The following is a 57,671-nucleotide window of genomic DNA, read 5'->3' as shown; positions in this document are numbered from 1 at the left end:
CACGGAATTTTTCCGCGACCCGAGCGAAAAAGTCCCGGCTGGCGGCGGCACGCTGACCATGAACCTGCTCGATGCGTGCTTGCACTTCATCAGGCAGATCCAGATCGTCGACTTCTTCCAACAACGCCGCGTGCAGCTTGCCGCCGAGCAATCCACTGTGGGGCAGGGCGCGACGATAAAAAATTGCGTTGCCCTCACGGCGTGTCGCCACCAGGTCGGCTTGCGCCAGCACCTTGAGGTGATGGCTCATGCCCGACTGGCCGATGCCGAAAATCTGCGCCAGCTCCAGCACGCCAAACGAATCGTTGGCCAGCGCGCGCAATACATTCAGCCGCAGCGGATCGCCGCCGGCCTTGCACAGGGCCGCCAGCTCGTCGCAATCGTCATGGCGAATGGAAGGCACGCGTAAGTTCATAGGGCTGGCAGTCTAGAGACGGGGGCAAGGCATCGCAAGGTCAATATCAAAAAGTTTTGATATTGCTCGATAAATGGCACTTCTCGGCGGACGGCAGTCTCTACAAACGAATAGCGGAAAGGTTTCACCAAGCGAAACCTGTGCTATCGATTGGAAAAACGCCTGCCGATGACTATCTGTCATTGCCCCGAGGCGCATGGGTGAGGGAAAATGCCCTCCTTTTTTCCGTTTCAGTCTATTCACACCCAGGAGATCAGCGATGCCTAGCCGTCGTGAGCGTGCCAACGCCATTCGTGCCCTCAGCATGGATGCCGTGCAAAAAGCCAACAGCGGCCATCCCGGTGCCCCTATGGGTATGGCAGATATTGCCGAAGTGCTGTGGCGCGACTACCTCAAGCACAACCCGAGCAACCCGTCGTTCGCCGACCGTGACCGCTTCGTGCTGTCCAACGGCCACGGCTCGATGTTGATCTACTCGCTGCTGCACCTGACCGGCTACGACCTGTCCATCGACGACCTCAAGCAGTTCCGTCAACTGCACAGCCGCACTCCAGGCCACCCGGAATTCGGTTACACCCCGGGCGTCGAAACCACCACCGGCCCGCTGGGTCAGGGTCTGGCCAACGCCGTCGGTTTCGCTCTGGCTGAAAAAGTCATGGGCGCGCAGTTCAACCGTCCCGGCCACAACATCGTTGACCACCACACCTACGTGTTCCTCGGTGATGGCTGCATGATGGAAGGCATTTCCCACGAAGTCGCCTCCCTGGCCGGCACGCTGGGCCTGGGCAAGCTGATTGCCTTCTACGATGACAACGGCATTTCCATCGACGGTGAAGTCGAAGGCTGGTTCACCGATGACACGCCGAAGCGTTTCGAAGCCTACAACTGGCAGGTGATCCGCAACGTCGACGGCCACGATCCGGAAGAGATCAAGACCGCCATCGAAACTGCGCGCAAGAGCGCTCAACCGACGCTGATCTGCTGCAAGACCACCATCGGTTTCGGTTCGCCGAACAAGCAGGGCAAGGAAGATTGCCACGGCGCCCCACTGGGTGACGCGGAAATCGCCCTGACCCGTCAGGCGCTGAACTGGAACCACGGCCCGTTCGAAATCCCGGCCGAGATCTATGCCGAGTGGGACGCCAAAGAAGCTGGCCGCGCGGTCGAAGCCGAGTGGGATCAGCGTTTCGCCGCCTACTCCGCTGCGTTCCCGACTGAAGCCAACGAGCTGATCCGTCGTCTGAGCGGCGAACTGCCGGCCGACTTCTCGGAAAAAGCCTCGGCCTATATCGCCGAAGTCGCGGCCAAGGGCGAAACCATCGCCAGCCGTAAAGCCAGCCAGAACACCCTCAACGCCTTCGGCCCGCTGCTGCCGGAAATGCTCGGCGGTTCGGCTGACCTCGCCGGCTCCAACCTGACCCTGTGGAAAGGCTGCAAAGGCGTCAGCGCTGAAGATGCCAGCGGCAACTACATGTACTACGGCGTGCGCGAGTTCGGCATGACCGCGATCATGAACGGCGTCGCCCTGCACGGCGGTCTGGTGCCTTACGGCGCGACCTTCCTGATGTTCATGGAATACGCGCGCAACGCCGTACGCATGTCGGCTTTGATGAAGAAACGCGTGATCCACGTCTACACCCACGACTCCATCGGTTTGGGCGAAGACGGCCCGACGCACCAGCCGATCGAGCAACTGACCAGCCTGCGCAGCACGCCGAACCTCGATACCTGGCGTCCAGCCGACGCCGTGGAATCGGCGGTGGCCTGGAAAAACGCGCTGGAGCGCAAGGACGGCCCTTCGGCGCTGATCTTCTCCCGGCAGAATCTGCAACATCAGGAACGCGACGCTGGCCAGATTGCCAACATCAGCCGTGGCGGTTATGTGCTCAAGGATTGCGCAGGCGAGCCTGAGCTGATCCTGATCGCCACCGGTTCGGAAGTCGGTCTGGCGGTTCAAGCCTTCGACAAACTGACCGAGCAGGGCCGCAAGGTTCGCGTGGTCTCGATGCCTTGCACCAGCGCGTTTGATGCTCAGGATGCGGAGTACAAGCAATCGGTTCTGCCGTTGCAGGTCAGCGCACGTATCGCCATCGAAGCGGCCCACGCCGATTTCTGGTTCAAGTACGTGGGTCTGGAAGGTCGCGTTATCGGCATGACCACCTACGGTGAGTCGGCGCCGGCTTCGGCATTGTTCGAAGAGTTCGGTTTTACCCTGGAAAACATCTTGGGTCAGGCTGAAGAGCTGCTGGAAGACTAAATCTGACAGTTGTGTTGTCCGGGCTGACGCCTTCGCGAGCAGGCTCGCTCCCACAGGGAAATGCATTCCAATGTGGGAGCGAGCCTGCTCGCGAAAGCGTTGGTTCAGGCAATATCGCACTGCATGATTCACCACGGTAATCGAGAACCCCATGCCTCAACCGCGTCCCTACAAAGTTGCACTCAACGGCTACGGCCGCATTGGTCGTTGCGTCTTGCGGGCGTTGTTCGAGCGCGGCGCGAAGGCCGGGTTTGAAATTGTCGCGATCAACGATCTGGCCGACATGGCCAGCATCGAATACCTGACACGCTTCGACTCCACCCACGGCCGCTTTCCCGGCGAAGTGCGGGTTGAGGGCGATTGTCTGCATATCAATGGCGACTGCGTGAAGGTCCTGCGCAGTGCCACCCCTGAAGGTATCGATTGGGCGTCGCTAGGCGTCGATCTGGTGCTGGAATGCTCCGGCGCTTACCACACCCGTGCCGATGGCCAACGATTTCTCGATGCCGGCGCGCCGCGCGTGCTGTTCTCGCAGCCGATGGCCAGCGAAGCGGATGTCGACGCCACCATCGTCTACGGCGTCAATCAGGACTGCCTGACCGGCGATGAACTGCTGGTGTCCAACGCCTCGTGCACCACCAACTGCGGCGTGCCGCTGCTGCGTCTGCTCGATCAGGCGATCGGTCTGGATTACGTGTCGATCACCACCATTCACTCGGCAATGAACGATCAGCCGGTGATCGACGCCTATCATGACGAAGACCTGCGCCGCACGCGTTCGGCGTTCCAGTCGGTGATCCCGGTGTCCACTGGTCTGGCGCGTGGTATCGAGCGCCTGCTGCCGGAACTTGCCGGACGAATTCAGGCCAAAGCCGTGCGCGTGCCGACAGTCAACGTGTCCTGCCTCGACATCACGATGCAGACCGCCACCGCGACTGACGCCAATGAGGTCAACCGGATCCTGCGCGAAGCCGCCACCAGCGGCCCGCTCAAAGGCCTTTTGGCCTACACCGAGTTGCCGCACGCCAGCTGTGATTTCAACCATGACCCACATTCGGCCATCGTCGATGCCAGTCAGACCCGTGTTTCCGGCCCCAAACTGGTGAACATCCTGGCCTGGTTCGACAACGAATGGGGTTTTGCCAACCGAATGCTGGACGTTGCAGACCACTATCTGCAAACAGCAACTTCAAAAAAACCGTAGGAAGTGCGACCCATGACCGTGTTGAAGATGTCCGACCTCGATCTGCAAGGTAAGCGCGTATTGATCCGCGAAGACCTCAACGTCCCCGTCAAGGACGGTGTTGTCACCAGCGACGCGCGCATCCTGGCTTCGCTGCCGACCATCAAGCTGGCCCTGGAAAAAGGCGCGGCAGTGATGGTCTGCTCGCACCTGGGCCGTCCTACCGAAGGCGAGTTCTCCGCCGAAAACAGCCTGAAACCTGTCGCCGACTACCTGAGCAAAGCGCTCGGGCGCGAAGTGCCGCTGGTGGCTGATTACCTCGGTGGTGTTGAAGTCAAGGCTGGCGACATCGTGCTGTTCGAAAACGTGCGCTTCAACAAGGGCGAGAAAAAGAACGCCGACGATCTGGCCCAGCAATACGCGGCCCTGTGCGACGTGTTCGTGATGGACGCTTTCGGTACTGCTCACCGCGCCGAAGGTTCGACCCATGGCGTCGCCAAGTTCGCCAAAGTCGCCGCTGCCGGCCCGTTGCTGGCCGCTGAACTGGACGCACTGGGCAAAGCCCTGGGCTCACCGGCCAAGCCAATGGCGGCCATTGTTGCCGGCTCCAAGGTCTCGACCAAACTCGACGTACTCAACAGCCTGAGCCAGATCTGCGATCAACTGATCGTCGGTGGCGGCATCGCCAACACCTTCCTCGCTGCCGCCGGTCACCCGGTCGGCAAATCGCTGTACGAACCGGACCTGCTCGACACCGCCCGTGAAATCGCGGCGAAAGTCAGCGTGCCGTTGCCGGTTGACGTCGTGGTCGCCAAGGAATTTGCCGAAAGCGCTGAAGCGACTGTGAAGCTGATCGCTGATGTTGCGGCTGACGACATGATTCTCGACATCGGCCCGCAAACCGCGGCCAATTTCGCCGAGCTGCTGAAGTCGTCGAAAACCATTCTGTGGAACGGCCCGGTCGGCGTGTTCGAGTTCGATCAGTTCGGCAACGGCACCAAAGTGCTGGCCCAGGCCATTGCCGAAAGCTCGGCATTCTCCATTGCCGGCGGTGGCGACACCTTGGCGGCGATCGATAAATATGGCGTGGCTGAGCAGATCTCCTACATTTCCACCGGTGGTGGCGCGTTCCTCGAATTCGTCGAGGGCAAGGTGCTGCCTGCCGTTGAAGTCCTGGAAAGCCGGGCCAAGGCCTGAGGCCGCCCGTTTGGCCAGGCAAAGGAGTGTTCACATGGTCAAGTCGTTAGCGCTGTTGTTGCTGACCGGTACGCTGGCGGCCTGCGGGAGCACCCCGAAGGCTGACGCGACGCCAGCACCGAGCGAACCGCAGAAGGGCTGTTATCAAGCCGACTGGCAGGCCGAAACCAACCCGGTGCTGAACAAGCGCTCGGGTCCGGACGGCCTGGACAAATACGAGACGCAAACCCCGGTCAAGGAACATGGTTGTCCTTGACGGGTCTGACTCTTTAACTCAGGGCTGGCGGCATGCGTCGTCAGTCGAGGAACACGGATGAAAGGCTTGATCGCCATTGCGGCGTTGGCATTGTTGGGTGGTTGCGCGCAGTTGAGCCTGTTTCAGTCGTCGGCCCCGGCAGACGACTGGACGACCTGGACCTGCGACAGTCAGGCCAAGGTGTTGTGGCGTTACGCCGATGCCGGACAGAAGGAAGTCGACGTTCGCCTCGGCGGCGGTGATCAGGTCTATCGCCTGAAAGAAGAGCCGGGCGCCTCTGGCACGCTGTACAGCGATGGCATGCTGGCGTTTCACGTCAAGGGTGACGAGGGCCTGGTGTACTGGGTCGCCACCAATGACCTCATTGGCCGTGGTTGCAAGGCCGAGTAACACGATTGAATTGGTGTACAGAGATCCAAATGTGGGAGCGAGCCTGCTCGCGAAAGCAATCTTGCCGTCGATGATGCAGTGTCTGTCAGACCGCTTTCGCGAGCAGGCTCGCTCCCACAGGGATTCTCTGTTGTTCACACAGTTTTGGTAACACCGAATCACCAGACCGGGCCTCAACCCCCGATCTGCATTAACTTGAATAGCCGCCGCCGCTCCGGCAGGCTGGCACGATCAACGACCCTCAACCGGGAGAGACACACACAATGGCACTTATCAGCATGCGCCAGATGCTGGACCACGCAGCCGAGTTCGGCTACGGCGTTCCAGCCTTCAACGTCAACAACCTTGAGCAGATGCGCGCCATCATGGAAGCCGCTGACAAGACTGACTCCCCGGTGATCGTCCAGGCTTCGGCCGGCGCCCGCAAATACGCCGGCGCGCCATTCCTGCGTCACTTGATCCTGGCGGCGATCGAAGAATTCCCGCACATCCCGGTGTGCATGCACCAGGACCACGGCACCAGCCCTGACGTCTGCCAGCGTTCGATTCAACTGGGCTTCAGCTCGGTGATGATGGACGGCTCGCTGGGCGAAGACGGCAAGACCCCGACGGACTACGACTACAACGTCCGCGTCACCCAACAAACCGTCGCCATGGCCCACGCCTGCGGCGTTTCGGTAGAAGGCGAGCTGGGTTGCCTGGGTTCGCTGGAAACCGGCATGGCCGGTGAAGAAGACGGCATCGGCGCCGAAGGCGTTCTGGATCACAGCCAGATGCTGACCGACCCGGAAGAAGCCGCTGACTTCGTCAAACGCACCCAGGTCGATGCCCTGGCCATCGCCATCGGCACCAGCCACGGCGCCTACAAGTTCACCAAGCCACCGACCGGTGACGTGCTGGCGATCGACCGCATCAAGGAAATCCACAAGCGCATCCCTAACACCCACCTGGTGATGCACGGTTCGTCCTCCGTGCCACAAGAGTGGCTGGCGATCATCAACCAGTACGGCGGCGACATCAAAGAAACCTACGGCGTCCCGGTTGAAGAAATCGTCGAAGGCATCAAGCACGGCGTGCGAAAGGTCAACATCGACACCGACCTGCGCTTGGCATCGACCGGTGCGATGCGTCGCCTGATGGCCACCAACCCAAGCGAGTTCGACCCACGTAAATTCTTCGGCGCCACCGTGACAGCAATGCGCGATGTATGTATCGCTCGTTATGAAGCGTTCGGTACTGCCGGTAATGCCTCGAAGATCAAACCGATCTCGCTGGAAGCGATGTACCAGCGTTATCTGAAGGGTGAGTTGAACGCCAAGGTCAACTGAGCCTGAGTGTTGAGCTGATTAAAAAGAAACCCGCCGAGGCGGGTTTCTTTGTGGGCGTAGTTAAACAAATATTTCCGCTACCTCTTCAAGCGTGGGCATGACTGCTGGACTGACGGTGAGCTCGCAATCCAGAGCGGCAATAACACGTGCATAGGCGTTCATGTCCACAGAAAGGGTGCCTTTCTCTATAGCGATGACTTTGTTTCGCGTCACTCTCGCGAGCTCGGCGAGTTGCGCTTGCGTTAGTCCGCGCTCCCTACGCCTTATGCGTAATTGGGCGGCGAGGCGGCTCATTAATAGAACGTAATCCATGCACTGTCTCTGTAACTTTCAAAGTTAAATGTGGCGTAAACGCTACATTTGCTCACTATAAGTCCGCTCGCACGCGTATGCGTCTACTCAATCTCTCAGACCCTTTTTCCACGCTGCTGGCGCCGCCTTCTCCAGACTGCACTTCACAGGGCACAGCTAGCTGAATGGCACCTGTAAGGGAAGTTTGGAAGATTTTCCGACGAAGAGTCCTTTATCAGTGATTACTCCTTCAGTTCAACGTGATCCAGTGCCTGATTTACTGCCAGTTCACCGAGCATGACGACCTGCGCGATCCCCAGCGCAGTTTTGCGATGCGAGTGGTCGAGCATCGCGGCGAAGTTGTTGAGCATGACGCTGGCTGAGCCCAAGGTTTCGCTGGCGTTGGCCAGCAGGGATTCGGTGTTGTATTTCGGGTTTGCGAAGTACATGGGCTCGGGTTCGTTGGTGCTAGCCATGATAAGGGCGGCGGGATTGAGGTAGTGGTCGAGGGCGCGTTCGGCGGCGTCGTTGAGTTTTTTTGAGTCGAGGGATTCGTATGGCGAGGCCGGGTCGGTGGCCGGCGGATGTGGAGTTGATTTAGTCATTTGCTCGAAACCTGATTGGAGTGCCTCCGCTCTGGCTACTAATCAAAGTGGAGGCAACTGTACGCAGGTTAGTAGACCGGGGTTTCGAGCAAGCCGGCGCACCCGAAGGTGCCCTGCGCACAGCTGCCATCAAGCGCAGGAATCGAAATCCCCGACTGACAGATGCTTGTGCATCACGCTTGAAACCGCGGGCTACTAAACCCGATCACCGGGAATCAGTGACACGAATCAAGTTACCGATGGCCCGCCAGGCGCACAAGCCGGCGAATTCTGGCGTAGTGGTAGGCAACGACGCAAGCTGTTGTAGGCATCCGGAAGTAACCGCTGACAGCTCTAAACAGCGCTGTTTAAAGGTAGGAGCTGCCGAAGGCTGCGATCTTTTGATTCTGTCTTTTTAGAATCAAAAACAAGATCAAAAGATCGCAGCCTCCGGCAGCTCCTACAGTAGGATTTGCGCTACTTGTCGTGATCAATATCCAGTTTGGTAAACGTCACCTGCCCACCTTCGCTGGTATACCCGGTGTTGTCCTGCACATACACCCCAGCCTTGAAATACAGCGGCTTGTCGCGCCAGGTCGCGCTGATCTGTGAGTCCCATTGATACCCCGCCGCACTTACGCCCAGTGCGCCGCCGGGACTTAGGTGGATCAGGTAGTTGAATTCACGATCAAGCTTGACGCCGGTGGCGAGGGTGATGACGCGGCTTTCGGCGTCGTCCGGGCGCATGCGCACTTTGATCACCAGATTGCCGGTCTGGGTTTTTTCCTTGTACTGGTATTCCAGCTTGACCATCGGCCGCTGGCTCTCGTACGCGTGGATCTGGCCGATGACGATCTTGCCCGAGCTCGGCACCTTGTTCACCGCGAGGGTGGCGCGCAGCAGGTTGTCGGCGTCCGGGTAGTACCAGTTGCGCAGGGTGCCGTTGCTATAGGTTTCGCGCAGTTCGGTACGCGGGTAGATGGCGTTTTCGGTTTTCGAGCCAGTCACCGGGGACCAGAAGAACAGGGTGCCGGTGTCGGAATGGAAGTACTGATCCTTGAAGCCATCCACCAGTTTTGAGGTTTCGACGGTGTACGGCGGGCTGCCAACAGGAACGCTGAGGTTCCAGGTTGCGAGGTCGATCATGACGGTTCTTCCAATCAATTCATCCGGAACGCCGGTGCCAGAAGCTCTAGCCCGCGCGTTTTCGGGCGTCTTTATAAGCGTAGCGGCAATTTTTGTTAATGCCCGCCCGGCGATTACTTGACGTCAAAGTCCTGTCGAAATGCCATCCCGCCCGGTTTTCGGGGGCTGTAGCGGTGACCGTTAGTCGGCTGGGTTGAGCATTGTTTAAATGATGGCGGGATGACAGCTTCTGCTTTCACCGATCCGCGTCTAGAGTGAAGGCTCAGTACGTCTATGGTTTTGCCGGCAACCGGTCCCGATAAGAGAAGCAGCATGGAATGCGCGCAACCCCAGCCAGGTGAAGGCAGCTCGGTCCTTTTGATCGTCGATGATTACCCCGAAAATCTGATCAGCATGCGCGCGTTGCTGCAGCGTCAGGATTGGCACGTGATGACCGCCGCCTCGGGTTTCGAGGCGCTGAACCTTTTGCTCGAACACGACATCGACCTGGTCCTGCTCGATGTGCAGATGCCCGGCATGGACGGTTTCGAGGTCGCACGGTTGATGCGCGGCAGTCAGCGTACGCGCCTGACACCGATCATTTTCCTCACCGCCAACGAGCAATCCCAGGACGCCGTGATCAAGGGCTATGCCAGCGGCGCGGTGGATTACCTGTTCAAGCCGTTCGATCCGCAAATCCTCAAGCCCAAGGTCCAGGCGCTGCTCGAGCACCAGCGCAATCGCCGTGCCCTGCAACGCCTCAGTCATGACCTGGAAGTGGCGCGCGCCTTCAATGCCTCGGTGCTGGACAACGCCGCCGAAGGCATTCTGGTGTTGAGCGAGGACGGCGTGATCCGCTTTGCCAACCCGGCGATTTCGCGACTGCTCAATGCGCCGGTGAAGGATCTGGAAGGCAAGGAGTTTCTCGATTTCCTGCAGAAGCCACACATTCCCCTGTGGGCCGATTCCGAGTTCTACGCCGGTTACCAGCGCGGTGAAACCCTGCGCCTGCATGATGCGTTGCTGCGCACGGCGCCCGGGCAGCAAGTGCCGGTGGCATTGTCCTGCGCGCCGCTGCCCTCGGAGCAGCACGCGATGGTGGTGACGGTGCTGGACATGTCGGTGGTGCGTCACTTGCACCAGCAACTGGAATTCCAGGCGGTAACCGATCCGCTGACCGGGCTGCTCAACCGGCGCGGGTTCTACCAGACCGTGGAAAACCTGTTGTTGCGCGGGGAACGCAGCGACAGCAGCTGGGTGCTGCTCTACCTCGATCTCGATGGCTTCAAACGGGTCAATGATTCCCTCGGCCATGACGCCGGCGACCGCGTGTTGCGCTGGGTTTCCGAGCAACTGAAGGCGTGCCTGCGGCCGTTCGATATTCTCGCGCGCATGGGCGGCGATGAATTCACCGCGCTGCTGGATCTGGAGTTTCCCGAGCAAGCAGCGAAGGTTGCTGAAAAACTCATCGAACGGGTGTCGGTGTGTCAGCAGATCGAAGGTCTGGATATCGTTCTCGGCGCCAGTATCGGCATTGCCACTTATCCCGATTGCGGGCGCAATCTCGACGGCTTGCTGCGCGCATCGGACATCGCTATGTACGAGGCCAAGCGCGCCGGGCGCCAGCAATATCGCTTCTACGATCACGAAATGAACGGTCGCGCACGCTCGCGTCTGATGCTTGAAGACAGTGTGCGCGAGGCCATCGAGAATCGTGATTTCAATCTGGTCTATCAGCCGCAAGTGGCGATCGGCAGCGGACAGATCCGTGGGTTCGAAGCGTTGCTGCGCTGGCAGCATCCGAGCGTCGGCGATGTGCCGCCGGGGTTGTTTCTGCCGTTGCTGGAAGAGGCGCGCTTGATCAGTCGCCTCGGCAGCTGGATCTATCACCGTGGCGCCGGCCAGCGCAAAGCCTGGGAAACCTTGTTCGCCGAAGATCTGGTGCTCGGCGTGAGCCTGAGCAACACCCAGTTCGGCCTGCCGAATCTGGTCACTGAATTGCGTCAAGTCATGGAACGCCATGCGTTGCAACCGCGGCAACTGGAAGTCGAGGTCACTGAAGAAGCGTTGATGCAAAACCCGGACGAAACCCGCAAGCAACTGCGGCTGCTGCGTCATCTCGGGGTGCGCGTGGCGCTGGATGATTTTGGTTCGGGGCCGTGCTCGCTGGCGCATCTGCGCGATCTCGAACTGGATACGCTGAAACTCGACCGCCACTTGATCGCGCGCTTGCCGGACTCGCCACGTGATGCGGCGCTGGTGCGCATGGTCATCGATCTGTGCAAGCAATACGGTCTGCTGGTGATTGCCGAAGGAGTGGAAACCCTCGAGCAATATCAGTGGCTGCAAACCCATGGTTGCGAATACGTGCAGGGCTTCCTCGTCGCGCGGCCGTTGATCGCCGAAGACGCGGTCAGCTTCGTTGAACCGTTTGACTGGAGCGCGTTGCCCGGTTGAATTCGCTACACTGGCGGACCTTTTTCGAACCGCGTCGCTCGTCCATGACTGTGTTGAAGTACCTCCAGGCCTACCCCGCACAATTGCAGGATCAGGTGCGCCAACTGATTGCCGAAGGGCGCCTGGGTGAATACCTGAATCAGCGCTATTCAGGGCGACACGACGTGCAGAGCGACAAGGCCTTGTACAGCTACGCGCTGGATCTCAAGCAGCAGTACATGCGCAATGCGCCGGCCATCGACAAAGTGCTGTTCGACAACCGCCTCGACCTGACGCACCGCGCGCTCGGTCTGCACACCACGGTGTCGCGGGTGCAGGGCGGCAAGCTCAAGGCCAACAAGGAAATCCGCATCGCCGCGCTGTTCAAGGACGCCGCGCCGGATTTTCTGAAGATGATCGTGGTGCACGAGCTGGCGCACTTCAAGGAATCGGATCACAACAAGGCGTTCTATAAACTGTGCGAGCACATGCTGCCGGGGTATCACCAGATCGAGTTCGATCTGCGTGTGTACCTGACGTGGCGGGATATGCAGGCTTGACCAATCAGGAAGGTGTGGATGGACGTCAGCAAGACCAAGAGCAGTTTCTATCGCCGTTTGTACGTGGCTTATCTGATCGATAGCGGCCTGGCGCCGAGTGTGCCGACGCTGACCGAAGTCACCGGCATGCCGCGACGCACGGCGCAGGACACGATTGCCGCGCTGGCCGATCTGGACATCATCTGTGAGTTCGAGCAGGAAGAGGGCGCGCGCAATCATGCCGGGCGCTATCGGATTCGTGAGTGGGGAGCGATTGATTGCGGCTGGATCGAGCGCAATTTGCGGCAGATAAAGGCAGTGCTTGAATACCCCTGATTCCTGCGCCGACGGTTCTGACGCCTTCGCGAGCAGGCTCGCTCCCCCAATGGATATGCATTCCCTGTGGGAGCGAGCCTGCTCGCGAAAGGGCCTTCAGGACCGACGCATGCCGATGTGCGGAATGTCATCCTCCAGATATTCCTCGCCGACTGCGACAAACCCGTACCTGCCGTAATACCCCTGCAAGTGTGCCTGCGCCGACAGATAGATCGGCACCTGCGGCCAGTGCTTTTCGGCCTGCTTCAGCGCCTGTTCCATCATCGCGTGGCCCAACCCTTTGCCACGGCCGGCGGACGCGGTCACCACGCGGCCAATCACCACGTCGCCGCCCTGGGATTCCGGGTCGAGCAGGCGCAAATAAGCCATCAGCTGATCATCCTCCCAGCCCATCAGGTGATGGGTATCGCCCTCCAGATCCTGGCCGTCGAGGTCTGGATAAGCACATTTCTGTTCGACCACGAATACGTCAGAGCGCAGCTTCAACAGGGCATACAACTGCTCTTTGCCCAAATCGCGATGATGTTTGCAGATCCACTCGATTGTCATTTTTCGATTCCTTGACCATGTCGCCCGATACTAAGCGCAGCAGCGCCGTATGTCTGTATGGCGCAACAGTCTGTGATAAAGGTCAAAATGCCACTATTCCTTTCTCGCGCTGGCTGCGACTTTGTGTAATCTGCTCAAGAGCACTGTCCACTGGCTCCCATGAGCTAATGTTCAATGCTTGGGTTTTGCCGGTAAGGGGCCTTGGGTTTTGACGTGAAACCACGTCGGGCGGTTGCCCGCTGAGGATGTTCAAGCATGCTGCGATTGCTTCAAGCCGTTGCTTTGATCGGACTGCTGGTGCTCGGCCAGGATGTTGCGGCGCAGAAGCTGCGGCTGGCGTTCGATAATTGGCCGCCATTTACCGACGATGCACTGGTCAACGGTGGCCTGGCCACCGACATTGTCAGCACCGCACTGGCTCGCGCCGGTTATGCCAGCGGTTACGAACAAGTGCCGTGGGCGCGAGCATTGCTGGGGATTGGCGAGGGGCGTTACGACGTGCTGGTCAATGCCTGGTACAACGACGAACGCACGCAGATCGGTCAGTTTTCCGGTGAGTACCTGATCAATCGCATCCGCTTCCTCAAGCGTAAAGACGCACCCATTGAATACAACAGCCTCGAGCAACTGCACACCTATCCGATTGCGGTGGTGCGCGGGTACGCCTATTCCGCCCCGTTCGATGCCGACACGGCGATGCAGAAAGTGCCCGTGCACAACTTCGCCATGGGCGTGCGCATGCTCGCGGCGGATCGGGTCAAGCTGACCCTGGAGGATGAGTACGTGGCGAAGTATTACCTGGCCCGGGAATCGGCCAAGGTGCGCAATTCGGTGGAGTTTTTACCCAAGCCGTTGAGTGAGAACAGCCTGCATATTCTGGTCAGCCTGAAGAATCCGCAGCATGAGCAGATCGTCGCCGGGTTTGACCGGGCGATTGCAGCGATGAAGGCTGACGGGACTTATGAGAAGTTATTGCGGCGGCATGGAATGTGAAGGGTGATCCGGCATTTTCTTTGTGGCTGATGACCTCTTCGCGAGCAGGCTCGCTCCCACAATTTGAAATGCATACCCTGTGGGAGCGAGCCTGCTCGCGAACGCGTCGTCTCAGGCGCCGCTGATTTCGGCAGTGTCCTTGATCAAATGCGCCGCCAATGTCCGAAGCGGCCCCAACTGCCGGCAAATCAGCGCCAACTGCGTTTGCACCAACCGCTGCCCTTCATCGATTTCATCCGGCATCTGTTCCAGCTCATTGGCCAGCGCTTCTTCTTCATCACTCTGAATTGCAATCGGCTGCTTGCTCGCAAGGCCTTGAGCGATTTCGTCGATGCTGGTCGCCAGTTTCACCCCGGCGCCTTCGATCAGATGCTCGCGCACCTCCGCTGGCAACTGTGTTTCACGGTGCGCGCCGAGCCCCGACAAATAGCTGAGAAGGGTGTGCGACAGCACCAGGAAGCGGAAGCCGACATCCGCCTCCTTACGGAAATGCCCCGGTTCCATGAGCATGTTCGCCAGTGTCGTCGACAGCGCCGCGTCGGCGTTATGGGCGTTGCGGCGGGCCAGGCGATAGGCGAGGTCGTCGCTCTTGCCGGCGGCGTATTGCTGCATGATCTGGCGCAGGTAGATGCTGTTGCAGGTCAGGGTGTTGGCCAGCACTTTGTTCAGGCGCCGGCCCTGCCAGTCCGGCAGGAACAGGAACACCGCCAGACCCGCAATCAAACTGCCGAGCAAGGTATCGAACAGCCGTGGCAGGAACAGCCCGTAGCCGTCGCCGACCTGATTGAAGCAGAACAGCACCATGATGGTGATCGCCGCCGTCGCCAGGGTGTAGCGGGTGGTGCGGTTGGTAAAGAACACCACACCGGCAGCGATGGCGAAGCACGATTGCACCACCGGGTTGGGGAACAGATCGAACAGCGCCCACGCCACCGTCAGGCCAATGGCCGTGCCGATGATCCGCTGGCCGAGCTTACGCCGGGTGGCGCCGTAGTTCGGCTGGCAGACGAACAGCGTGGTGAGGATGATCCAGTAGCCTTGCGACGGGTGAATCAGGTGCACCATGCCGTAGCCGATGCTCAGTGCCAGCGGCAAGCGCAGGGCATGGCGGAACAGCAGCGAGGTCGGCGTCAGTTGCGTACGCAGGCGAATCCATACGTCCTTGAGATTGCGCGGTGAGCGGTCGAGCAGGCTGCTGTCGGTGGCGTCCGCCAGGGCATCGGGGTTGCTGGCATCGCTGAGCAGGCGGTCGAGGGTGCCGAGGTTGGCCGCCAGTGCGCGCAGCGAGCGCAGCAGGCCGCGCCATGCCGGGTTGCTCTGGATGCGCAAGTGTTCGAGGGAGGCATGCAGGTCGTTCAGGGCTTCGGCGAAACTGGCGTCATAGATGAACGGCTGGCGCATCTGGATGGATTCGGCCAAGGCCCGGCAGGCCTTGCCCTGCTGGCGCAGCAGGCGCTGGCAGCGGAACAGCACGTCGCTGTGGAAGAACGCCTCGGCCAGCGCGTTATACGGGTAGTGCGAAGAGCTGGCGCGTTCGTGAATATCCTGCGCGAGGAAGTACAGCTTCAGATAACGGCTGACTTTCGAGCCCGGTCGACCGTTGCCGACCCTGTGCAGGATGATTTCCTTGGCCGTGTTCAGGGCGGCGACCACCCGGCCATTCTGCTGCGCCAGTTCGAGCCGCCGGGCTTCGACATCCATCTGTCGGACCGGCTCGAACAGCGAGGATTTCAGCTTCAAGTACAGGCCCAGTTCACGGAACAGCCGCGCCAGACTCTGCTGCACCGGTTGATTGGAAAACAGCGCCTGCCACAGCACCGAGAGCAGGCCATACCACGCCGCGCCGGCGACCAGCAGCATCGGTTCATGCCAGAAATCGGTAACCGCGCCGCCGCGCTGATCGACGCCGATCATCGTGTACACCGAGAGAATCAGCGTCGCCGACGCGATCGCACCGTAACGCTCGCCCAGTGCGCCGAGCATGGTCAGGCCGAAACTGGCCAGCGCTAGGGCCACGGCGAAAATGATCGGGTAGGGGAAGAGCAATTCCACCGACAGCGCGGCGATGCTGAAACACACCAGTGTCACCGCCAGAGCGTTGAGACGACCTTGCCAACTGTCGTCGGTCTCGGCCAGGGCGCTGGCGATGATGCCGAGGAACAACGGGATCAGCAGGCCCATTTCATCCTGATACCAGCACAGCGCCATGCTGCCGGTCAGGGCGATGAATACCCGCACGCTGTAGCTGAATTTATCCAGCGCCCACAGGCGCCGCAAAGACTGACGAAACGAGGTCGAGGACATGAAGTGCGAAGGCCTTCCGAGGCGATGCCGCTAAATTGAGCCAGTAATGACGCCGACGCAATGGCGCCGAGCACATCTGACAGCAAAAAGTGTTCCTTTTACTTACACCACAAACCACTGTGGGAGCGAGCTTGCTCGCGAAAGCGGAGTGTCATTCAACATTGATGTCGACTGGTACACCGCATTCGCGAGCAGGCTCGCTCCCACAGGGTTTTGTATTTGGCCTTGAGTTAAACGTACTGCGCGGCGGCGTAACCAGAGGCCCAAGCCCACTGGAAATTGAAGCCGCCCAGGTGCCCGGTGACGTCGAGCACTTCACCAATGAAGTACAGGCCCGGGCTTTTCAGCGATTCCATTGTCTTGGACGACACCTCGCGGGTGTCGACGCCGCCCAGGGTCACCTCAGCCGTGCGATAGCCTTCAGTTCCCGCCGGCACAACCTTCCAGCTGCCGAGCTTCTCGGCAATCTCCGCCAGTTCAGCGTGGGTGTACTGCTTCATCGGTTTGGAGACAAACCAGTTGTCCGCCAGCAGATTGGCCATCTTCTTGGTGTAGATCTCGCCAAGCAAAGTCTTCAGCTCGCTGTTCGGACGCTCGGCGACTTGCTCTTGCAGCCAGCTCGCCGCGTCGTGATCCGGCAGCAGGTTGATTTCCACCGTGTCGCCAGGTTCCCAGAACGAAGAGATCTGCAGAATCGCCGGGCCGCTGAGGCCACGGTGAGTGAAGAGGATGTTCTCGCGAAAGCTCTGATCATTGCAGCTGACCAGACAATCCACCGACGTCCCGGACAATTCGGTGCAGAGTTCCTTAAGCTGATCGGTGATGGTGAACGGCACCAGACCGGCGCGGGTCGGCAGCAGTTCATGGCCGAACTGTTTGGCGACTTGATAACCGAAACCGGTAGCGCCGAGAGTCGGGATCGACAGGCCTCCGGTAGCGATCACCAGAGACTGGCACTGAACCTGACCGAGTGTGGTGTCGAGCAGATAACCGCTGTCGGTTTTTTCGATGGTCTGGATCGAGGTGTCCAGGTGCAGCTCGACGCCGGCCTGATCGCATTCATCAAGGAGCATGCCGAGGATGTCGCTGGATTTGTTATCGCAGAACAGCTGGCCGAGTTTCTTCTCGTGGTACGGCACGCCATGTTTGCCGACCAGACCGATGAAATCCCACTGGGTGTAACGCGCCAGCGCCGATTTGCAGAAATGCGGATTCTGCGAGAGGAAATTGCTCGGTTCGGTGTACATGTTGGTGAAATTGCAGCGGCCACCGCCGGACATGAGGATTTTCTTGCCGGCCTTGTTCGCGTGGTCGAGCAGCAACACCTGACGCCCGCGCCCGGCGGCGGTCAGGGCACACATCAAGCCGGCGGCGCCAGCGCCAATGATCACGACTTCGGTAGAGCGCAAAACGGTGTCCTCACACAATGATCGTTCCCACGCTCTGCGTGGGAATGCCGCCATGGACGCTCTGCGTCCGTTGTTATGTGACGCGGAGCGTCACGGGATGCATTCCCACGCAGAGCGTGGGAACGATCAGGTCAGAGAATACGCACGCGCAACGAGCGGCCCTTGATCTTGCCGTCGTTCAGGCGCTGCAAGGCCTGCATGGCCACGGTGCGCTCGACAGCGACGTAGGCCTGGAAATCGAAGATGGCGATTTTGCCAACCTGCGCGCCGGGAATGCCCGCTTCGCCGGTCAGTGCGCCAAGAATGTCGCCCGGGCGCACTTTGTCTTTACGGCCAGCGCCGATGCACAGGGTAGTCATCGGCGGTTGCAGCGGTGCCAGGCCCTGGGACTTGAGGTTGTCGATCTGATCCCAGTTCAGCGGCGCTTTCTGCAACTGTTCAATGGCTTGCGCACGATGAGCTTCGGACGGCGCGACCAGGCTGATGGCGATGCCTTTCTCGCCCGCGCGACCGGTGCGGCCTACGCGGTGGATGTGGATTTCCGAATCGCGCGCCAGCTCGACGTTGATCACCATGTCCAGCGCATCGATGTCCAGGCCACGGGCGGCGACGTCGGTGGCGACCAGCACCGAGGTGCTGCGGTTGGCGAACATCGCCAGCACCTGATCGCGGTCACGCTGTTCCAGATCGCCGTGCAGGCCGACGGCGGAAATACCTTTGGCGGTCAGGTGATCGACGGTTTCCTGAACCTGCTGCTTGGTGAAGCAGAACGCTACGCAGGACGCCGGACGGAAGTGGTGCAGGACTTTGGTCACCGCGCTCATGCGCTCTTCCGGGGAAATCTCGTAGAAGCGTTGCTCGATCTGCGTGTCGTCGTGGAAGGCTTCAGCCTTGACGGTCTGCGGATCGCGCATGAATTTCGAGGCCAGTTGCTTGATCCCCACCGGGTAGGTCGCGGAGAACAGCAGAGTCTGCCGGCGCTCCGGGGTCTTGATGATGATGTCTTCGATGGCGTCGTAGAACCCCATGTCGAGCATGCGGTCGGCTTCGTCGAGGATCAGCGTGTTCAGGCCGTCGAGCACCAGCGAACCCTTGCGCAGGTGCTGCTGAATGCGCCCCGGAGTGCCGACGATGATGTGCGCGCCGTGCTCCAGCGAAGCGATCTGCGGGCCGAATGACACGCCACCGCACAGGGTCAGGACCTTGATGTTGTCTTCAGCGCGGGCCAGACGACGGACTTCCTTGGCCACCTGGTCGGCCAGCTCGCGGGTCGGGCAGATCACCAGCGCCTGGCACCCGAAGTAGCGCGGGTTGATCGGGTTGAGCAAGCCGATGCCGAACGCGGCGGTCTTGCCGCTGCCGGTCTTGGCCTGGGCGATCAGGTCCATCCCCTTGAGGATCACCGGCAAGCTCTGCGCCTGGATCGGCGTCATCTGGGCATAACCGAGTGATTCGAGGTTAGCCAGCATGGCGGCGGACAGCGGCAGAGTATTAAAAGCGGTGGCGATGGTGGTCACGGGACTGGCCTGCAAAACAAAATGTCGCGCAGTGTAGCAGCCCCGTGCCGGTTTCCTCGACAGTTCTGGACGAACAGCGATTGAACCCGAGGCAGGGATTACCTGTGGCGAGGGGATTTATCTGTGGCGAGGGGATTTATCCCCGATGGGGTGCGCAGCACCCCCAATACCTGCCACCTCAATTCATCAGGCTGACCGCATCCAACCTTTTTGGGGCTGCTGCGCAACCCAGCGGGGATAAATCCCCTCGCCACGGAAGTCCTTCAGCAGCCACAGATGTCCTCCAGCACAATCAGTGTTCGATGTGCTCCTGTGGCCGTTTCGCCCGGCGCCCGTCTTCCTTGGACAGCTGCGAGAAAATCGTCGCCGCCAGCATCGCCATCACGCCGACCGTGACGAAGGTCAGTTGGAACGCGCCGAGCACGGTTTCCACGCCATCGTTGCCGACCTTCGCAGTGAAGCCACCAAGCAGCGCACCGGCGCAGGCCACGCCGAGGCTCAGCGACAACTGCGCGACCACCGACAGCAAACTGTTGCCGCTGCTGGCGCTGGCATCGTCGAGGTCGATCAGCGTCACCGTATTCATCGCGGTGAATTGCAGCGAGTTGATCGCACCTAGCACGGCTAGCAGGCACAGCAGCAGCCAGTACGGCGTCTGTTCGCTGACCAGACCCATGCTCGCCAGCATGATCCCCAGCGCCAGCGTGTTGCCGGTGAGGACGATGCGATAGCCGAGGCGTTCGATCAGCGGACGCGCGACCCACTTGGCGATCATCGCTGCAGCGGCCAGCGGCAACATGCTCATCCCCGCTTGCGACGGCGAGTAACCCAAGGCCACTTGCAGCAGTAGCGGTACCAGAAACGGCAGGGCGCCGCTGCCCAGTCGCGCGAACAGGTTGCCGAGGATGCCCACGGCGAAGGTGCGAGTCTTGAATAATGACGGCGCGAACAACGGGTTTTCGATGTGCCCGGCGCGCAGCCAGTACGCCGCCAGACAGGCCATGCCGGCGAACAGCAGCAACATTACCCGCAGGTGCGGCAGGTGCAGTTCGCCAAGGCCTTCCATGGCAATGGTGATGAGGATCATCGCTGCGCCGAACAGCAGAAAACCGAGGCTATCGAAGCGCGTGCGCTCCGTGCCGCGCAGGTCGGGAATGAACTTCCAAACCGCATAACAACCGATCACCCCGACCGGCAGATTGATCAGAAAGATCCAGTGCCACGTCACGTATTCCACCATCCAGCCGCCCATGGTCGGGCCGATCAGCGGGCCGAGCAGGCCGGGAATGGTGATGAAACCCATGATCCGCACCAGTTCCGAGCGCGGGTAGGCACGCAGCACCACCAGCCGCCCGACCGGCAGCATCAGTGCACCGCCGAGGCCCTGAATCACCCGCGCACCGATGAGCATGCTCAGGCTGCTGGATAACGCGCACAGCAACGAGCCGAAACTGAACAGCAGAATGGCGCCGAAGAAGATTTTCTTGGTGCCGAAGCGGTCGGCGATCCATCCGGAGGCCGGGATCAGCAGGGCCACGGTGAGCATGTAGGCGATGATCACACCCTGCATGCGCAACGGGTCTTCGGCCAGATCGCTGGCCATGGCCGGCAGCGCGGTGTTGAGGATGGTCCCGTCGAGGGACTGCATGAAGAACGCGATGGCAACGACCCACGGCAACCAGCGGGCGGTGATGGCGTCGAGAGGCGGGCGGTTGGGCATGGAACCTCTTGTGGTCTGTTTGATGATCGTTCCCACGCTCTGCGTGGGAATGCCTCAACGGACGCTCTGCGTCCGCTTTTGGCTGGGACGCGGAGCGTCCCGGGCTGCATTCCCACGCGGAGCGTGGGAACGATCGCTGTCAGAGGGTCAGGGTCAACCGGCTGACCAGCGCCCCCGGCAGCAGCGACGACGAGGTATTGCGTTGGCTGTACGTACTCGCCGACAGCAGCAATTCACGCTCGGTAGTCAACGCTTCCAACTGCGAGCCGAGCAGGTTGTAGGCGCTGTCGTCGAAACGCATGGTGCTGACCGGCGCCTGGATCTCGCCGTTCTCGACCCAGAAGGTCGCGAAGCGGGTCATGCCGGTCATGCGCGCCGCCGGTTGATCCGAGTAGTTCAGGTACCACAGGTTGCTGATGTACAGCCCGGTGCCCAACTGCTTGAGGATCTCTGCTTGCGACAGATCACCGGCGGCCATGTTCAATGCGCTGGGCATCTCGCCGCCACCCGCACCGTTCGCCGCCAGACCATATTCGGCGGCGCTGCGCGAGCCGACCAGTTGATCACCGGCCCGGCCTTCGATGATCAGACGCAGATCGCTGCGCGGATATCCCTCGGCGGAAAACGCCGGGCTCAGGGATTCGCTGACTTTCTCATCCAGCGACACCAGCGGACTGAACGCCTGATCGCCGACGTAGAGTTTCTGCAACGGACTGCTCTTGCTGGCGATCGATTGCGCCGAGAACCCGCCCCAACTGAGCATGCCCATGATTTCTTCCAGTGCCGCCGGTGCCAGATAGGCGCGGTACTGTCCCGGTGCCAAAGTGCGTAACGGTCGGCCGAGAAACTCCAGCTGTTCGCGGGCCTGGGCGAAACGCCGGGCGAAACCCTCGTCGCTCCAGTCGTGCCCGGCGTAGCTGGCCTTCACCGCTTCGCCGTTTTCGTGGAACAGGCTGAAGTCGAAATTGAAGCTGTTGGCTTCATGCCAGCCGAATGCGCCGGCGGAGCTGGCGAAACCGCGGCTGATCGGGCCGGCAGCATAAAAACCGACCAGATCCAGACCTTCAGCGGCAGCGCAGATTTGCCCGACGACATCTTCGGTGTCCGGCAGCGGATGCGCTTGTACGTGCGTGCTCTGCCAGCTGTTGTGATTGAGCAGCAGGTACGGATCCTGCGGCAGCAGCGGCAGGGTTTCGCGCAATTGCTGCAGGCCCTCGGCGAGGCGTTGCAGATCGGCTTCCTGATCCCCGGACAAGGTGATCTGCAGGTCGGCGTGGCGACCGTCGTTGATCAGTTTCAGGCCGACGTTGGCCTGTTGTACTTGCCCGGCCTGGCGCACCTTGGCGTGATTGAAGCGCACGAACGCCGAGGCTTCGGCGGCGTAGCTGAGCGTGAACTGTTCCGGCTCGCGCACGCTGTCGCGCAGCCAGTTGACCATGACCTTGAAGGCGTCGGACTGACGCTTCGAAATGCTCATCAGGCGTCTCCCCCAAACACATCAATGTTGCTGAATACGCAGGCCGGCGAAGCGTGGCCGACGCGAATCACCTGGTTCGGTTCGCCCTTGCCGCAGTTCGGCGTGCCCAGCACCTTGACGGTGTTGGCATCGCCGACGGCGCGCAGGCTCTTCCAGAAGTGCGCGGAAATGGCCCGGTAGTTGGGATTTTTCACCACGCCTTTAAGTTCACCATGCTCGATCAACTGGCCCCATTCGCAGCCGAACTGGAATTTGTTGCGCGCATCGTCGATCGACCACGAGCGGTTGGTGCTCATCAGGATGCCGTGCTCGATACCACCGATCATCTGCTCCAGCGTCTGATCGCCCGGCTCGATGTTGAGGTTGGCCATGCGGTCGATCGGTGGCCGGTTCCAGCCGCAGGCGCGGCTGTTGGCAACGCCATCGAGGCCGGCGCGATATTGCGACAGCGCCCCGCCCAATGGCCGCAGCAACAGGCCGTCGCGGATCAGGAATTGTTTGCTCGCCGCGGTGCCGTCGTCGTCATGGCCGTAGCTCGCCAGCTCTTCGGGAATGCCTGGATCGAAAGTTACGTTGAGCAGGTTCGAGCCGTATTGCAGGCTGCCGAAATCGCTGGTCTTGACGAAACTGGTGCCGGCGTAATTGCGCTCATCGCCGAGGATGCGGTCGAGCTCCAGCGGGTGACCGATGGATTCATGGATCTGCAGCATCATCTGATCAGGCATCAGCAGCAGGTCGCGCGGGCCTTGCGGGGTGTTCGGTGAGAGCAGCAGTTGCAGGGCCTGTTCGGCGACTTGCGGACCGGCACCGACCAGGCCGCAGCGGCTGATGACGTCGGCGCCACCCTGTTGGCCGAAGTTCTCGCGGCCGAGGCTGCGGGTCTGGCTGTCGTTGCCGTCGTAGGCGGTGACGTCGAGGCTCGGATAGACGAAGCGCTGGGCCTGGCGTAATTCAGCGCCAGCGCTGCTCAGGTAGATCTGCTCGACGTTAGTGATGCCGATGCTCACCTGCCAATTGACCAGGCGCTCATCCTTGGGCACCGAGGCGGATTCCGCACCGAGCAGATCGAAGCATTCGCTCAGGGACGGGAAGGGCTGTTCGAGGTTGGGTGAAAAATAATCCGCGCGGTCACTGGACAGCGTCTGCTCGCGCAGATCGAGCAAGGCGTGCGGCTTGAGCCGGCGGGCCTGTTGTTCGGCGCGCTCGAGGGCGGCTTGCAGGCCTTGTTGCGAGAGGTCATTGGTCGCCGCATAGGCTTCGACGCCATTGACACGTACGGTGAGCATCGCCCCTTCATCGCGGCTCAGGCTCGGCGGTTCGGCGACGTTCTTGCGCACCGACAGAAACTGCCCGGACTCGCGCACATACCGCAGGGAAAAAAATTCAGCGCCCGTGCGCAAGGCAGCAAAGCGCTGCTTGAGCTGGGGGTGGAAATCGAACATTCGAGAACCTCCTTGTAATGGAGTAGCGGCATGGCGACAGCGGGGAGGGGTGAAACGGTTGCGCGAGGTCTAGAGTAGGCCTGCGTGGGGGTAGGATCAAGTGAAGAGGGGGTGTAGGGGGATTTACTGTGCAGCGGGGGAATTTGTGCTGAATCTGAGGGCCCCTTCGCGAGCAGGCTCGCTCCCACAGTTGAAATGCATTCCAATGTGGGAGCGAGCCTGCTCGCGAAGGTCGCGCCTCGGTATTACGTCTTACTGAGCCGCAGGGGTAATATCCCGCATCGGCTTGCCTTTGACCGGCGCGCCGTTCGCGACGTAATAAGCAGCGTTGCTGCGCGGCAGCGGCTTGCGGCCACGGATCTTGTCGGCGATTTTCTCGGCCATCATGATCGTCGGTGCGTTGAGGTTGCCGGTGGTGATGATCGGCATGATCGAAGCATCGACCACGCGCAGGCTCTGCATGCCGTGCACACGACCTTCGCCATCGACCACGGCCATCTCGTCGGTGCCCATCTTGCACGAGCAGGACGGGTGGAACGCGGTTTCGGCGTGCTCGCGGATGAACTTGTCGAGCTGCTCATCGGTTTGCACGTCGATGCCCGGGCTGATTTCGCGACCACGGAACGCGTCGAGTGCCGGTTGCTGCATGATTTCGCGGGTCAGGCGGATGCCGTCGCGGAATTCCTGCCAGTCCTGCTCGGTGGCCATGTAGTTGAACAGGATGCTCGGGTGCTGGCGCGGATCCTTGGACTTGACCTGGATGCGACCACGGCTCGGCGAGCGCATGGAGCCCATGTGCGCCTGGAAACCATGTTCTTTCACGCCGTTGCTGCCGTTGTAGTTAATCGCCACCGGCAGGAAGTGGTACTGGATGTTCGGCCATTCGAATTCCGGACGCGAACGAATGAAACCGCCGGCCTCGAACTGGTTGCTGGCGCCGATGCCGGTGCCGTTGAACAGCCACTCGGCACCGATCGCCGGCTGGTTGTACCAGAGCAGCGATGGATACAGCGAAACCGGTTGGGTACAGGCGTATTGCAGGTACAGCTCAAGGTGATCCTGCAGGTTTTCACCGACGCCCGGCAGATCGTGGACCACCGGGATGTCGAGGCTTTCCAGCAGTTTCGCCGGGCCGACACCGGAGCGCTGCAGAATCTGCGGCGAAGCGATGGCGCCGGAGCACAGCAGGACTTCCTTGCGCGCCTTGGCTTCAACACATTCTTCAGCGTCACCGATCAGGTAACGCACGCCGACCGCGCGCTTGCCTTCGAACAGAATCTTGTCGGTCAGCGCGTGGGTAACGATGGTCAGGGTCGAACGCTTCTTGGCGATGTCGAGGTAGCCACGGGCGGTGGAAGCACGGCGGCCGTTCGGCGTCACGGTGCGGTCCATCGGGCCGAAGCCTTCCTGCTGGTAACCGTTGAGGTCTTCGGTGCGCGGGTAACCGGCCTGCACGCCGGCTTCAACCATGGCGTGGAACAGCGGGTTGTTGCCGGCTTTCGGCGTGGTCACGCTGACCGGGCCGTCGCCACCGTGGTAATCGTTCGGGCCGATGTCACGGGTTTCGGCTTTGCGGAAATACGGCAGGCAATCGAGGTACGACCAGTCTTCCAGGCCCGGCAGTTTCGCCCAGCCGTCGTAGTCCATGGCGTTGCCACGGATGTAGCACATGCCGTTGATCAGCGAAGAGCCGCCAAGGCCCTTGCCGCGACCGCATTCCATCCGGCGACCGTCCATGTGTGGCTCTGGATCGGTTTCGTAGGCCCAGTTGTAGCGACGCCCCTGCAGCGGGAAGGCCAGCGCGGCGGGCATCTGGGTACGGAAGTCGAGGCGGTAGTCCGGCCCCCCGGCTTCGAGCAGCAGAACGGTGACGCCTTCGTCTTCAGTCAGACGGGTGGCAAGTGTGTTACCTGCGGAACCGGCGCCTATGATGATGTAGTCGTATTCTTGAGTCATAAATTCTCCTGCGGGAGCTACAAGCCACTAGCTTCTAGCTGCAAGGAAAAGCAGCGAGCGGTGGCTTCGAAATCGGGGAGGGCGGCAAGCCCAAACTGCTTTTACTTGCAGCTTGAAACTTGCCGCTTGCAGCTGATCAGCTAGCTGATCAGAACACCGAGACGTAATCGCCCAGCTCGACCTGTACCGATTTGATGCGGGTGAAGTTGTTCAGCGAGCTGATCCCGTTCTCACGGCCAACACCCGACTGCTTGTAGCCGCCGACCGGCATTTTTGCGTCGGACTCGCCCCAGGCGTTGATCCAGCAGATACCGGCTTCCAGTTGATGAATCACGCGGTGGGCGCGGTTCAGGTCCTTGGTAACGATACCGGCGGCCAGGCCGAAGTCGGTGTCGTTGGCGCGGCGGATCACTTCTTCTTCGGTTTCGTAGGAGAGGATCGCCATCACCGGGCCGAAGATTTCTTCGCGCACGATGGTCATGTCGTCGGTGCAGTCGGTGAATACGGTTGGCGCAACGAACGCGCCTTTGGCGAATTCGCCGTCGGTCAGACGACCGCCGCCGCACAGCACGCGTGCGCCTTCTTCTTTACCCTTGGCGATGTAAGCCAACACGCTTTCCATGTGCGGGAAGCTGACCAGCGGGCCGAAGTTGGTGTTTTCGTCTTCCGGGTTGCCAACGCGGATGCGGGCAACGCGCTCAACGATCTTGGCTTCAAAAGCGGCTTTCAGGTGCGCCGGTACGAACACGCGAGTGCCGTTGGTGCAGACCTGACCGGAGCTGTAGAAGTTGGCCATCATCGCCGTGTCGGCGGCGCGATCCAGATCGGCGTCGTCGCAGATGATCAGCGGCGACTTGCCGCCCAGTTCCATGGTCACGTCTTTGAGCGACGAAGCCGAAGCGCTGGCCATGACTTTCTTGCCGGTGTCGGTGCCGCCAGTGAAGGAGATTTTCTCGATGCGCGGGTGCTCGGTCAGCCAGGTACCGACTTCGCGGCCGCTGCCGGTCAGGACGTTGAACACGCCGTTCGGCACGCCGGCTTCGGTATAGATCTCGGCCAGTTTCAGGGTGGTCAGCGAGGTGACTTCGCTTGGCTTGAAGATCATCGCGTTACCGGCGGCCAGGGCTGGAGCGGACTTCCACAGCGCGATCTGGATCGGGTAGTTCCACGCGCCGATACCGGCGACCACGCCCAGCGGCTCGCGACGGGTGTAAACGAAAGAGGTGTCACGCAGCGGAATCTGCTCGCCTTCGATGGCGGGCACCAGGCCTGCGTAGTATTCCAGCACGTCAGCGCCGGTGACGATGTCGACGTACTTGGTTTCGGAGAAGGATTTGCCGGTGTCCAGGGTTTCCAGCGCAGCCAGCTCATCGTTGCGCTCGCGCAGGATGTCGACGGCGCGACGCAGGATGCGCGAACGCTCCATGGCGGTCATCGCGGCCCAGATTTTCTGGCCCTTTTCGGCGCTGACCACAGCGCGCTCGACGTCGTCTTTGGTCGCACGTTGCACCAGTGCGAGGACTTCACCGTTCGCCGGGTTGATGGCTTCGAAGGTGGCGTCGCTGCCGGCGTCGGTGTACGCGCCATCGATGTAGAGTTTTTGCAGTTCGAAACGGGCCATAGTGTCCTCGCAAGTGCATTGGTGGTTGGCGTTGACCACCGCGATGACGCTGCGGTGGAGTTCAGGGGCCGAGCATTTTCTGTGTGCTCTAGCTCACCTTCTTGGCCAATTGGAAATCCATGTATTCGTAAGCGATCTGTTGCGCCTGCGCCGTGTCGAAAGCGTCTCCCGACAGCGCGCCGCGCAACCACAAGCCGTCAATCAACGCTGCCAGACCCCGGGCGGCGCTGCGCGCATCTTCGAGCGGCAGCACACGGCGGAACTGGCAGCACAGGTTGGAATACAGACGGTGATCGTTGATCCGCTGCAACCTGTGCAAAGACGGCTGGTGCATGCTGGTGGCCCAGAAGGCCAGCCAGGTTTTCATTGCCGGGCCATTGACCTGGCTGGCGTCGAAGTTGCCTTCGATGATCACCTGCAGATGCGCCCGTGGGCTGTCATCTGCCAGCGCCTGACGGCGCGCGGTGACGCTCTCGCTGAGGGCGGTCATCAGGTACCGCATCGTGGCGGCGATCAGGCCGTTCTTGTCCTGAAAGTAATGACTGATGATGCCATTCGAGACACCGGCCAAACGGGCGATCAGCGCAATGCTGGCGTCCCCCATTCCGACCTGATCGACCGCTTGCAAAGTGGCTTCGATCAATTGTTGGCGGCGGATGGGTTGCATACCGACCTTGGGCATCTTGCACATCTCCTTAGGCCTTCCGAGGGGCGAATGACGCCGATCGGATTGAGGGCCAGTCTATTTTGTTTTGATTGAACGTTCAATCAACAAAGAATAAGATCTGCGACAATTCGTCGCTGCCTACAGAAAATTCCTACGCGTAATGACGATAAAAACCGACACCTGAAACGGCTCGAAACCTGCGCGGGGCATGGCGCTGTTCGCGATTCGAAGGACGTGTTGAAAGGGCAAGACGCTCGGGGCCAGGTTTCGGATGAACGTCCGTCGCCTCTGGCCACGAAAGCGAATACGCAACGCCATTTCGGCAGGTTCGGGCTTTTTTCGGAGTGTCTTTATATCACCCGCCGGTCGGCTGCCAACTAACCGATTGGTCGGGTTCCGTGATGCCTTGTGTTCTTCTCTCGCACTGCCTGGAGCATTTGTGCCATGAGTTCTGCCTCGCTAATAAAGACCCCGCCCGAGAAGGTGACGGTCAACGGTTGGGTGTTCTACACCTCGACCGCGCTGATTCTGTTGTTGACCGCCATTCTGATCATCGCCCCGCAAGAGGCCGGCAGAGTGTTGGGCATGGCCCAGGCCTGGTTGTCGCGCAGCTTCGGCTGGTACTACATGGTGGTGATCGCCGCCTACCTGGTGTTCGTGGTCGGTCTGGCGTTTTCCTCGTACGGCAAACTCAAACTGGGCAGCAAGGACGACACCCCGGATTTCAGTTACGGCGCCTGGGCGGGGATGCTGTTCTCGTCGGGCATCGGCATTTCGCTGTTGTACTTCGGCGCGTCCGAGCCGCTGGATCACTACTTCAATCCGCCGGAAGGCACCTCGGCCAGCAATCTGGCCGCGCGTCAGGCAGTGCAACTGACCTTCCTGCACTGGGGCCTGCACGGCTGGGCTATCTACGCTTTGGTCGGTCTGGCGGTGGCGTATTTTGCCTATCGGCATAACCAGCCGCTGGCGCTGCGTTCGGCGCTGTATCCGCTGGTCGGCGAGCGCTGGGTCAAGGGTGCGGCCGGGCACGCGGTGGACGGCTTCGGCATGTTCGTGACCCTGCTGGGTCTGGTGACCAACCTGGGGATTGGCTCGCTGCAAGTGTCGTCCGGGCTGGAAAACCTGTTCGGCATGGAGCACAGCAACACCAACCTGCTGATCGTCATCATCGTCATGAGCACCGTGGCGACCATCGCTGCCGTGTCGGGTGTGGAAAACGGCATCCGCCGTCTGTCCAACCTGAACATCGTGCTGTTCAGTGGCCTGCTGATTTTCGTCCTGCTGTTCGGCCCGACTTTGCACCTGCTCAACGGCTTTGTGCAGAACATCGGTGACTACCTCAACGGCGTGGTGCTGAAGACCTTTGACCTGTACGTCTATGAAGGCGACAGCGCCAAGTCCGACCGCTGGTTGGGCCTGTGGACGCTGTTCTACTGGGCGTGGTGGATTTCCTGGGCGCCATTCGTGGGCATGTTCATCGCACGGATTTCCCGTGGCCGCAGTGTGCGTGAACTGGTTGCTGGCGTGCTGCTGATTCCGCTGGGCTTCACCTTGGCGTGGCTGTCGATCTTCGGCAACTCGGCGCTGGATCTGGTGATGAACCAGGGCGCGGTGGAACTGGGCAAGACGGCGCTGGAACAGCCGTCGATGGCGATCTATCAGTTGCTTGAGCATTACCCGGCGTCGAAAGTCGTCATCGGGGTGTCGATCTTTGTCGGCTTCGTGCTGTTCCTGACCCCGGCCGACTCCGGTGCGGTGATGATGGCGAATCTTTCCTGCAAGGGCGGCAACGTCGATGAAGACGCGCCGCACTGGCTGCGGATCTTCTGGTCGGTGGTGATCACGCTGGTGACCATCGGCCTGCTGTTCGCCGGCAACTTCGAAGCCATGCAGACCATGGTCGTGCTGGCCGGCCTGCCGTTTTCGGTGGTGCTGATCTGCTTCATGTTCGGCCTGCACAAGGCGATGCGCCAGGACGTGCAGATCGAACAGGAGCAAGCGCAACTGGCCGAGCGCGGGCGCCGTGGTTTCAGCGAGCGCCTGACGCAACTGGATCTGCAGCCGAGCCAATCGGTGGTGCAGCGCTTCATGGACAAGCACGTCACCCCGGCGCTGGAAGATGCAGCGGCGCAATTGCGCAATCAGGGCATTGAAGTGCAGACGCTGCTGGGCAAGGCCAAGCGTTGCATGGGCGTGCGGGTCGAGATGGAAGAGGGCAACCCTTTCGTCTACGAAGTGAGCCTGGATGGTTATCTGGCAACCCCGACCGAATCGGCGCAATCAGATGAAGCGCGTCAGCGTTATTACCGCGCTGAGGTGTATCTGCACAATGGCAGCCAGGATTACGACTTGATGGGCTTCACCCCGGAGCAGATCACCCGGGATGTGCTGGATCAGTTTGAAAGCCATCGGCAGCTTCTTGGCCGGGTGTACAGCTAAACAGCTAAAACAAAAGGGGCTCGATTGAGCCCCTTTTGCATGATCGTTCCCACGCTCCGCGTGGGAATGCATCAATGGACGCTCTGCGTCCGCTGTTGTGGGACGCGGAGCGTCCCGGGCTGCATTCCCACGCGGAGCGTGGGAACGATCACGCCGCGATAATCTCGCGGCGTTTTTGTATCTGCGGGGTTTACCCCAGATTCTTGCCCAACAACGCGTGATACAACTCGCTGTCGCCGAGAATCCCCACCACATGATTGTTATCGTGCAGCACCAGCTTGTTGCCGGTCTGATAACGGATCTGCAGCGCGTCACGCATGCCGATGTTCGAGTCCACCAGCGTCGGTTTGCGCTCCAGGCCCTCCACTGCTTGCCCCGGTGCCCAGTTCTGCAGGTTCAGCACTGAACCGTTCTGCCGTGCGCCTTTGATGGTGTTGCCTTCGGCCAGGTCCAGCCACGAGTCGCCGCCAGGATCCAGGCACACCGAGCCGTTGATGCGTTTGCACTTGTCCAGCGTGCGCATCAGGCTGCGGCCGCAGAGCACGTTGAGCGGATTGGTGTGGGCGACGAAGGTGCGCACATAGTCGTCCGCCGGGTTGAGGACGATTTCTTCCGGCACGCTGTACTGGATGATCCGGCCGTCCTTCATGATCGCGATGCGGCTACCCAGTTTGAGTGCTTCATCGAGGTCGTGGCTGACAAACACGATGGTCTTGCTCAGCTTGCGTTGCAGCTCCAGCAGTTCATCCTGCAGACCCTGGCGGATCAGCGGGTCGAGAGCCGAGAACGGTTCGTCCATCAGCAGAATGTCGGCGTCCATCGCCAGCGCGCGGGCGAGGCCGACGCGCTGCTGCATGCCGCCGGATAGCTCATCAGGCTTCTTGTTGCGCCACTGGGTCAGGCCGACCAGTTCGAGTTTCTCGTCGACCAGTTTCTTGCGTTCCTTCTCCGGTCGACCCTGCATTTCCAGACCGAAACTGATGTTCTCGCGCACTGTCAGCCAAGGCATCAGGGCAAACTTCTGGAACACCATGGCAATGCGCTTGGTGCGCATCATTTTCAGCTCGGCGGGCGTGCAGGACGCGATGTCGATCTGACGGTTTTCATGCTCGACGAACAGCTTGCCACGGCTCACGGTGTTGAGGCCGTTGATGCAGCGCAGCAGGCTCGACTTGCCCGAGCCGGAGAGGCCCATCAGAACGCAGATCTCGCCCTTGTTGATGTCCAGCGTGGCTTTCTCCACGCCGACGATCTGACCGGTCTTCTTCAGGATCTCGTTGCGGGTCATGCCCTGATCGAGCAGCTTGAGTGCCTCGCGCGGGTCCTTGGAGAAGATTACGTCGACGTCTTCGAAGCGAATTATGCTCATGCGTCACCCCCTACTTTGGCGTCGGGTTGTTTGCAGATACGGTCGAGCATGATCGCCAGCAGTACGATTGCCAGGCCTGCTTCGAAGCCCAGCGCAATATCAGCAGTGTTCAGTGCGTTGACCACCGGTTTGCCGAGTCCGTCGGCGCCGACCAGTGCCGCGATCACCACCATCGACAGCGACAGCATGATGCACTGGGTGATGCCGGCCGCGATGCTCGGCATGGCGTGCGGCAGTTCGATCCTTGAGAGTAATTGGCGACGCGAGCAGCCGAAGGCCTTGCCGGCGTCCATCAGTTCTTGCGGGACATCACGGATGCCCAGGTAGGTCAGGCGGATCGGCGCCGCGATGGCGAACACCACCGTGGAGATCAGGCCCGGAACCACACCCAGCCCGAAGAGGGTCAGGGTAGGAATGAGGTAAACGAAGGTCGGTACGGTCTGCATCAGATCGAGCACCGGCCGCATCATGGTGTAGAACATCGGTTTGTGCGCGGCGACGATGCCCAGCGGCACGCCGATCAACACGCAGACCAGGGTGGCGAACAGCACCTGGGCGAGGGTTTCCATGGTTTCCTGCCAGTAACCCAGGTTGAGGATCAGCAGGAACGAGGCGACCACGAACGCGGTCAGGCCCCACTTGCGTTGAATCAGATGGGCAATGATGGCAATCAGGCCAATCAGCACCAACGGGTTGAACCAGGTCAGCGCAAACGTCACGCCGTGGATCATCGTTTCCAGTGTCACGGCGATTGCGTCGAAGGTGTTGGCGCCGTGTTGCGTCAACCATTCGACGAAGCCCGCGATGTACTGGCCTAAAGGTATTTTCTGATCAATCAGCATGGTAGTGAACGTCCGCATGCAAGGAAATTAACAGCCCGGGCAGGCACGCCTGCCCGGCATAAGCGGTGCCCCTCAAATCAAGGCGCGAGCTTGGCTTTCACGGCCTCCAGGCCTGGTTTACCGTCAATGGTGGTCACGCCAGCGAGCCAGGTATCGAGCACCTGTGGATTCTTTTTCAGCCAGGCCTTGGCGGCCGCGTCAGGCTTCATCTTGTCGTCGAGGATGTTGCCCATCAGTTCACTTTCCATGTCGACGGTGAACTCCAGGTTTTTCAACAGCTGACCGACATTGCTGCATTCTTCGGCGTAACCCTTGCGGGTGTTGGTCGCTACGGTGGCTGCGCCGAAATCGGGGCCGAAGAAGTCGTCGCCGCCGGTCAGGTATTGAATCTTGAAGCGCTTGTTCATCGGGTGCGGTGCCCAGCCGAGGAAGACCACGGCGGTGTCGCGCTTCTGCGCCCGGTCGACTTGCGAGAGCATGCCGGCCTCGGAAGATTCGACGATCTTGAAGCCAGCGGTTTTCAGGCCGAAGGCGTCCTTATCGATCATGCTCTGGATCAGCCGGTTGCCGTCGTTGCCCGGCTCGATGCCGTAGATCTTGCCGTCGAGCTCTTTCTTGAATTTGGCGATGTCGGCGAAGTCATGCAGGCCTTTGTCGTACAGGGCTTGCGGCACGGCGAGGGTGTATTTGGCACCCTTGAGGTTGGTGCGCACGGTGTCGACGGTGCCGGCATCGCGATACGGCTTGATGTCGTTCTCCATGGTCGGCATCCAGTTACCGAGAAACACGTCCATGTTCTTGCCGTCGGCCAGCGACTTGTAGGTCACGGGCACGGAGATCATGGTGGTTTTGGTCTTGTAGCCGAGGGCGTTGAGAACAACGGAAGTGGTGGCGGTGGTTGCGGTGATGTCGGTCCAGCCGACATCAGAGAAGTTAACGAGGCTGCACTGTGCCGGTTCTGCGGCTTGCGCCAGTAACGGCAGACTCAGCAGGGCGGCCAACAACAACGACGGGGAACCTTTCATGGATGGACTCCTTGGTGTTTTTTTTGGCAGTGTTCCGACTGTGGACCACCGCACTTATGGGTTGCGGTTGGTGGCGTTCTGACGACAGCTCTACCGCAGCGCCTTGCAATCGAGTCATCCCGATCATGTACCAGTGAAAATCTGACGCCTACAGGGAGGGTCGTATCCAGTACAGGGATGGTCGCTTCCAGTGTCGGTGACGTCGCTTACAGCTTTTTTCCGCCCCCGATGACCTGCTCAACGGCATAAAAACGGCGTATTTGCGGGGCGAAAACGTAACGACGCTGCTGGACATGACTGCGTCGGTGTCAGACGCCGAGCGCGCCGACAAAAGCCCGATGATGCCGGCATTCGGCGGATCGCAGCTTGAGCGTAGCAGCTCCGCCAGCGGGCGCTTTTGCCGCCCGGACCGGTATTCTCAGGAGCTTCGCAGCAATGGCTATCAGCGTTTTCGACCTGTTCAAAATCGGCATCGGCCCTTCCAGTTCCCACACCGTCGGGCCGATGCGCGCCGCCGCATTGTTCGTCGAGTCGCTGCGCGGCAAGCACCAGCTGGAACAGGTGCGGCGCATCGAGGTGCAGTTGTTCGGATCGCTTTCCGCCACCGGCATCGGTCACGGCAGCGACAACGCAGTGATCATGGGCCTGATGGGCGAGTGGCCGGACGCAATCGACCCGGCGCAGATCGGCCCGCGCATTCAGGCGCTGCGGGAAACCCATACGTTGTTATTGGATGGTCGCCTGTCGGTGCCGTTTGTGTGGGCGCGGGACATGCGCCTGATCGATGAAAACCTGCCATTCCATCCCAACGCCATGACGCTGGTGGCCGAAGGCGAGTTCGCTGAGCTGCACCGGGACACCTACTATTCGGTCGGCGGCGGCTTCGTCGTTGATGAGGCGCAAGCGTCCAGTGGTGTGGTCGATCTGGATCGCACCGAATTGCCCTACGACTTCTCCAGCGCGGTCGAGCTGCTGCAGTTGTGCAAAACGCACAACCTGCGCGTCGCTGAACTGATGATGGCCAACGAAAAGGTCTGGCGCAGTGAAGAAGAAATCCGCGCCGGGCTGATGAAACTGTGGCGGGCGATGCAGGATTGCGTCGAGCAAGGCCTCAAGCACGAAGGCATTCTGCCCGGCGGCCTGAACGTGCGGCGGCGTGCGGCGAAGTTGCATCGCAGCCTGCAAGAGCTGAACAAGCCCAACGTCATCGGCTCGACCCTGAGCGCGATGGAGTGGGTCAACCTGTTCGCCCTGGCCGTCAATGAAGAGAATGCCGCCGGCGGGCGCATGGTTACCGCGCCGACCAATGGCGCGGCGGGGATCATCCCGGCGGTGCTGCACTACTTCATGAAATTCAGCGAGGCAGTCACCGACGCCAACGTCGTCGACTATTTCCTCGGCGCGGCGGCGGTCGGCATTCTGTGCAAGAAGAACGCTTCGATCTCTGGCGCCGAGGTCGGCTGTCAGGGCGAGGTCGGTTCGGCCTGCGCGATGGCAGCGGCGGGGCTGGCGGAGATTCTTGGCGCCACGCCCGAACAACTTTGCAATGCGGCGGAAATCGGCCTGGAGCACAACCTTGGTCTGACCTGCGACCCGGTCGGCGGGCTGGTGCAAGTGCCGTGCATCGAGCGCAATGCGATCGCCGCCGTGAAAGCCATCAACGCGGCGCAAATGGCCCTGCGCGGCGACGGGCAGCACTTTATCTCGCTGGACCGGGTGATCCGCACCATGCGCGATACCGGCGCCGATATGCATGACAAATATAAAGAGACTTCGCGCGGTGGCTTGGCGGTCAGTGCGGTTGAGTGCTGACCGTGAACCCGTGGCGAGGGGATTTATCCCCGCTGGGCTGCGAAGCAGTCCCAAATCCTGCAATCGAGTTTTGCCTGACACACTTTGGTGAATGGATTTACGACTGCTGCGCAGCCGATAGGGGATAAATCCCCTCGCCACAGGTTGATCTGGCAGAGTGGAGTGCCAGACCAGTCAAAACTGCTCGACAAAAGAACACCCCGATCCAGCCACGCCACCTTTTGGCGCGTCGCAATCAGACAAGCGTCACTGTCAGTCGTGACTTGTCGGTCGTTACTCGACCGTCCGTCGTCCGTGCTTGCGGTGACACTCTGTGCAAATCCGCTGCAGGCCAGTTCCCACAAGTGCTACCGATCTGCTCACAGGCTGCGCGGCAGGGCTCTGGCGGCGCCTGATGGCACTTCGAAATGGCGTGTTCCGAGGTCTCGTATAGACGCGTCGCGAGGTCGTTTTCAGGAGTTATTGAATGGCCGTCCAATTTCAGGCACGGCAATTGCTCTGTCATAACAAAGCCTGCTTTCTCTGTGAGACGCGGGCAATAACAAGAGCCTCCGCCTGAGGCCGCCACCCGCTTTGTGTGAGGAGATACCGCGATGACGTCGTTCAACTCCGGGGCCCAACCCCAGAACCGTGCGCCTCAATCCATCGGCTTTCTGCTGCTGGACAATTTCACGCTGATTTCCCTGGCGTCCGCCGTTGAGCCGCTGCGCATGGCCAACCAGTTGTCCGGTCGCGAGCTGTATCGCTGGAGCACCCTCACCGTCGATGGCGGCCAGGTCTGGGCCAGTGACGGTCTGCAGATCACTCCTGATGCCTCCATGCACAAAGCCCCGCCCCTGGACACGGTGATCGTCTGTGGCGGCATCGGCATTCAACGTACCGTAACCCGTGAACACGTCTCGTGGCTGCAAAGCCAGGCGCGCCAGTCCAAGCGCCTTGGCGCGGTGTGCACCGGCAGTTGGGCACTGGCCTGCGCCGGTCTGCTCGACGGCTTCGATTGCAGCGTGCACTGGGAATGTCTGGCGGCGATGCAGGAAGCCTTCCCGCGCGTGGCCATGAGCACACGTTTGTTCACCCTCGACCGTAACCGCTTCACCAGCTCCGGCGGCACCGCGCCGCTGGACATGATGCTGCACCTGATCAGTCGCGATCACGGTCGTGAACTGTCGGCAGCGATCTCGGAAATGTTCGTCTACGAGCGCATCCGCAACGAACAGGATCACCAGCGCGTGCCGCTCAAGCACATGCTCGGCACCAACCAGCCGAAGTTGCAGGAAATCGTCGCGCTGATGGAAGCCAATCTTGAAGAGCCGATCGATCTGGATGAACTGGCGGTGTATGTCGCGGTGTCGCGTCGACAGCTGGAGCGGTTGTTCCAGAAATACCTGCACTGCTCGCCGTCACGCTATTACCTGAAGCTGCGCCTGATCCGCGCCCGGCAACTGCTCAAGCAGACGCCGATGTCGATCATCGAAGTGGCGTCGGTGTGTGGTTTCGTCTCCACGCCGCACTTCTCCAAGTGCTACCGCGAATACTTCGGCATCCCGCCGCGTGACGAACGCGTGGGCTCCAACACCACCCAGCAGGTAGCGATGCTGCCGCTGCCGCAGGCCATCGTGATGTCGCCGCTCTCGGGGCCGATGTCGGCGCTGAGTCAGGCGCGCAATGAGTCGACGTTTGCCAGCGTAAGGCTGTAGACCGAGTCTGACCGTTCCCACGCAGAGCGTGGGAACGGTCAGGTGGGAGCGAGCCTGCTCGCGAAGGGGTTTCTCAGGCGCTGTGGGACTGCTGGTAATCCGAGAGGGCCGGCAACAATTGCTTGTCGATCGCCTGACGCACCGCCGGCTGAATGCTGGCGCCGCTGGTGTACATGTCCTTGACCATCTTGCGCAGTTCAAATGCGCGAACATTGTCCAGGCCGCGCACCGCACACTCGCAGGCCTGCTCGGCGGTGGTACCGCTCGGCACCTGAATACCCAAGGCCTTGAGCTGGCCCAACAGATCTTCCTGGTCAATCAAATCGGCGTACATCATTACGCAAATCCTTCTGTGGCAACGGAGGTCTTGGCTCGATTCTGGTGGCCCCGACCGGACGCGGCAAGGGCGTTTTGTCGCGGTGGCCGGGACGACTATGAACAGGTCGTTTTCGGCTAACCGACTGGATGGGCGACTAGGCACACTGGCTCCAGCTCGCTTCACGAAGGTTTGGTCACCCTCGCCTGGCAGCTCCTCAACAGTACCCTCCTCAGCTCCGATCCTGTCACGGCTTGATCGGAGTTTTTTTTCTTGTGAATCAGCCAGGGATTTGTTGTTCCCGCTGACGCTTTCGCGAGCAGGCTCGCTCCCACTTTGCAATGCGTACCCTGTGGGAGCGAGCCTGCTCGCGAAGAACGATGACGCGGTTCAACGTTGCAACACCAGAATCCGCGACAACAACTCATCCCGGTCGACATAGCAGCCCTGAAAATGCCGCGCCCCGGTCGCTGGATCAAAGGCATTGCGTGCATGCAGCGTGCGGCGGTTGTCAAAGCACCACAACTCGCCCGGCTTGAGCCGCTGCATCAGCCGAAATCGCGGCTCGCGGGTCATCGCAATAAAGCGCCGATAGGCTCGATACAGCAAAGGCATCTGCGCCACCGACGTATCGAACGCCCCGCGCAGAAAGTTGGCCATGCGAATCTCCGCCACCCGGCCCAGCGCATCCACAGCGATGATCGGCGCCAGGCAGCGATAGTCGCTGTGCCGGTCCTTGTTGCGAAATTCCACGGGGATTTCACACAGGGCCTCAAACAGCTGCGGCTCCTCCTGACGCAAGGCCTCGGCGATCGCAAAACCATCGACGAAAATACTCTCGCCACCCTCGGCATCATTCACCAGACAATGCAGAAATTGCAGCCCCGGTTGCAGCTCGCGAGTCGGCAGATCCGTGTGCAATGGCAGGTTGAAGGCGGTGTAGGCGTTGCTGTCGGCGTCGGCTTTGGATTGCACATTGAACAGCACGCCGAAGTTGCTTTCGCGGATGAAGGAAATCCGCTGCGCGATGAGCTTTAGCGAGCCCGGCTCGGCGGGCACGCCGCGCACTTGGGTCAGGCCGATGTCGCGCACGGCGAGCAACCATTGCAGCAGCGCGGCGTTGTCGTTCATCAGCGCGGTGTAGTCGAACACCGGCAACTGCAGATCGCTGTGCCACAAACGCGGCTGCGGTTTGCCGGCCAGGCGTTCGGCGCGGGATTCATCGTCATAGGCATGTGCGCGCAACCAGCCCGGGTCGAAGCGGCTGAGGTGACCGTCCTGCCAGTCGATGCGCAGGCATCCATCGCTGTCGATGCGCGTGGCCAGCGGTCGCAAATCCTCGGCGGCATCGACGCTCTCGAAAACCTGCTCGCGAGTGACGCTGTAGACACATTGATCACACGGGCAATTGTCGCGCAGCCATAGGTGGTGAAACGGGCTGACACGTCCGTCAGCCCATTCGATGACAACGCGATCCGCCAAACCCTGCACGCCACCGAGCGCGCTGATCAACGGATAAGTACGAAAATCGGCAACAGCAACGGCGGTGTTCATGGCGGCTCCTTGGCAGTGGGGATTTACCGAGCGGGTGGCAGCGCGATCACGCGGCCGATGTAAGCGGGAGCGGGCAGGTCGGTCTGATCCGCGACGATGGCCTGCAAGCGATGCAACGTATCGGGGCTGAACGGAGCCGAGCGCGGGCCGGCGAGGTCGACGTGCAAAAGCATCTGTTCATTGCCGGCCAGCGCTTGCTCATCGCCGATTTTGTGCAGGCTGTGGTAGAGGTGCAGGCGCTTGCTGTCGTGGCCGATGATTTGCGTGCGCACTTCCACCTCAGTGTCGATCTTCACTTCGTGCAGGTAATTGAGGTGCAGTTCGAGGGTGAACAGCGAGTGGCCGCTGGCCTCGCGGTTGCTGCTGTCCATGCCGAGGCAGTCCATCAGCGCATCGGTGGCGTAGCTGAAGATCAGCAAGTAAAAGGCGTCGCGCAGGTGGCCGTTGTAGTCGACCCAGTCGGGGATGATGGTGGTTTGGTAGGTGGTGAGGTGGGGCATGGTTTCGGTTTCCGCAGTTGATGAGTGAAGATCAAGAGCAACCCCCTCACCCCAGCCCTCTCCCCCAAGGGGGCGAGGGGGAAAGGGAGCCGATTTTCGAGCCTTTCAAGTCCAGAGTTCGACGCAGTGGTCAAGTCGGCGTAGCTTGCAAAAACACCTCGGTCAGTCCCCTCTCCCTCCGGGAGAGGGTTAGGGTGAGGGCAGCGGTACCATGTCATACGCATTACTCGCTGAAACTCATTCCATGCTTTTCCTTGGTGGTTTTCACCGCCTCGAGCACCGCCAGCAAACAGTCATCACGATAGCGCTCCAGCGCCGAAATGCTGTGCCGACCGAGCTGATCGGTGGTGCCATCGACCACATCATCGATCAACTTGTCGGTCAGCTCCGGTGCCGGCAGATACGTCCACGGCAACTGCAACGCCGGGCCGAATTGCGACATGAAGTGGCGCATGCCGGCATCGCCGCCGGCCAGGGTGTAAGTCAGGAAAGTGCCCATGAACGACCAGCGCAGACCGGCGCCAAAGCGAATCGCATCGTCGATTTCGCCAGTCGTCGCGACACCGTCGTTGACCAGGTGCAGCGCTTCGCGCCACAGCGCTTCGAGCAATCGGTCGGCGATGAAACCCGGCACTTCCTTGCGCACATGCAGCGGGCGCATGCCGAGGGATTGGTAGACTTGCATCGCCGCTTGCACCGCCTCCGGCGCGGTGTTTCTGCCGCCGACCACTTCCACCAGCGGCAACAGATAAACCGGGTTGAACGGATGCCCGACCACGCAGCGTTCAGGGTGCGTCGAACTCTCATAGAACTCGCTTGGCAAAAGGCCTGAAGTGCTGGAGCCGATCAGCGCATCGGGCTTGGCCGCGGCGCTGATCTTGCTGTGCAGATCGAGTTTCAGTTCCAGCCGCTCCGGGGCGCTTTCCTGGATGAAATCGGCGTCACGCACGCACTCCTCGATGGTTGCGACAAAACGCAGACGGTCCTGCGAAGCGCCGGGCGCCAGGCCGTTCTTCTCCAGCGCGCCCCAGGCATTGGCCACGCGTTGGCGCAATGCCGCCTCGGCGCCGGGCGCCGGGTCCCAGGCCACTACGTCGAGACCGTGGGCGAGGGCGCGGGCGACCCAGCCACTGCCGATGACACCGCTGCCGAGAGCGGCGAAGGTTTTGATTTCGGTGATAAAGCGCATGGTGATTTCCTGAGAGAGTTCGGTGATCCCTGTGGAAACTCTGTTCTCGTGGCGAGGGGATTTATCCCTGATCGGCTGCGAAGCAGTCGTAAAACCAGTGCTCTCGGTCTATCTGATGCCCCGGGTTGTCAGGTTTTGGGGCGGCTTCGCCACCCATCGGGGATAAATCCCCTCACCACAAGATTTATGTTCACAGGGAGAAAGGGTGAGGTTCAGCCGCGCTGGGTCAGGCCCATCTTTTTGCGACCTTCGGCCGGCGTAAGCACGCGGGCACCGAGGCGGCTGAGGATCTCGCTGGCGCGCTCGACCAGTTGGCCGTTGGTCGCCAGCACACCCTTGTTCAGCCACAGATTGTCTTCCAGCCCGACCCGCACGTTGCCGCCGAGCAGCACCGCTTGCGCTGCCATCGGCATTTGCATGCGGCCAATGCCGAAGCCGGCCCAGACCGCGTCGGCGGGCAGGTTGTCGACCATGGCTTTCATCGTGGTGGTGTCGGCCGGCGCGCCCCACGGGATGCCCAGACACAGTTGGAACAACGGGTTTTCGAGCAAGCCTTCCTTGATCATCTGCTTGGCGAACCACAGATGCCCGGTGTCGAAAATCTCCAGCTCGGCCTTCACCCCCAGTTCGGTGATGCGCTTGGCGCCGGCGCGCAGTTGCGCCGGGGTAGAGACGTAAATGGTGTCGCCGTCGCCGAAGTTCAGCGTGCCGCAATCGAGGGTGCAGATTTCCGGCAGCAGTTCTTCAACGTGGGCGAGACGGGTCAGCGGACCGACCAGATCGGTGTTCGGGCCGAACTCCATCGGCTTCTCGCCAGGGCCGATTTCCAGGTCGCCGCCCATCCCGGCGGTGAGGTTGACGATGATGTCGACGTCCGCCTCGCGGATGCGCTCCATCACTTCGCGGTACAGCGCCACGTCACGGCTGAACTTGCCGGTCTGCGGGTCGCGCACATGGCAGTGCACGACGGTGGCGCCGGCCTTGGCCGCTTCCACCGCGGCAGCGGCAATCTGTTTCGGGGTGACCGGCACGTGTGGACTTTTGGCGGTCGTGTCGCCAGCACCGGTGAGTGCGCAGGTGATGATGACGTCGTGGTTCATGGTGCATTTCCTTCAGGCGTGATGGGTCTGTCCGCAGCCCGTGGCGGGGCTGCGAAGCGTGTTTCAGTGGCCTCGCCCATCTGGGAGAGGGGGGTTCAATAAAGGGTTATTTGCTGGTCAGCTGGAGGTTTTCAGCAGCCGGTTTGCCATCGAAAGTCGTCACACCTTCAAGCCAGCGCTGTTTGTCTTCGGGGTGATCCTTGAGCCACTGCTTCGCCGACTCGAAGGCATCCTTGTGATCGAGCAGCGGCTGCATCATCCGGCTCTCGGATTCGGCGGTGAACGTCAGGTTGGTCAGCAGGCGGCCGATGTTCGGGCATTGCTCGGCGTACTTCGGTGACGTGACCGTCCACACCGTGGCCATGCCTTCGTTCGGGCCGAGGGCGTCTTCGCTGCCGGTCAGATAGGTCATCTGAATGTTGACGTTCATCGGGTGCGGCGCCCAGCCGAAGAACACCACGGCTTCCTTGCGGCGTACGGCGCGGTCGACGGCAGCGAGCATGCCGGCCTCGCTCGATTCGACCAGTTGGAATTTACCCAGACCAAACTGGTTTTTGGCGATCATCGCTTTGATCTGCGTGTTGGCACCTGAGCCTGGCTCGATGCCGTAGATCTTGCCGCCCAATTCCTTCTCGAATTTGGCGATGTCAGCGAAGGTTTTCAGGCCCTTGTCAGCCAGATAGGTCGGCACGGCGAGGGTGGCGCGGGCGTCTTTCAGGCTCGGTGCTTCGAGCACTTTCACCTGATTGGCCTCGACGAATGGCGTGATGGTCTGCGTCATCAGCGGGTTCCAGTAGCCGAGGAACAGGTCCAGGCGCTGATCGCGGATCCCGGCAAAGATGATCTGCTGCGAGGCGCTGGTCTGTTTGGTGCTGTAGCCGAGGCCGTCGAGCAGGACCTGGGTCATGGCACTGGTGGCGATCACGTCAGTCCAGTTGACCACGCCCATGCGTACGTTCTTGCAGGAGGCCGGTTCGGCCGCCATCACGCCGGTGCTGAAGAAAGCGGTACCGCTGAGTGCAAGAACGCAGCTGCTGATCAGTCGTTTCATGTCGGGTTCCTCGGCAGTTCGATTATTGTGGTTCCCGGCATCTGCGCGCCGGTGAGGCCAAGTTACGCAGCTATGCACCCGTGAAAGCGCACTGCGGCGACTGGCATTTGCACTGTAGCGACCTGCACGCTTGAACGCCGCCGATAATCGGCGTATCAACGAGCCACGCGACCCGCCAACCGAGTGCGCCCATGTCCCAGGATTTCTACTTTTTGCTGATGCCGGGGTTCTCCGCCATCGGCTTTATTTCCGCGATCGAACCGTTGCGCGTGGCCAACCGCTTTCGCGGCGAGTTGTACCGCTGGCATGTGCTCAGCGCCGATGGCGGCGCGGTACTGGCGAGCAACGGCATGTCGGTCAACGCCGATGCGGCACTGGAGCCGCTGAAGAAAGGCGCGACCTTGCTGGTGGTGGCCGGCTTCGAACCGCTGAAGTTCATCACGCCGACGCTGGAGCACTGGTTGCGCAGGCTGGACAACGAAGGCGTAACCCTCGGCGCCATCGACACCGGCAGCTTCGTCCTTGCCGAAGCAGGCCTGCTCGACGGCCATCGCCTGACCCTGCACTGGGAGGCGATCGATGCCTTCAAGGAGTCTTATCCACAGCTCAGCGTGACCCAGGAACTGTTTGAGATCGACCGCCGGCGGATCACCTCGGCGGGAGGTACGGCCTCGATTGATCTGATGCTCGACCTGATCGCCCAGGCCCACGGCCCGCAACTGGCGATTCAGGTCAGCGAGCAGTTTGTGCTCGGGCGCATCCGCCCGCGCAAGGATCACCAGCGCATGGAAGTCGCCACGCGTTACGGGATCAACAACAAGAAACTGGTGCAGGTGATCGGCGAAATGGAACAGCACAGCGAACCGCCGCTGACCACGTTGCAACTGGCGGAGTCGATCAAGGTGACCCGGCGGCAACTGGAGAGGTTGTTCCGGCTGCACCTGAACGATACGCCGAGCAACTTCTATCTGCGGTTAAGGCTTGAGAAGGCCCGGCAATTGCTGCGCCAGACCGATATGAGCGTGCTCGAAGTCAGCATTGCCTGCGGTTTTGAATCGCCGTCGTATTTCACCCGCAGCTATCGCGCACGTTTCGCCCGCTGCCCGCGCGAAGACCGGCGTACCGCACAGATCTGAAAGTCAAAAGATCGCAGCCTTCGGCAGCTCCTACAGGGAAATGCATTCCAAAGTAGGAGCTGCCGAAGGCTGCGATCTTTTGATCTTGCTCTTGGTTACTTCTTCACCAACGCCGAGCACGCCGCTTTGTACGCCTCATGCTGATACTTGTTCAACGTCCCCGGCAGTTCAAAGTTGTGCTTCTTGGCCTGGGCATTGATCGTCTGCGGCGACAGCAGCGTCACCTCACAGCCATCAAGCAACTGAAACACGCCCTCGATCTTGAACGTCGTCGGCCCACCGGCAAACTCGCCCTTTTTGCTGCGCTTCTTGATCGCGATCCGATCCACCGAGTTTTCCCGCACAAACGACGCCACCTGCGCCGCGAACCGCCGCACGTTCGCCGCCTCGTCATCGTCATCCAGAGCAATCTTTTTCGTGGCGAGAGGGACGTGGCTCAACGTCGAACCGTCGAGCGCCGCCACGGCGATGATCGCTTCGCTGCCTTTGATTTCAATGCCGCAGATGTTCATGGGAATTCCTTTGAATAAAGAGGGCAGCCTACAGCTCAAGCTGACTGGCTGTGATGCCGAACGCGGCGGCAATTTTCTCGCGGGTGGCCTTGCGGGGTTTGGCGACTGTTTCCTGCTGGGCAAACGCCGGTTGCGAGATGCCCATGCGCTTGGCCATTTCTTCCTGAGTCAGGTTGAGATATTCGCGCCAGGCGCGGATCGGTGTTGCGCCATCAACCATATGGCTGACCACTTCATGAGGAATCATTGATTTATCCTTTGTATGTTTATTCCTGCCCGATCGACTCCAAAAACTCCGACCGTTCATCACTCATCCGCGCGACACAATCATTCTGCGCAATGGTAAACGCCTTGCTCCCCGCCGTGGCCGGGAATGCCTCCACCGCGCAATCCGCATCGCGGGTTTTCAGCCACTGCTGCTGGGCGGTTTTCAGTTTGGCGGTGATGTCGGCCAGTTGCGTCGGGTTCTTGCCGTAGGCGGTCTGCATGCGTTCGCTGAGGCTGGCGTAGTTGTCTTTGAGCAGGTCTTCGGCGGTGCTGCGGCTGTAGGCGGAGCATTCCAGGGTCTGGATGTCGTTTTCCACCGCATCGCACGGGTTGTTCTCGGATTCTTCGGCGGCGTGGGCGCCGGTCGCAATCAGTGCCAGGGCGAGGAAGATCGATTTCATTGGGGTCGCTCTAATCCGTTGGTAGGTGCAGGCTGCGGCAGATTCTGGCGCAAGCGTGCGGGCTTGAACAGCCAGCCGAGGAGGGCGGCTGACGACCCTTTGTCGCGGATTGACGCTTTCGGCAATTCCCCTGTCGTTTTTGCACCCGGTCGCCCCGGCACCGAGGCATATGCTGGCCCCAAAGCGCCGGCAGACGATTCGGCGCATGAATTGCCAATAAGGGGACGCCTGATGAGCCCAGCCGAACTACACGCCGACAGCATCGTTATCGACGGTCTGATCATTGCCAAATGGAACCGCGAGCTGTTCGAAGACATGCGCAAGGGCGGTCTGACGGCGGCCAACTGCACTGTGTCGGTGTGGGAAGGCTTTCAGGCGACCGTGAACAACATTGCTGCCAGCCAGAAACTGATCCGTGAGAACAGCGATCTGGTGATGCCGGTGCGCACCACCGCCGACATCCGTCGGGCCAAGGAGCAGGGCAAGACCGGTATCCTCTTCGGCTTCCAGAATGCCCACGCTTTCGAAGACCAGATCGGCTATGTCGAGGTGTTCAAGCAGCTCGGCGTTGGCATCGTGCAGATGTGCTACAACACCCAGAATCTGGTCGGCACCGGTTGCTACGAGCGTGACGGCGGCCTGTCGGGTTTCGGTCGCGAGATCGTCGCCGAGATGAACCGCGTCGGCGTCATGTGCGACCTGTCCCACGTCGGTTCCAAGACCTCCGAAGAAGTCATTCTCGAATCGAAAAAACCGGTCTGCTACTCGCACTGCCTGCCGTCGGGTCTCAAAGAGCACCCGCGCAACAAATCCGATGCAGAGCTGAAGTTCATTGCCGACCACGGCGGTTTTGTCGGCGTGACCATGTTCGCGCCGTTCCTCGCCAAGGGCATCGATTCGACCATCGACGATTACGCCGAAGCGATCGAATACACCATGAACATCGTTGGCGAAGACGCCATCGGTATCGGCACCGATTTCACTCAGGGTCACGGCCAGGACTTCTTCGAATACTTGACTCACGACAAGGGCTACGCCCGCCGCCTGACCAGCTTCGGCAAGATCATCAACCCGCTGGGCATCCGCACCGTCGGCGAATTCCCCAACCTCACCGAAACCCTGCTCAAGCGCGGCCATTGCGAGCGTGTGGTGCGCAAGATCATGGGCGAGAACTGGGTAAGCGTTCTTAAGAACGTCTGGGGCGAATAACGCTTTCTCAAGACCGCCGCCGATCTGCCCCCTCTCCTGCGGGAGAGGGCTGGGGTGAGGGCCGCGGCCAACACTGAACCATCATTTTTCTGGAGTTAAGTTTCCATGGCCAAGATCGCCCCGCAATTGCCTATCGAAGTCGACAGCGAGACCGGTGTCTGGACCTCCGACGCCCTGCCAATGCTGTATGTGCCGCGTCACTTTTTCGTCAACAACCACATGGGCATCGAGGAAGTGCTCGGCGCTGAAGCCTATGCCGAGATCCTCTACAAGGCCGGCTACAAATCCGCCTGGCACTGGTGTGAAAAGGAAGCCGAATGCCACGGTCTGGAAGGCGTCGCGGTGTTCGAGCACTACATGAAGCGCCTGTCGCAGCGCGGCTGGGGTCTGTTCAAGATTCAGGACATCGACCTCGACAAGGGCACCGCCAGCGTCAAGCTCGAGCACTCGGCATTCGTCTATGTCTACGGCAAGGTCGGGCGCAAGGTTGATTACATGTTCACCGGCTGGTTCGCCGGCGCCATGGACCAGATTCTCGAAGCCCGTGGCAGCAAGATCCGTACTGTCGCCGAACAAGTCTACGGAGGCTCCGAAGAGGGCCACGATGACGGCTTGTTCATCGTCAAGCCGTTGTAAGCCGAGGACCGTGCCATGGCTTTCGAAGCAATGTTCCAGCCGATCCAGATCGGCAAACTGACCATCCGCAACCGCGTGCTCAGCACCGCGCACGCCGAGGTCTACGCGACTGACGGTGGCATGACCACTGACCGCTACGTCAAATACTACGAAGAGAAAGCCAAGGGCGGTATCGGCCTGGCCATCTGCGGCGGTTCGTCCGTGGTGGCGATCGACAGCCCGCAGGAATGGTGGAGCTCGGTCAATCTGTCCACCGACCGGATCATTCCGCACTTCCAGAATCTGGCCGACGCCATGCACAAGCATGGCGCCAAGATCATGATCCAGATTACCCACATGGGTCGTCGCTCGCGCTGGGACGGTTTCAACTGGCCGACCTTGATGTCGCCCTCGGGCATCCGTGAACCGGTGCACCGCGCCACTTGCAAAACCATCGAGCCGGAAGAGATCTGGCGAGTGATCGGCAACTACGCCCAGGCTGCGCGCCGGGCCAAGGCTGGTGGCCTCGATGGCGTCGAACTGTCGGCAGTGCACCAGCACATGATCGACCAGTTCTGGAGCCCGCGCGTCAACAAGCGTACCGATGAATGGGGCGGCACCTTCGAAGGCCGAATGAAGTTCGGCCTGGAAGTCCTCAAAGCCGTGCGCGCCGAGGTCGGTGACGACTTCTGCGTGGGCATGCGCCTGTGCGGTGACGAGTTCCACCCGGACGGCTTGTCCCACGAGGACATGAAGCAGATCGCCAAGTATTACGACGACACCGGCATGCTCGATTTCATCGGCGTGGTCGGCTCGGGTTGCGATACCCACAACACCTTGGCCAACGTTATTCCGAACATGAGTTATCCACCGGAGCCGTTCCTGCACCTGGCTGCCGGCATCAAGGAAGTGGTCAAGGTGCCGGTGTTGCACGCGCAGAACATCAAGGACCCGAACCAGGCCACGCGCATCCTTGAAGGCGGTTACGTCGACATGGTCGGCATGACACGCGCGCACATCGCTGACCCGCACCTGATCGCCAAGATCAAGATGGGCCAGATCGACCAGATCAAGCAGTGCGTCGGCGCCAACTATTGCATCGACCGTCAGTATCAGGGCCTGGACGTGCTGTGCATCCAGAACGCCGCGACCTCCCGTGAATACATGGGCGTGCCGCACATCATCGAGAAATCCACCGGGCCGAAACGCAAGGTGGTGATCGTCGGTGCCGGCCCGGCCGGGATGGAAGCCGCGCGCGTGGCTGCCGAGCGTGGCCACGATGTCACGCTGTTCGAGAAAAAAGACTTCATCGGCGGGCAGATCACCACCGCATCGAAAGCACCGCAGCGTGACCAGATCGCCGGCATCACCCGCTGGTTCCAGCTGGAACTGGCGCGGCTGAAAGTCGATCTGCGCCTGGGCACGGCGGCGGATGCCGACACCATCATGGACCTGCGTCCGGACGTGGTGGTGCTGGCGGTCGGCGGTCATCCGTACCTTGAGCAGAACGAACACTGGGGCGCGGCCGAAGGGCTGGTGGTCAGCAGTTGGGACGTGCTCGACGGCAAGGTTGCGCCGGGCAAGAACGTGCTGGTCTACGACACCATTTGCGAGTTCACCGGCATGTCGGTCGCCGACTTCCTCGCCGACAAGGGCAGCCAGGTCGAGATCGTTACCGACGACATCAAACCGGGCGTGGCCATCGGCGGCACATCGTTCCCGACCTACTACCGCAGCATGTACCCGAAAGAAGTGATCATGACCGGCGACATGATGCTGGAGAAGGTCTACCGCGAAGGCGACAAGCTGATCGCGGTGCTGGAGAACGAATACACCGGCGCGAAAGAGGAACGGGTGGTCGATCAGGTGGTCGTCGAAAACGGCGTGCGCCCGGACGAGGAAATCTACTACGCGCTCAAGGACGGCTCGCGCAACAAGGGCCAGATCGACGTCGAAGCGCTGTTCGCGATCCAGCCGCAACCTTCGCTGAGCGAAGCGGGCGACGGCTACTTGCTGTTCCGCATCGGCGACTGTGTGGCGCAGCGTAATACCCATGCCGCCATTTACGACGCACTTCGGCTCTGTAAGGATTTTTGACGGCTCAGCTGCAAGCCACAAGCTGCAAGCTGCAAGTAAAAGCACAGCCGATCCATGCTGCTCTTTCTTGCCGCTTGTAGCTTGCAGCTTGCCGCTCGCCAGAGGTGACTCTGATGTTGAACACCCTTCTTCCAATCCTGTTGTTCGCAGCCCTGGGCCTTGCGGTCCTCGGCGCGTTGCGGCGGATGAACATGTGGCGCCGGGGGCGGGCGGCGAAGGTCGATCTGCTCGGCGGTCTGCTGGCCATGCCCAAGCGCTACATGGTCGACCTGCACCACGTCGTCGCGCGGGACAAATACATTGCCAACACCCACGTCGCCACGGCGGGCGGTGCGGTGGCGTCGATTGTGCTGGCCATTCTGGTGCACGGTTTCGGCCTGCATAACCGCATCCTCGGCTACGCCTTGCTGCTGATGTCGGCGGTGATGTTTGTCGGCGCGATCTTCATGTACCTGCGCCGGATCAATCCGCCTGCACGTCTGTCGAAAGGCCCGTGGATGCGCCTGCCGAAAAGCCTGCTGGCCTTCTCCGCGTCGTTTTTCCTGGTGACCCTGCCGGTGGCGGGAATTCTGCCGGAAAACTTCGGCGGCTGGCTGCTTGCAGTCATCCTCGGTGTTGGCGTGCTGTGGGGCGTGTCGGAACTGTTCTTCGGCATGACCTGGGGCGGGCCGATGAAGCACGCCTTTGCCGGTGCGCTGCACCTGGCCTGGCACCGTCGCCCGGAACGTTTCGGCGGCGGGCGCTCGACCGGTTTGAAGCCACTGGATCTGAACAATCCCGATGCGCCGCTGGGCGTGGAAAAACCCAAGGATTTCACCTGGAACCAGTTGCTCGGTTTCGACGCCTGCGTGCAGTGCGGCAAGTGCGAAGCAGCGTGCCCGGCCTTCGCCGCCGGCCAGCCGCTGAACCCGAAAAAACTGATTCAGGACATGGTCGTCGGCCTCGCCGGCGGCACTGACGCGAAGTTCGCCGGCAGCCCGTATCCAGGCAAACCGATCGGCGAGCATGGTGGCAGTCCGCATCAACCGATCGTCAACGGTCTGGTCGACGCCGAAACCCTGTGGTCGTGCACCACCTGCCGTGCCTGCGTCGAGGAGTGCCCGATGATGATCGAGCACGTCGATGCGATCGTCGACATGCGCCGGCATCTGACCCTGGAAAAAGGTGCGACGCCGAACAAGGGTGCCGAAGTTCTCGAGAACCTTATTGCAACCGACAACCCTGGCGGTTTCGCCCCGGGCGGGCGGATGAACTGGGCGGCGGATCTGAACCTCAATCTGCTCAGTGAGAAGAAATCCACCGACGTGCTGTTCTGGGTCGGCGACGGCGCCTTCGACATGCGCAACCAGCGCACCCTGCGCGCGTTCGTCAAAGTGCTGAAAGCGGCAAACATCGACTTCGCCGTGCTCGGCCTCGAAGAGCGCGACAGTGGTGATGTGGCGCGGCGTCTCGGCGACGAGGCTACGTTCCAGTTGCTGGCCAAGCGCAACATCCAGACGTTGGCCAAATACAGCTTCAACCGCATCGTCACCTGCGATCCGCACAGTTTCCATGTGCTGAAAAACGAGTACGGCGCCTTCGACGGCAACTATCTGGTGCAGCACCACAGCACCTACATGGCCGAGATCATTCAGGCCGGCGCGCTCAACCTCGGTCAACACAAAGGCAACAGCGTGACCTATCACGATCCGTGCTACCTGGGCCGCTACAACGGCGAGTACGAAGCGCCGCGTGAAGTGCTGCGAGCCCTCGGCATTGAAGTCAAAGAGATGCAGCGTTCTGGCTTCCGCTCACGCTGCTGCGGCGGCGGTGGCGGCGCGCCGATCACTGACATTCCGGGCAAGCAGCGCATCCCCGACATGCGCATGGAAGACATCCGCGAAACCGGTGCCGAGCTGGTGGCGGTGGGTTGTCCACAGTGCACGGCGATGCTCGAAGGCGTGGTTGAACCGCGTCCGCTGATCAAGGACATCGCCGAACTGGTCGCCGACGCGTTGCTCGAGGACGCCGCGCCAAGCAAGCCTGCCACCCCGGCCAAACGTGAACCTGCGGAGGTGCACTGATGAGCGACATTATCCGCCGCGACCCGCGCGCCGAATGGATTGCCCGTAATCGCCTGCATCCGCTGCACGCGGCGATGCAACCGGCGCAACACAGCTGGATGGGGCCCAACGGCGTCATCCGCAAGAATCTGCACGGTATGGGTTTTATCGGCCCTAACGGCATCAAACGCATTGACCGCAGCGGCGCGCAGCAGGGTGGGACGGTCAAACGCTCGGCTGCTGTTGAAGTGCAGTTGCCGCTGCATCAGGTACCGGCTCCGGCGTTCTACATCAACGTGGTGCCGGATATGGTCGGCGGTCGCCTGAGCAGCCACGACCGCGATCTGCTCGGCCTCGCTCACCAACTGGCCGGCAGCGACGGTGCGGTGCTTGCTGTGGTGTTCGGCGAACACAAGGAAAGCGCTTTCGAAACTGCTGGCGTCGATCGCCTGCTGGTGCTTGAAGGCGAGGAATTCAGCGGTTATGCACCGGAACAGCGGGTGCTGGGCTTGCGCGCTGTGGATAACCAGTTCAATCCGCGTCACTGGTTGCTGCCGGACAGCCGCAGCGGTGGCGGCGAACTCGGCCGGCGCTTTGCTGCAGCCTTGGGCGAGCGCCCGGCCACGCGGGTCTGGCAGGTCAAGGATCAGGAATGCATCGGCCGCGCCGGGGCCGGATTGCAAGACCTGGCGCGTCCAGTGGCGCGGTTGATTCTCGCCGCTGCCGAATGCGCAGAACCGGTCAGCGAAACTCGTCACGAAGCGTTGCCAGTGGAGTTATCCACAAGCGTCGCGCGCAGCTTGTCGCGAATCGAAGATCTTGGTGCCGTGGCGGTGGATCCGGCAGCGATTCCGATGGCCGAAGCGGAATTCATTTTCTCCGGCGGCAACGGGGTCAAGGATTGGCAGCTGTTTCACGAAACAGCGGCGGCCCTCGGCGCCACCGAAGGCGCTTCGCGGGTTGCGGTGGACGATGGCTTCATGGCCCGAGATCGTCAGGTCGGCGCGTCCGGCACCTGGGTCACCGCGCGGGTCTATGTGGCTGTGGGTATCTCTGGCGCGATCCAGCACCTGCAAGGCATTGGCGCCTGCGACAAGGTGGTGGCGATCAACCTCGATCCGGGTTGCGACATGATCAAGCGTGCCGACCTTTCGGTGATCGGCGAAAGCGCAGAGATTCTGCAAGCGTTGATCGAAGCGGTCGCTGCTTACCGCAACGAAGCCAAGCGCGATGCGGCGTAAGGAAACCCTATGAACACGAACGTTATCAGTCTGGTTTCAATCGGCGCTCACCCGACTTCGGGTCGGCCACGGCGCGCCGATCAGGATGCGCGCGCGGTGGAACTGGGCCTGCAACTGGCTGGGGATAACCTGCAAGTGCTGCACGCCGGTGATGTTGCCGAACCGGCCCTGCGTGCCTATCTGGGCATGGGCCTGGAACAGCTGCATGTGCTGGAACAACCCGCTGGCGCCGACGCCTTGCCAGCGCTGACCGCGTACCTGCGCGATGCCGGGGCGCAAGTAGTGCTGACCGGCAGTCAGGCGGAAACCGGCGAAGGTTCGGGGATGTTGCCGTTCCTGCTGGCCGAAGGTCTGGGCTGGCCGCTGGTGGTGGGCCTGGCGCAGGTCGAATCGATCAATGACGGGTCGGCGCTGGTCCTGCAAGCGTTGCCGCGCGGGCAGCGACGCCGCTTGAAGGTCAAACTGCCGTTTCTGGCCACTGTGGATAACGCCGCGCCAAAGCCTCGGCAGAGCGCGTACGGCCCGGCACGACGGGGCGAATTGGCCGCCGATGACGTTGAAGTGGTGGAGGACCAATTGTTGGCCGTCGCCACGCTGCAACCGGCCAAGCCACGGCCCAAGCGCTTGAAGGTGATCAAGGCCAAGAGCGGCGCCGACCGGATGAAAGCAGCGACGGCCAAGGCCAGTGGCGGCGGGGGGCAGGTGCTTAAGGGCGTTACCGCGCAGGCTGGGGCTGAAGCGATTCTGAAGTTGCTGATTGAAGAAGGCGTTGTCCGCTGAAAAGCCCCTCACCCTAGCCCTCTCCCAGAGGGAGAGGGGACCTACCGCGGCGAATTGGCCAAGTACACCGACCTGCGACATGGCGGTGGCCTTGGTCTGGCCAAGCCTGAGATCAATACAATGTTTCAGGTCGATGTAACCTCACCAGTCGACGCGGTCGGCCCCCTCTCCCTCTGGGAGAGGGTTGGGGTGAGGGGAAGCGGCTTACCCACATTCCCTGTTGGCGAAGCTGTGGATAACGTGTTCGCCCTTCCGCGCACCCCACGCCATTCAAGCCTTCCAGCCATAAGATCAAAAAACGATCAGCGTAACTCACGGATTTGTGAGGCTTTTCCCTCGGTATAAATCGAGAACTTGCCCCCAATCTCTGTTGGCGCTTCTGTGGATAAGATGTTCGCTATCAGCTGTAGGCCATATGGAACAAGGCTTACGGAAGGTTGATCATTTCCTGATCAAATGAGCTATCCAAGCAAAGAAAGCGTCCCGCAAGAGCACTTTTCCCCGTCCGCACGGTTTTTTCCACAGGCCAGCCAAAGTTACCCCCGATCTCTGTTGGCGCTTCTGTGGATAACGTGTTTGCTACCTGCTAGAGGCCTTTAAATACTAGGTCTACAGCGATTCGATCAAAAAACAACCAATCGTTTTCAGAAACCATGCTTATGGATAAGTCACGGTTTTTCTTTGCAAATCAGCAGGATAATTTTCAAGTCATCCACAGTTACCCCCATTTGCTGTGGGCGGGTCTGTGGATAACTTGTTTGCGGAAGGCTGGAGGGCTTGGTGGGTATGGGGGCGGAGGTGATTGGTCGGAAATTGATCAACTGAAAGATGTAGCGTGGGTCAGGACGCCTTCGCGAGCAGGCTCGCTCCCACAGGGGATGCATTCCACCTGTAGGAGCCGTCGCAGGCTGCGATCTTATGCTCCTGATCAGCCCTGAACCGGTACACCTTTGAGGTAAGGCGCAGGCTCTGCCCCGAGGTTGTTCAACATCCGCTCGCTGTACCAATCGACGAAGTTGACCACGCCGAATTCATAGGTCTTCGAATAAGGCCCCGGCTGGTAAGCGGTAGAGTTGATCCCGCGCTGGTTTTCCTCAGCCAGACGGCGGTCTTGATCGTTGGTCGCGTCCCACACCTGGCGCATGCGCTCGACGTCGTAATCGACACCTTCCACCGCATCCTTGTGCACCAGCCACTTGGTGGTGACCATAGTTTCCTGAGCGCTGATCGGCCACACGGTGAAGACGATGATGTGATCGCCCATGCAGTGGTTCCACGAGTGCGGCAGGTGCAGGATGCGCATCGAGCCCAGGTCCGGGTTCTTGATCCGGCCCATCAGTTTCGCGCAGCCTTGCTTGCCGTCGAGGGTCATCGATACGGTGCCCTTGAGCAGCGGCATGCGCACGATACGGTTGCGCAAGCCGAAACTGGCGTGGGCGTAAGGGATCTTTTCCGCTTCCCAGGCAGCGGCGGAGGCGGCGACGTGATCCTTGAACGCCTGATCGGCGCGCGGATCGGTGACGTCGTCCCACTCCAGCAGGGTTTTCAACAGTTCCGGGTGCGATGCGTTGCAGTGGTAGCACTCGCGGTTGTTTTCCAGCACCAGCTTCCAGTTGGCCTTTTCCATCAAGGTGGTGGTGATTGCCACCTTGGTGTTCTCCATGTCGTACGGTTCCATGTAATGGTTGAGCGTCGACAGGAAGTCATCGATGGCCGGCGGGTTCTCCGCCAGGCTGATGAAGATGTAACCGCCAGCGGTTTTCACGTTCACCGGTTTCAGGCCGTATTGCTTCATGTCGAAGTCGGCGCCCATCTCGGTGCCGGCGAACAGCAGGCGCCCGTCCAGTTCGTAGGTCCACTGGTGGTAATGGCAGACCAGTTTGGCGACCTTGCCTTTTTCACTGGTGCACAGGCGCGAGCCACGGTGGCGGCAGACGTTGTGGAACGCGTGCACCACGCCCTCGGCGCCGCGAATGACGATGATCGGGTTCTTGCCGACCTGCAAGGTCAGGTAGTTGCCCTTGGCCGGGATCTCGCAGGTCATGCCGGCGATCAACCATTCCTTCTGGAAGATTTCCTGCATATCGATATCGAACAGGCGCTCGTCGCTGTAGAACGGCTGTGGCAGCGAAAAAGTGCGCTCGCGCTCCTGGAGCATTTGTGCGGTGGCCTTGCGTGCGGGTTCCAGCGGATCGCCCAGGCTGATTTTTGCGGTGACGTCCATCGATGTAATCCTCATGGCCCTCTGCGTGGCCGGCGAAAGTGGCTGATCAGGTGTGCTGCAAAACGGTTGCTACGCAAGGTGTAAAGAAGTCGTCTTGTGTTGGGGCGAGTGTGGGGCCGGCGCTGGGGGGAATCTTATCCATGCGCGACATGGCGCAATCTGTTCCCGACGCGCAAGCCCCGGTGTTCAAGGGCTGGTCGCGATAAGTATGTCAATGTCGCGGATAGGTAAACGCACGGTCTGCGCTATACGCAGAATCGCCGACAAGAGGCCGACAGTCGGCCGTGGAGAACAGCATGTCCAACAGCTTCCTGAATCCGGTCACCACCCAGACCTGGGCCAATGGCCGACACATTGTCCGTTGCGTCAAAGTCATCCAGGAAACCTGGGATGTGCGCACCTTCTGCTTTATGGCCGACCAGCCGATCCTGTTCTTCTTCAAGCCGGGGCAGTTCGTCACCCTGGAGCTGGAAATCGAAGGCCAGCCGATCATGCGCTCGTACACGATTTCCAGCTCGCCGTCGGTGCCGTACAGTTTCTCGGTCACGATCAAGCGCGTGCCGGGTGGCAAGGTCTCCAACTGGTTGCACGACACTTTGCATGAAGGTCAGGAGCTGGCGGTGCACGGCCCGGTCGGGCTGTTCAACGCGATCGACTTCCCGAGCCCGAAGGTTCTGTATTTGAGCGGTGGCGTCGGCATCACCCCGTGCATGTCGATGGCGCGCTGGTTCTACGACACCAACGCCAACGTCGACATGACCTTCGTGCACAGCGCGCGCTCGCCGAAAGACATCATTTACCACCGCGAACTCGAGCACATGGCGTCGCGGATCGACAACTTCAGCCTGCACCTGATCTGCGAAAAGCACGGCCTCGGTGAGCCATGGGCCGGTTATCGCGGTTACCTGAATCACAAGATGCTCGAACTGATGGTTCCGGACTTCCTCGAACGCGAAGTGTTCTGCTGCGGCCCGACGCCGTACATGACCGCGGTCAAACGCTTGCTGGAAGCGGCCGGCTACGACATGTCGCGCTACCACGAAGAATCCTTCGGCGCCACGCCACCCGAGGCCCGCGCCGACGCGGTGGAACAGGCCGAACAAGCGGCCGATGCGCCGGAAATCGACGCCGCGGATCTGCACCAGGTGGAATTCACCGCGTCCGGCAAGAGCATCCGCGTCGGCCCGGGCGAAACCGTCCACGCGGCAGCCGCCAAACTCGGCCTGATGATCCCGAAAGCCTGCGGCATGGGCATTTGCGGGACATGCAAGGTGATGAAACTGGGCGGCGAAGTGGAGATGGAGCACAACGGCGGGATTACCGAGGATGACGAGGCCGAAGGGTTTATCCTGTCGTGCTGCAGTGTGCCGAAGGGGGATGTGCGGATTGAGTTCTGAGGCTTTTATGATCGTTCCCACGCTCCGCGTGGGAATGCCGCCCGGGACGCTCCGCGTCCCCTTTCAATACCAGCGCTGAACCTCGATCATACCCTCGATTCCCGCGTAGTCCCTGGCACTCGAATAACGCCAATGCTCCGGTAAATCCACATATCCGCGTTTCACCGGGTTGTTGTGGATGTATTCAAGTTTCTGGCGCATCACCGATTCGCTGTAGACCATCTCTGCGTGTGCACCTTCTTGCCATAGCTGATAAACCCGATCCTGTTTGTGCGCACGCTTGCTGAAGCGCAGGCGCTGCAAGGCTTTGTCGGCGCCTTTGGTTTGCAAGTCGTTGATGATCTGCCGCGCGGTAAAGGATTTGAACTGGCTGAGGCATTTGCTCAGATCGGATGCTTGGGCGACGAAGTGCAGGTGGTTTTCCAGAATCACGTAGCCGTATAGCTTCAAGTCATGATGAGCCTGTTGATATCGCCAGCAGTTGAGCAGGTGCTCAACGATGTACGGGCGAATGAATAACGGCAACCACTCCATTACGGTGCAGGTCAGGAAATGCGGTTTGTCGCTTTCGGTAATCGTATAGCGGTTGCGGCCCATGGGATTCGATCCTTGAATCTTGCGGTGCGAATGAGATGGAACGCGGAGCGTCCCGGGATGCGTTACCACGCAGAGCGTGGGAACGATCAGGGTGAGGCCGGAGTAGGGAACATGCTAGAAGAGACGTCTGCAACTACAGTGGGAAAAGTCATTCCCGACCTAAGATCGTTCCCACGCTCTGCGTGGGAATGCAGCCACTGACGCTCCGCGTCATAGCGGTTTTCAGCCTGTCGCCAAGGGTGAAGCTGGAACGCGGAGCGTCCC

At 60.8% G+C, this 57,671-nt stretch carries 48 protein-coding genes and 1 pseudogene (1 of these 49 cut by a window edge); 21 read left to right on the top strand and 28 right to left on the bottom strand.

The genetic code is table 11. The features are described from left to right. On the bottom strand, positions 1-415 hold the start of the coding sequence (locus D8U82_RS14985) for a metalloregulator ArsR/SmtB family transcription factor (protein WP_016772782.1). 581 nt of this gene lie to the left of the window's left edge; the window shows 415 of its 996 coding nt (coding positions 1-415); it begins with the start codon at positions 413-415; its stop codon lies beyond the left edge, outside the window. Between the two features lie 259 nt (positions 416-674). Between D8U82_RS14985 and tkt the strand changes: the two genes are divergently transcribed. The 6 genes from tkt to fba all read left to right on the top strand — a co-directional run bounded on the left by tkt (position 675) and on the right by fba (position 7,026). Then, positions 675-2,672 carry a transketolase gene (gene tkt, locus D8U82_RS14980; RefSeq protein WP_024014622.1) on the top strand — a complete coding sequence of 666 codons (1,998 nt, stop codon included), beginning with the start codon at positions 675-677 and terminating at the stop codon, positions 2,670-2,672. A 151-nt stretch (positions 2,673-2,823) separates the two neighbouring features. Beyond that, entirely contained in the window at positions 2,824-3,876 is a 1,053-nt protein-coding gene (gene epd / locus D8U82_RS14970) for an erythrose-4-phosphate dehydrogenase (protein WP_024014621.1), read from the top strand. 12 nt (positions 3,877-3,888) lie between these two features. Continuing rightward, on the top strand, positions 3,889-5,052 hold the full coding sequence (locus D8U82_RS14965; protein ID WP_024014620.1) for a phosphoglycerate kinase: 1,164 nt from the start codon (positions 3,889-3,891) through the stop codon (positions 5,050-5,052). Between the two features lie 34 nt (positions 5,053-5,086). After that, entirely contained in the window at positions 5,087-5,308 is a 222-nt protein-coding gene (locus tag D8U82_RS14960; RefSeq protein ID WP_016772786.1) for a hypothetical protein, read from the top strand. Between the two features lie 57 nt (positions 5,309-5,365). After that, on the top strand, positions 5,366-5,698 hold the full coding sequence (locus tag D8U82_RS14955) for an MliC family protein (RefSeq protein ID WP_123443784.1): 333 nt from the start codon (positions 5,366-5,368) through the stop codon (positions 5,696-5,698). Positions 5,699-5,961: 263 nt separating this feature from the next. Beyond that, positions 5,962-7,026 carry a class II fructose-bisphosphate aldolase gene (fba, locus tag D8U82_RS14950; RefSeq protein ID WP_008081027.1) on the top strand — a complete coding sequence of 355 codons (1,065 nt, stop codon included), beginning with the start codon at positions 5,962-5,964 and terminating at the stop codon, positions 7,024-7,026. Between the two features lie 60 nt (positions 7,027-7,086). Here fba and D8U82_RS14945 read toward each other — a convergent pair whose 3' ends face one another. From D8U82_RS14945 to D8U82_RS14935, 3 genes are all read right to left on the bottom strand, one after another. Beyond that, on the bottom strand, positions 7,087-7,338 hold the full coding sequence (locus D8U82_RS14945) for a helix-turn-helix domain-containing protein (RefSeq protein WP_125916620.1): 252 nt from the start codon (positions 7,336-7,338) through the stop codon (positions 7,087-7,089). A 221-nt stretch (positions 7,339-7,559) separates the two neighbouring features. Further along, complete coding sequence (locus D8U82_RS14940) at positions 7,560-7,922, bottom strand: DUF6124 family protein (RefSeq protein WP_125925464.1); 363 nt, start codon at positions 7,920-7,922, stop codon at positions 7,560-7,562. A 456-nt stretch (positions 7,923-8,378) separates the two neighbouring features. Then, positions 8,379-9,047 (bottom strand): polysaccharide lyase family 7 protein, encoded by a 669-nt coding sequence (locus tag D8U82_RS14935; RefSeq protein WP_016772792.1) that lies wholly within the window; start codon positions 9,045-9,047, stop codon positions 8,379-8,381. A 312-nt stretch (positions 9,048-9,359) separates the two neighbouring features. On the opposite strand from D8U82_RS14935, the gene D8U82_RS14930 reads away from it, so the two are divergent. Genes D8U82_RS14930 through D8U82_RS14920 form a run of 3 tightly spaced genes read left to right on the top strand, consistent with a single transcriptional unit; the run spans position 9,360 to position 12,337 of the window. Continuing rightward, a complete protein-coding gene (locus D8U82_RS14930) occupies positions 9,360-11,483 on the top strand; it encodes an EAL domain-containing protein (protein WP_130902439.1) in 2,124 nt (707 codons plus the stop codon). A gap of 44 nt (positions 11,484-11,527) precedes the next feature. Next, the gene (locus D8U82_RS14925) at positions 11,528-12,022 is read left to right on the top strand and encodes a M48 family metallopeptidase (protein WP_038861199.1); all 495 of its coding nucleotides are present in this window, start codon (positions 11,528-11,530) and stop codon (positions 12,020-12,022) included. Positions 12,023-12,040: 18 nt separating this feature from the next. After that, the gene (locus tag D8U82_RS14920) at positions 12,041-12,337 is read left to right on the top strand and encodes a winged helix-turn-helix domain-containing protein (RefSeq protein WP_130902438.1); all 297 of its coding nucleotides are present in this window, start codon (positions 12,041-12,043) and stop codon (positions 12,335-12,337) included. A gap of 96 nt (positions 12,338-12,433) precedes the next feature. Here D8U82_RS14920 and D8U82_RS14915 read toward each other — a convergent pair whose 3' ends face one another. Next, positions 12,434-12,886, bottom strand: coding sequence for a GNAT family N-acetyltransferase (locus D8U82_RS14915; protein ID WP_125925465.1), 453 nt, complete (start codon positions 12,884-12,886; stop codon positions 12,434-12,436). A gap of 255 nt (positions 12,887-13,141) precedes the next feature. Between D8U82_RS14915 and D8U82_RS14910 the strand changes: the two genes are divergently transcribed. Next, positions 13,142-13,879 (top strand): transporter substrate-binding domain-containing protein, encoded by a 738-nt coding sequence (locus D8U82_RS14910; protein ID WP_024014615.1) that lies wholly within the window; start codon positions 13,142-13,144, stop codon positions 13,877-13,879. Positions 13,880-13,990: 111 nt separating this feature from the next. Here the strand turns inward: D8U82_RS14910 and yccS are convergent, their stop codons facing one another. The 9 genes from yccS to betI all read right to left on the bottom strand — a co-directional run bounded on the left by yccS (position 13,991) and on the right by betI (position 28,007). Further along, a complete protein-coding gene (gene yccS / locus D8U82_RS14905; RefSeq protein ID WP_130888284.1) occupies positions 13,991-16,183 on the bottom strand; it encodes a YccS family putative transporter in 2,193 nt (730 codons plus the stop codon). A gap of 230 nt (positions 16,184-16,413) precedes the next feature. Then, complete coding sequence (locus tag D8U82_RS14900; protein WP_130902437.1) at positions 16,414-17,592, bottom strand: NAD(P)/FAD-dependent oxidoreductase; 1,179 nt, start codon at positions 17,590-17,592, stop codon at positions 16,414-16,416. Between the two features lie 131 nt (positions 17,593-17,723). Then, positions 17,724-19,109, bottom strand: a complete 1,386-nt coding sequence (gene dbpA / locus D8U82_RS14895; protein ID WP_024014613.1) for an ATP-dependent RNA helicase DbpA — start codon at positions 19,107-19,109, stop codon at positions 17,724-17,726. A 292-nt stretch (positions 19,110-19,401) separates the two neighbouring features. Further along, the gene (gene mdtD, locus D8U82_RS14890; protein WP_042606617.1) at positions 19,402-20,829 is read right to left on the bottom strand and encodes a multidrug transporter subunit MdtD; all 1,428 of its coding nucleotides are present in this window, start codon (positions 20,827-20,829) and stop codon (positions 19,402-19,404) included. Positions 20,830-20,968: 139 nt separating this feature from the next. Then, the gene (locus tag D8U82_RS14885) at positions 20,969-22,306 is read right to left on the bottom strand and encodes a TldD/PmbA family protein (RefSeq protein ID WP_122612389.1); all 1,338 of its coding nucleotides are present in this window, start codon (positions 22,304-22,306) and stop codon (positions 20,969-20,971) included. Then, positions 22,306-23,748, bottom strand: coding sequence for a TldD/PmbA family protein (locus tag D8U82_RS14880; RefSeq protein WP_130902436.1), 1,443 nt, complete (start codon positions 23,746-23,748; stop codon positions 22,306-22,308). Before D8U82_RS14880 ends, D8U82_RS14885 begins: the two co-directional genes overlap by 1 nt. 252 nt (positions 23,749-24,000) lie before the next feature. Continuing rightward, positions 24,001-25,704 (bottom strand): choline dehydrogenase, encoded by a 1,704-nt coding sequence (betA, locus tag D8U82_RS14875; protein WP_130902435.1) that lies wholly within the window; start codon positions 25,702-25,704, stop codon positions 24,001-24,003. Between the two features lie 148 nt (positions 25,705-25,852). Then, positions 25,853-27,325, bottom strand: coding sequence for a betaine-aldehyde dehydrogenase (betB, locus tag D8U82_RS14870; protein ID WP_024014608.1), 1,473 nt, complete (start codon positions 27,323-27,325; stop codon positions 25,853-25,855). Between the two features lie 88 nt (positions 27,326-27,413). Beyond that, on the bottom strand, positions 27,414-28,007 hold the full coding sequence (gene betI / locus D8U82_RS14865; RefSeq protein ID WP_008085771.1) for a transcriptional regulator BetI: 594 nt from the start codon (positions 28,005-28,007) through the stop codon (positions 27,414-27,416). Positions 28,008-28,493: 486 nt separating this feature from the next. Between betI and D8U82_RS14860 the strand changes: the two genes are divergently transcribed. Next, a complete protein-coding gene (locus D8U82_RS14860) occupies positions 28,494-30,434 on the top strand; it encodes a BCCT family transporter (RefSeq protein WP_241668062.1) in 1,941 nt (646 codons plus the stop codon). A gap of 190 nt (positions 30,435-30,624) precedes the next feature. On the opposite strand, the gene choV is transcribed toward D8U82_RS14860, so the two are convergent. The 3 genes from choV to D8U82_RS14845 form a co-directional block, all read right to left on the bottom strand. Then, the gene (gene choV, locus D8U82_RS14855) at positions 30,625-31,803 is read right to left on the bottom strand and encodes a choline ABC transporter ATP-binding protein (RefSeq protein ID WP_016772804.1); all 1,179 of its coding nucleotides are present in this window, start codon (positions 31,801-31,803) and stop codon (positions 30,625-30,627) included. Further along, positions 31,800-32,645 carry a choline ABC transporter permease subunit gene (choW, locus tag D8U82_RS14850; protein ID WP_016772805.1) on the bottom strand — a complete coding sequence of 282 codons (846 nt, stop codon included), beginning with the start codon at positions 32,643-32,645 and terminating at the stop codon, positions 31,800-31,802. Before choW ends, choV begins: the two co-directional genes overlap by 4 nt. A 77-nt stretch (positions 32,646-32,722) precedes the next feature. Next, positions 32,723-33,670, bottom strand: a complete 948-nt coding sequence (locus D8U82_RS14845) for a choline ABC transporter substrate-binding protein (protein WP_016772806.1) — start codon at positions 33,668-33,670, stop codon at positions 32,723-32,725. 435 nt (positions 33,671-34,105) lie between these two features. Here D8U82_RS14845 and D8U82_RS14840 point away from each other — a divergent pair, with 435 nt between their 5' ends. Further along, entirely contained in the window at positions 34,106-35,482 is a 1,377-nt protein-coding gene (locus D8U82_RS14840) for an L-serine ammonia-lyase (RefSeq protein WP_024014604.1), read from the top strand. 593 nt (positions 35,483-36,075) lie between these two features. Next, positions 36,076-37,179: a GlxA family transcriptional regulator gene (locus D8U82_RS14835; protein WP_007949927.1), complete on the top strand. Its 1,104-nt coding sequence runs from the start codon at positions 36,076-36,078 to the stop codon at positions 37,177-37,179. A gap of 73 nt (positions 37,180-37,252) precedes the next feature. On the opposite strand, the gene D8U82_RS14830 is transcribed toward D8U82_RS14835, so the two are convergent. The 6 genes from D8U82_RS14830 to D8U82_RS14805 form a co-directional block, all read right to left on the bottom strand. Continuing rightward, positions 37,253-37,516, bottom strand: coding sequence for a hypothetical protein (locus D8U82_RS14830; protein ID WP_016772808.1), 264 nt, complete (start codon positions 37,514-37,516; stop codon positions 37,253-37,255). 369 nt (positions 37,517-37,885) lie between these two features. Further along, the gene (locus D8U82_RS14825; protein WP_130902433.1) at positions 37,886-39,049 is read right to left on the bottom strand and encodes a gamma-butyrobetaine dioxygenase; all 1,164 of its coding nucleotides are present in this window, start codon (positions 39,047-39,049) and stop codon (positions 37,886-37,888) included. Positions 39,050-39,072: 23 nt separating this feature from the next. Further along, positions 39,073-39,549 (bottom strand): thioesterase family protein, encoded by a 477-nt coding sequence (locus D8U82_RS14820; protein WP_130902432.1) that lies wholly within the window; start codon positions 39,547-39,549, stop codon positions 39,073-39,075. Between the two features lie 223 nt (positions 39,550-39,772). Next, positions 39,773-40,738: an L-carnitine dehydrogenase gene (locus D8U82_RS14815; RefSeq protein ID WP_016772811.1), complete on the bottom strand. Its 966-nt coding sequence runs from the start codon at positions 40,736-40,738 to the stop codon at positions 39,773-39,775. 212 nt (positions 40,739-40,950) lie between these two features. Further along, a complete protein-coding gene (locus D8U82_RS14810) occupies positions 40,951-41,838 on the bottom strand; it encodes a 3-keto-5-aminohexanoate cleavage protein (RefSeq protein WP_130902431.1) in 888 nt (295 codons plus the stop codon). A gap of 106 nt (positions 41,839-41,944) precedes the next feature. Then, positions 41,945-42,889: a choline ABC transporter substrate-binding protein gene (locus D8U82_RS14805; RefSeq protein WP_016772813.1), complete on the bottom strand. Its 945-nt coding sequence runs from the start codon at positions 42,887-42,889 to the stop codon at positions 41,945-41,947. 191 nt (positions 42,890-43,080) lie between these two features. On the opposite strand from D8U82_RS14805, the gene D8U82_RS14800 reads away from it, so the two are divergent. Further along, positions 43,081-44,025 (top strand): GlxA family transcriptional regulator, encoded by a 945-nt coding sequence (locus D8U82_RS14800; protein ID WP_130902430.1) that lies wholly within the window; start codon positions 43,081-43,083, stop codon positions 44,023-44,025. 95 nt (positions 44,026-44,120) lie between these two features. Here the strand turns inward: D8U82_RS14800 and D8U82_RS14795 are convergent, their stop codons facing one another. The 3 genes and pseudogenes from D8U82_RS14795 to D8U82_RS14785 form a co-directional block, all read right to left on the bottom strand. Next, positions 44,121-44,537 carry a DUF3010 family protein gene (locus D8U82_RS14795; RefSeq protein WP_016772815.1) on the bottom strand — a complete coding sequence of 139 codons (417 nt, stop codon included), beginning with the start codon at positions 44,535-44,537 and terminating at the stop codon, positions 44,121-44,123. A 28-nt stretch (positions 44,538-44,565) separates the two neighbouring features. Then, positions 44,566-44,784, bottom strand: a pseudogene (locus D8U82_RS14790) (helix-turn-helix transcriptional regulator); the annotation flags it as partial. Between the two features lie 19 nt (positions 44,785-44,803). Then, positions 44,804-45,205 carry a lysozyme inhibitor LprI family protein gene (locus D8U82_RS14785; RefSeq protein ID WP_125925563.1) on the bottom strand — a complete coding sequence of 134 codons (402 nt, stop codon included), beginning with the start codon at positions 45,203-45,205 and terminating at the stop codon, positions 44,804-44,806. A gap of 231 nt (positions 45,206-45,436) precedes the next feature. Here D8U82_RS14785 and D8U82_RS14780 point away from each other — a divergent pair, with 231 nt between their 5' ends. The 6 genes from D8U82_RS14780 to D8U82_RS14755 all read left to right on the top strand — a co-directional run bounded on the left by D8U82_RS14780 (position 45,437) and on the right by D8U82_RS14755 (position 53,189). Then, the gene (locus tag D8U82_RS14780) at positions 45,437-46,414 is read left to right on the top strand and encodes a dipeptidase (protein WP_130902429.1); all 978 of its coding nucleotides are present in this window, start codon (positions 45,437-45,439) and stop codon (positions 46,412-46,414) included. A gap of 105 nt (positions 46,415-46,519) precedes the next feature. Next, positions 46,520-47,050: a 4-vinyl reductase gene (locus D8U82_RS14775; RefSeq protein WP_039757633.1), complete on the top strand. Its 531-nt coding sequence runs from the start codon at positions 46,520-46,522 to the stop codon at positions 47,048-47,050. A 15-nt stretch (positions 47,051-47,065) separates the two neighbouring features. Continuing rightward, on the top strand, positions 47,066-49,126 hold the full coding sequence (gene dgcA, locus D8U82_RS14770) for a dimethylglycine demethylation protein DgcA (protein WP_024014595.1): 2,061 nt from the start codon (positions 47,066-47,068) through the stop codon (positions 49,124-49,126). A gap of 113 nt (positions 49,127-49,239) precedes the next feature. After that, positions 49,240-51,189, top strand: coding sequence for a dimethylglycine demethylation protein DgcB (gene dgcB, locus D8U82_RS14765; protein WP_130902428.1), 1,950 nt, complete (start codon positions 49,240-49,242; stop codon positions 51,187-51,189). Then, entirely contained in the window at positions 51,189-52,409 is a 1,221-nt protein-coding gene (locus tag D8U82_RS14760) for an electron transfer flavoprotein subunit alpha/FixB family protein (protein WP_130902427.1), read from the top strand. The genes dgcB and D8U82_RS14760 overlap by 1 nt, the downstream gene beginning before the upstream one ends. Before the next feature lie 9 nt (positions 52,410-52,418). Then, positions 52,419-53,189, top strand: a complete 771-nt coding sequence (locus D8U82_RS14755; RefSeq protein WP_024014592.1) for an electron transfer flavoprotein subunit beta — start codon at positions 52,419-52,421, stop codon at positions 53,187-53,189. A 928-nt stretch (positions 53,190-54,117) separates the two neighbouring features. On the opposite strand, the gene gbcA is transcribed toward D8U82_RS14755, so the two are convergent. After that, positions 54,118-55,413, bottom strand: a complete 1,296-nt coding sequence (gene gbcA, locus D8U82_RS14750) for a glycine-betaine demethylase subunit GbcA (protein ID WP_016772823.1) — start codon at positions 55,411-55,413, stop codon at positions 54,118-54,120. 296 nt (positions 55,414-55,709) lie between these two features. Here gbcA and gbcB point away from each other — a divergent pair, with 296 nt between their 5' ends. Next, entirely contained in the window at positions 55,710-56,810 is a 1,101-nt protein-coding gene (gene gbcB, locus D8U82_RS14740) for a glycine-betaine demethylase subunit GbcB (protein ID WP_016772824.1), read from the top strand. A gap of 63 nt (positions 56,811-56,873) precedes the next feature. On the opposite strand, the gene D8U82_RS14735 is transcribed toward gbcB, so the two are convergent. Further along, positions 56,874-57,407 carry a transposase gene (locus D8U82_RS14735; protein ID WP_130902426.1) on the bottom strand — a complete coding sequence of 178 codons (534 nt, stop codon included), beginning with the start codon at positions 57,405-57,407 and terminating at the stop codon, positions 56,874-56,876. Positions 57,408-57,671: the final 264 nt, after the last annotated feature.

The organism is Pseudomonas sp. Sample_23, assembly GCF_004307595.1.
GTDB classification, from domain to species: domain Bacteria; phylum Pseudomonadota; class Gammaproteobacteria; order Pseudomonadales; family Pseudomonadaceae; genus Aquipseudomonas; species Aquipseudomonas atacamensis.
This window is presented reverse-complemented; position numbering and strand designations above follow the sequence as displayed.

Coding starts and splice junctions, on each gene's coding strand:
- tkt (WP_024014622.1), top strand. CDS start 675: ATGCCTAGCCGTCGTGAGCGTGCCAACGCCATTCGTGCCCTCAGCATG.
- epd (WP_024014621.1), top strand. CDS start 2,824: ATGCCTCAACCGCGTCCCTACAAAGTTGCACTCAACGGCTACGGCCGC.
- D8U82_RS14965 (WP_024014620.1), top strand. CDS start 3,889: ATGACCGTGTTGAAGATGTCCGACCTCGATCTGCAAGGTAAGCGCGTA.
- D8U82_RS14960 (WP_016772786.1), top strand. CDS start 5,087: ATGGTCAAGTCGTTAGCGCTGTTGTTGCTGACCGGTACGCTGGCGGCC.
- D8U82_RS14955 (WP_123443784.1), top strand. CDS start 5,366: ATGAAAGGCTTGATCGCCATTGCGGCGTTGGCATTGTTGGGTGGTTGC.
- fba (WP_008081027.1), top strand. CDS start 5,962: ATGGCACTTATCAGCATGCGCCAGATGCTGGACCACGCAGCCGAGTTC.
- D8U82_RS14945 (WP_125916620.1), bottom strand. CDS start 7,338: ATGGATTACGTTCTATTAATGAGCCGCCTCGCCGCCCAATTACGCATA.
- D8U82_RS14940 (WP_125925464.1), bottom strand. CDS start 7,922: ATGACTAAATCAACTCCACATCCGCCGGCCACCGACCCGGCCTCGCCA.
- D8U82_RS14935 (WP_016772792.1), bottom strand. CDS start 9,047: ATGATCGACCTCGCAACCTGGAACCTCAGCGTTCCTGTTGGCAGCCCG.
- D8U82_RS14930 (WP_130902439.1), top strand. CDS start 9,360: ATGGAATGCGCGCAACCCCAGCCAGGTGAAGGCAGCTCGGTCCTTTTG.
- D8U82_RS14925 (WP_038861199.1), top strand. CDS start 11,528: ATGACTGTGTTGAAGTACCTCCAGGCCTACCCCGCACAATTGCAGGAT.
- D8U82_RS14920 (WP_130902438.1), top strand. CDS start 12,041: ATGGACGTCAGCAAGACCAAGAGCAGTTTCTATCGCCGTTTGTACGTG.
- D8U82_RS14915 (WP_125925465.1), bottom strand. CDS start 12,886: ATGACAATCGAGTGGATCTGCAAACATCATCGCGATTTGGGCAAAGAG.
- D8U82_RS14910 (WP_024014615.1), top strand. CDS start 13,142: ATGCTGCGATTGCTTCAAGCCGTTGCTTTGATCGGACTGCTGGTGCTC.
- yccS (WP_130888284.1), bottom strand. CDS start 16,183: ATGTCCTCGACCTCGTTTCGTCAGTCTTTGCGGCGCCTGTGGGCGCTG.
- mdtD (WP_042606617.1), bottom strand. CDS start 20,829: ATGCCCAACCGCCCGCCTCTCGACGCCATCACCGCCCGCTGGTTGCCG.
- D8U82_RS14885 (WP_122612389.1), bottom strand. CDS start 22,306: ATGAGCATTTCGAAGCGTCAGTCCGACGCCTTCAAGGTCATGGTCAAC.
- D8U82_RS14880 (WP_130902436.1), bottom strand. CDS start 23,748: ATGTTCGATTTCCACCCCCAGCTCAAGCAGCGCTTTGCTGCCTTGCGC.
- betA (WP_130902435.1), bottom strand. CDS start 25,704: ATGACTCAAGAATACGACTACATCATCATAGGCGCCGGTTCCGCAGGT.
- betB (WP_024014608.1), bottom strand. CDS start 27,325: ATGGCCCGTTTCGAACTGCAAAAACTCTACATCGATGGCGCGTACACC.
- betI (WP_008085771.1), bottom strand. CDS start 28,007: ATGCCCAAGGTCGGTATGCAACCCATCCGCCGCCAACAATTGATCGAA.
- choV (WP_016772804.1), bottom strand. CDS start 31,803: ATGAGCATAATTCGCTTCGAAGACGTCGACGTAATCTTCTCCAAGGAC.
- choW (WP_016772805.1), bottom strand. CDS start 32,645: ATGCTGATTGATCAGAAAATACCTTTAGGCCAGTACATCGCGGGCTTC.
- D8U82_RS14845 (WP_016772806.1), bottom strand. CDS start 33,670: ATGAAAGGTTCCCCGTCGTTGTTGTTGGCCGCCCTGCTGAGTCTGCCG.
- D8U82_RS14840 (WP_024014604.1), top strand. CDS start 34,106: ATGGCTATCAGCGTTTTCGACCTGTTCAAAATCGGCATCGGCCCTTCC.
- D8U82_RS14835 (WP_007949927.1), top strand. CDS start 36,076: ATGACGTCGTTCAACTCCGGGGCCCAACCCCAGAACCGTGCGCCTCAA.
- D8U82_RS14830 (WP_016772808.1), bottom strand. CDS start 37,516: ATGATGTACGCCGATTTGATTGACCAGGAAGATCTGTTGGGCCAGCTC.
- D8U82_RS14825 (WP_130902433.1), bottom strand. CDS start 39,049: ATGAACACCGCCGTTGCTGTTGCCGATTTTCGTACTTATCCGTTGATC.
- D8U82_RS14820 (WP_130902432.1), bottom strand. CDS start 39,549: ATGCCCCACCTCACCACCTACCAAACCACCATCATCCCCGACTGGGTC.
- D8U82_RS14815 (WP_016772811.1), bottom strand. CDS start 40,738: ATGCGCTTTATCACCGAAATCAAAACCTTCGCCGCTCTCGGCAGCGGT.
- D8U82_RS14810 (WP_130902431.1), bottom strand. CDS start 41,838: ATGAACCACGACGTCATCATCACCTGCGCACTCACCGGTGCTGGCGAC.
- D8U82_RS14805 (WP_016772813.1), bottom strand. CDS start 42,889: ATGAAACGACTGATCAGCAGCTGCGTTCTTGCACTCAGCGGTACCGCT.
- D8U82_RS14800 (WP_130902430.1), top strand. CDS start 43,081: ATGTCCCAGGATTTCTACTTTTTGCTGATGCCGGGGTTCTCCGCCATC.
- D8U82_RS14795 (WP_016772815.1), bottom strand. CDS start 44,537: ATGAACATCTGCGGCATTGAAATCAAAGGCAGCGAAGCGATCATCGCC.
- D8U82_RS14785 (WP_125925563.1), bottom strand. CDS start 45,205: ATGAAATCGATCTTCCTCGCCCTGGCACTGATTGCGACCGGCGCCCAC.
- D8U82_RS14780 (WP_130902429.1), top strand. CDS start 45,437: ATGAGCCCAGCCGAACTACACGCCGACAGCATCGTTATCGACGGTCTG.
- D8U82_RS14775 (WP_039757633.1), top strand. CDS start 46,520: ATGGCCAAGATCGCCCCGCAATTGCCTATCGAAGTCGACAGCGAGACC.
- dgcA (WP_024014595.1), top strand. CDS start 47,066: ATGGCTTTCGAAGCAATGTTCCAGCCGATCCAGATCGGCAAACTGACC.
- dgcB (WP_130902428.1), top strand. CDS start 49,240: ATGTTGAACACCCTTCTTCCAATCCTGTTGTTCGCAGCCCTGGGCCTT.
- D8U82_RS14760 (WP_130902427.1), top strand. CDS start 51,189: ATGAGCGACATTATCCGCCGCGACCCGCGCGCCGAATGGATTGCCCGT.
- D8U82_RS14755 (WP_024014592.1), top strand. CDS start 52,419: ATGAACACGAACGTTATCAGTCTGGTTTCAATCGGCGCTCACCCGACT.
- gbcA (WP_016772823.1), bottom strand. CDS start 55,413: ATGGACGTCACCGCAAAAATCAGCCTGGGCGATCCGCTGGAACCCGCA.
- gbcB (WP_016772824.1), top strand. CDS start 55,710: ATGTCCAACAGCTTCCTGAATCCGGTCACCACCCAGACCTGGGCCAAT.
- D8U82_RS14735 (WP_130902426.1), bottom strand. CDS start 57,407: ATGGGCCGCAACCGCTATACGATTACCGAAAGCGACAAACCGCATTTC.